The sequence below is a fragment of the Sphingobium sp. SG1 genome, from assembly GCF_057063145.1.
Genome location: NZ_JBVVOJ010000022.1, coordinates 1 through 45,827, shown reverse-complemented (window position 1 = coordinate 45,827; position 45,827 = coordinate 1). Strand labels below are relative to the sequence as shown.

The 45,827-nt window shown below is 64.8% G+C and carries 41 protein-coding genes, 2 tRNA genes and 1 pseudogene; 19 read left to right on the top strand and 25 right to left on the bottom strand.

Annotated features, from left to right (window positions below):
* The first annotated feature begins 186 nt into the window (after positions 1-186).
* Together AC0KVN_RS24800 and AC0KVN_RS24795 are read left to right on the top strand one after the other, a co-directional pair.
* A complete protein-coding gene (locus tag AC0KVN_RS24800; RefSeq protein ID WP_435568765.1) occupies positions 187-729 on the top strand; it encodes a recombinase family protein in 543 nt (180 codons plus the stop codon).
* 40 nt (positions 730-769) lie between these two features.
* Positions 770-1,243, top strand: coding sequence for an excalibur calcium-binding domain-containing protein (locus AC0KVN_RS24795; RefSeq protein ID WP_483656453.1), 474 nt, complete (start codon positions 770-772; stop codon positions 1,241-1,243).
* 390 nt (positions 1,244-1,633) lie between these two features.
* Here the strand turns inward: AC0KVN_RS24795 and AC0KVN_RS24790 are convergent, their stop codons facing one another.
* The 4 genes and pseudogenes from AC0KVN_RS24790 to AC0KVN_RS24775 all read right to left on the bottom strand — a co-directional run bounded on the left by AC0KVN_RS24790 (position 1,634) and on the right by AC0KVN_RS24775 (position 4,385).
* Positions 1,634-2,578: a hypothetical protein gene (locus AC0KVN_RS24790; protein WP_435568767.1), complete on the bottom strand. Its 945-nt coding sequence runs from the start codon at positions 2,576-2,578 to the stop codon at positions 1,634-1,636.
* 141 nt (positions 2,579-2,719) lie between these two features.
* Positions 2,720-3,994 (bottom strand): tyrosine-type recombinase/integrase, encoded by a 1,275-nt coding sequence (locus AC0KVN_RS24785; RefSeq protein WP_435568793.1) that lies wholly within the window; start codon positions 3,992-3,994, stop codon positions 2,720-2,722.
* A gap of 18 nt (positions 3,995-4,012) precedes the next feature.
* Positions 4,013-4,237, bottom strand: a pseudogene (locus tag AC0KVN_RS24780) (DUF6538 domain-containing protein); the annotation flags it as partial.
* A 74-nt stretch (positions 4,238-4,311) separates the two neighbouring features.
* Positions 4,312-4,385: transfer RNA gene (locus tag AC0KVN_RS24775), tRNA-Gly, on the bottom strand.
* 113 nt (positions 4,386-4,498) lie between these two features.
* On the opposite strand from AC0KVN_RS24775, the gene AC0KVN_RS24770 reads away from it, so the two are divergent.
* The 4 genes from AC0KVN_RS24770 to AC0KVN_RS24755 all read left to right on the top strand — a co-directional run bounded on the left by AC0KVN_RS24770 (position 4,499) and on the right by AC0KVN_RS24755 (position 10,154).
* Positions 4,499-5,488, top strand: coding sequence for a LysR family transcriptional regulator (locus tag AC0KVN_RS24770; protein ID WP_185704250.1), 990 nt, complete (start codon positions 4,499-4,501; stop codon positions 5,486-5,488).
* Positions 5,489-5,688: 200 nt separating this feature from the next.
* Positions 5,689-7,854 (top strand): TonB-dependent receptor, encoded by a 2,166-nt coding sequence (locus tag AC0KVN_RS24765; protein ID WP_435568768.1) that lies wholly within the window; start codon positions 5,689-5,691, stop codon positions 7,852-7,854.
* Between the two features lie 164 nt (positions 7,855-8,018).
* On the top strand, positions 8,019-9,137 hold the full coding sequence (locus AC0KVN_RS24760) for a DUF47 family protein (protein ID WP_010338330.1): 1,119 nt from the start codon (positions 8,019-8,021) through the stop codon (positions 9,135-9,137).
* Positions 9,138-9,152: 15 nt separating this feature from the next.
* The gene (locus AC0KVN_RS24755) at positions 9,153-10,154 is read left to right on the top strand and encodes an inorganic phosphate transporter (RefSeq protein WP_004208257.1); all 1,002 of its coding nucleotides are present in this window, start codon (positions 9,153-9,155) and stop codon (positions 10,152-10,154) included.
* 131 nt (positions 10,155-10,285) lie between these two features.
* Here AC0KVN_RS24755 and AC0KVN_RS24750 read toward each other — a convergent pair whose 3' ends face one another.
* Positions 10,286-10,459 carry a hypothetical protein gene (locus AC0KVN_RS24750; RefSeq protein ID WP_017500419.1) on the bottom strand — a complete coding sequence of 58 codons (174 nt, stop codon included), beginning with the start codon at positions 10,457-10,459 and terminating at the stop codon, positions 10,286-10,288.
* Between the two features lie 140 nt (positions 10,460-10,599).
* On the opposite strand from AC0KVN_RS24750, the gene AC0KVN_RS24745 reads away from it, so the two are divergent.
* A complete protein-coding gene (locus AC0KVN_RS24745) occupies positions 10,600-12,015 on the top strand; it encodes a helix-turn-helix domain-containing protein (protein WP_435568769.1) in 1,416 nt (471 codons plus the stop codon).
* Positions 12,016-12,105: 90 nt separating this feature from the next.
* Here the strand turns inward: AC0KVN_RS24745 and AC0KVN_RS24740 are convergent, their stop codons facing one another.
* The 3 genes from AC0KVN_RS24740 to AC0KVN_RS24730 form a co-directional block, all read right to left on the bottom strand.
* Positions 12,106-13,785, bottom strand: coding sequence for a hypothetical protein (locus AC0KVN_RS24740; protein ID WP_435568770.1), 1,680 nt, complete (start codon positions 13,783-13,785; stop codon positions 12,106-12,108).
* A 215-nt stretch (positions 13,786-14,000) separates the two neighbouring features.
* On the bottom strand, positions 14,001-16,409 hold the full coding sequence (locus AC0KVN_RS24735; protein WP_483656452.1) for a TonB-dependent receptor: 2,409 nt from the start codon (positions 16,407-16,409) through the stop codon (positions 14,001-14,003).
* A gap of 383 nt (positions 16,410-16,792) precedes the next feature.
* On the bottom strand, positions 16,793-17,626 hold the full coding sequence (locus AC0KVN_RS24730; protein ID WP_097384332.1) for a cold-shock protein: 834 nt from the start codon (positions 17,624-17,626) through the stop codon (positions 16,793-16,795).
* A gap of 234 nt (positions 17,627-17,860) precedes the next feature.
* On the opposite strand from AC0KVN_RS24730, the gene AC0KVN_RS24725 reads away from it, so the two are divergent.
* From AC0KVN_RS24725 to AC0KVN_RS24715, 3 genes are read left to right on the top strand one after another with little or no spacing between them, the layout of a single operon-like run.
* Positions 17,861-18,478, top strand: coding sequence for a ribonuclease D (locus AC0KVN_RS24725; protein ID WP_435568772.1), 618 nt, complete (start codon positions 17,861-17,863; stop codon positions 18,476-18,478).
* Positions 18,479-18,499: 21 nt separating this feature from the next.
* On the top strand, positions 18,500-19,147 hold the full coding sequence (locus tag AC0KVN_RS24720; protein ID WP_004208264.1) for a hypothetical protein: 648 nt from the start codon (positions 18,500-18,502) through the stop codon (positions 19,145-19,147).
* Positions 19,147-19,704, top strand: a complete 558-nt coding sequence (locus AC0KVN_RS24715; protein WP_004208265.1) for an LptA/OstA family protein — start codon at positions 19,147-19,149, stop codon at positions 19,702-19,704. The genes AC0KVN_RS24720 and AC0KVN_RS24715 overlap by 1 nt, the downstream gene beginning before the upstream one ends.
* A 538-nt stretch (positions 19,705-20,242) precedes the next feature.
* Here AC0KVN_RS24715 and AC0KVN_RS24710 read toward each other — a convergent pair.
* From AC0KVN_RS24710 to AC0KVN_RS24690, 5 genes are all read right to left on the bottom strand, one after another.
* A complete protein-coding gene (locus tag AC0KVN_RS24710) occupies positions 20,243-21,097 on the bottom strand; it encodes a hypothetical protein (protein ID WP_435568773.1) in 855 nt (284 codons plus the stop codon).
* Between the two features lie 104 nt (positions 21,098-21,201).
* A complete protein-coding gene (locus AC0KVN_RS24705; RefSeq protein ID WP_435568774.1) occupies positions 21,202-21,795 on the bottom strand; it encodes a histidine phosphatase family protein in 594 nt (197 codons plus the stop codon).
* On the bottom strand, positions 21,792-22,592 hold the full coding sequence (gene kdsB / locus AC0KVN_RS24700; RefSeq protein ID WP_435568794.1) for a 3-deoxy-manno-octulosonate cytidylyltransferase: 801 nt from the start codon (positions 22,590-22,592) through the stop codon (positions 21,792-21,794). The genes AC0KVN_RS24705 and kdsB overlap by 4 nt, the downstream gene beginning before the upstream one ends.
* An 8-nt stretch (positions 22,593-22,600) precedes the next feature.
* Positions 22,601-23,608, bottom strand: coding sequence for a KpsF/GutQ family sugar-phosphate isomerase (locus AC0KVN_RS24695; RefSeq protein WP_037507643.1), 1,008 nt, complete (start codon positions 23,606-23,608; stop codon positions 22,601-22,603).
* Between the two features lie 298 nt (positions 23,609-23,906).
* Entirely contained in the window at positions 23,907-24,905 is a 999-nt protein-coding gene (locus AC0KVN_RS24690) for an NAD-dependent epimerase/dehydratase family protein (RefSeq protein WP_097385717.1), read from the bottom strand.
* Between the two features lie 172 nt (positions 24,906-25,077).
* On the opposite strand from AC0KVN_RS24690, the gene AC0KVN_RS24685 reads away from it, so the two are divergent.
* Both AC0KVN_RS24685 and AC0KVN_RS24680 read left to right on the top strand, forming a co-directional pair.
* Positions 25,078-26,214: a GNAT family N-acetyltransferase gene (locus AC0KVN_RS24685; protein ID WP_435568775.1), complete on the top strand. Its 1,137-nt coding sequence runs from the start codon at positions 25,078-25,080 to the stop codon at positions 26,212-26,214.
* On the top strand, positions 26,211-27,083 hold the full coding sequence (locus AC0KVN_RS24680) for a transcriptional regulator (protein WP_435568776.1): 873 nt from the start codon (positions 26,211-26,213) through the stop codon (positions 27,081-27,083). The genes AC0KVN_RS24685 and AC0KVN_RS24680 overlap by 4 nt, the downstream gene beginning before the upstream one ends.
* Here the strand turns inward: AC0KVN_RS24680 and AC0KVN_RS24675 are convergent.
* The 3 genes from AC0KVN_RS24675 to bla are packed head-to-tail and all read right to left on the bottom strand — an operon-like array spanning position 27,061 to position 29,649.
* Positions 27,061-28,131, bottom strand: a complete 1,071-nt coding sequence (locus AC0KVN_RS24675) for a GNAT family N-acetyltransferase (RefSeq protein WP_435568777.1) — start codon at positions 28,129-28,131, stop codon at positions 27,061-27,063. The genes AC0KVN_RS24680 and AC0KVN_RS24675 overlap by 23 nt on opposite strands.
* Positions 28,132-28,184: 53 nt before the next feature.
* Positions 28,185-28,550 (bottom strand): Mpo1-like protein, encoded by a 366-nt coding sequence (locus AC0KVN_RS24670; RefSeq protein WP_048939352.1) that lies wholly within the window; start codon positions 28,548-28,550, stop codon positions 28,185-28,187.
* A 31-nt stretch (positions 28,551-28,581) separates the two neighbouring features.
* Positions 28,582-29,649, bottom strand: a complete 1,068-nt coding sequence (gene bla, locus AC0KVN_RS24665; protein WP_435568778.1) for a class A beta-lactamase — start codon at positions 29,647-29,649, stop codon at positions 28,582-28,584.
* Positions 29,650-29,745: 96 nt separating this feature from the next.
* On the opposite strand from bla, the gene ung reads away from it, so the two are divergent.
* Both ung and AC0KVN_RS24655 read left to right on the top strand, forming a co-directional pair.
* Positions 29,746-30,438 (top strand): uracil-DNA glycosylase, encoded by a 693-nt coding sequence (gene ung, locus AC0KVN_RS24660; RefSeq protein ID WP_072894010.1) that lies wholly within the window; start codon positions 29,746-29,748, stop codon positions 30,436-30,438.
* On the top strand, positions 30,435-31,511 hold the full coding sequence (locus tag AC0KVN_RS24655; RefSeq protein WP_435568779.1) for a D-alanine--D-alanine ligase family protein: 1,077 nt from the start codon (positions 30,435-30,437) through the stop codon (positions 31,509-31,511). Before ung ends, AC0KVN_RS24655 begins: the two co-directional genes overlap by 4 nt.
* A gap of 90 nt (positions 31,512-31,601) precedes the next feature.
* Here AC0KVN_RS24655 and rpoZ read toward each other — a convergent pair whose 3' ends face one another.
* On the bottom strand, positions 31,602-31,946 hold the full coding sequence (gene rpoZ, locus AC0KVN_RS24650; RefSeq protein WP_004208279.1) for a DNA-directed RNA polymerase subunit omega: 345 nt from the start codon (positions 31,944-31,946) through the stop codon (positions 31,602-31,604).
* A gap of 87 nt (positions 31,947-32,033) precedes the next feature.
* Between rpoZ and AC0KVN_RS24645 the strand changes: the two genes are divergently transcribed.
* Positions 32,034-33,263 (top strand): phospholipase D-like domain-containing protein, encoded by a 1,230-nt coding sequence (locus AC0KVN_RS24645; protein WP_483656451.1) that lies wholly within the window; start codon positions 32,034-32,036, stop codon positions 33,261-33,263.
* On the opposite strand, the gene AC0KVN_RS24640 is transcribed toward AC0KVN_RS24645, so the two are convergent.
* Positions 33,223-35,274 carry an FUSC family protein gene (locus AC0KVN_RS24640; RefSeq protein WP_483656450.1) on the bottom strand — a complete coding sequence of 684 codons (2,052 nt, stop codon included), beginning with the start codon at positions 35,272-35,274 and terminating at the stop codon, positions 33,223-33,225. The genes AC0KVN_RS24645 and AC0KVN_RS24640 overlap by 41 nt on opposite strands.
* Positions 35,275-35,629: 355 nt before the next feature.
* On the opposite strand from AC0KVN_RS24640, the gene AC0KVN_RS24635 reads away from it, so the two are divergent.
* Positions 35,630-37,063 (top strand): M20/M25/M40 family metallo-hydrolase, encoded by a 1,434-nt coding sequence (locus AC0KVN_RS24635; RefSeq protein ID WP_435568782.1) that lies wholly within the window; start codon positions 35,630-35,632, stop codon positions 37,061-37,063.
* Between the two features lie 63 nt (positions 37,064-37,126).
* Here AC0KVN_RS24635 and AC0KVN_RS24630 read toward each other — a convergent pair whose 3' ends face one another.
* The 6 genes from AC0KVN_RS24630 to ald all read right to left on the bottom strand — a co-directional run bounded on the left by AC0KVN_RS24630 (position 37,127) and on the right by ald (position 42,831).
* On the bottom strand, positions 37,127-37,519 hold the full coding sequence (locus AC0KVN_RS24630) for a hypothetical protein (protein ID WP_004208283.1): 393 nt from the start codon (positions 37,517-37,519) through the stop codon (positions 37,127-37,129).
* A gap of 175 nt (positions 37,520-37,694) precedes the next feature.
* On the bottom strand, positions 37,695-38,258 hold the full coding sequence (locus AC0KVN_RS24625; protein ID WP_435568783.1) for a hypothetical protein: 564 nt from the start codon (positions 38,256-38,258) through the stop codon (positions 37,695-37,697).
* Positions 38,251-39,603: a HAMP domain-containing sensor histidine kinase gene (locus tag AC0KVN_RS24620; protein ID WP_278393838.1), complete on the bottom strand. Its 1,353-nt coding sequence runs from the start codon at positions 39,601-39,603 to the stop codon at positions 38,251-38,253. The genes AC0KVN_RS24625 and AC0KVN_RS24620 overlap by 8 nt, the downstream gene beginning before the upstream one ends.
* Entirely contained in the window at positions 39,596-40,294 is a 699-nt protein-coding gene (locus AC0KVN_RS24615) for a response regulator transcription factor (protein WP_069338082.1), read from the bottom strand. The genes AC0KVN_RS24620 and AC0KVN_RS24615 overlap by 8 nt, the downstream gene beginning before the upstream one ends.
* Positions 40,295-40,524: 230 nt before the next feature.
* Entirely contained in the window at positions 40,525-41,355 is an 831-nt protein-coding gene (locus tag AC0KVN_RS24610; RefSeq protein ID WP_004208288.1) for a sulfite exporter TauE/SafE family protein, read from the bottom strand.
* Positions 41,356-41,715: 360 nt separating this feature from the next.
* Positions 41,716-42,831, bottom strand: coding sequence for an alanine dehydrogenase (ald, locus tag AC0KVN_RS24605; protein ID WP_136187981.1), 1,116 nt, complete (start codon positions 42,829-42,831; stop codon positions 41,716-41,718).
* A gap of 175 nt (positions 42,832-43,006) precedes the next feature.
* Here ald and AC0KVN_RS24600 point away from each other — a divergent pair, with 175 nt between their 5' ends.
* Positions 43,007-43,474, top strand: coding sequence for an Lrp/AsnC family transcriptional regulator (locus AC0KVN_RS24600; RefSeq protein ID WP_435568785.1), 468 nt, complete (start codon positions 43,007-43,009; stop codon positions 43,472-43,474).
* On the opposite strand, the gene AC0KVN_RS24595 is transcribed toward AC0KVN_RS24600, so the two are convergent.
* Complete coding sequence (locus AC0KVN_RS24595; protein WP_483656449.1) at positions 43,471-44,373, bottom strand: peptidylprolyl isomerase; 903 nt, start codon at positions 44,371-44,373, stop codon at positions 43,471-43,473. The two genes, AC0KVN_RS24600 and AC0KVN_RS24595, sit on opposite strands and share 4 nt — an antisense overlap.
* Before the next feature lie 138 nt (positions 44,374-44,511).
* Here AC0KVN_RS24595 and AC0KVN_RS24590 point away from each other — a divergent pair.
* Positions 44,512-44,602: transfer RNA gene (locus tag AC0KVN_RS24590), tRNA-Ser, on the top strand.
* A 144-nt stretch (positions 44,603-44,746) separates the two neighbouring features.
* Positions 44,747-45,733: a tyrosine-type recombinase/integrase gene (locus AC0KVN_RS24585; RefSeq protein ID WP_483656448.1), complete on the top strand. Its 987-nt coding sequence runs from the start codon at positions 44,747-44,749 to the stop codon at positions 45,731-45,733.
* The last annotated feature ends 94 nt before the right edge of the window (positions 45,734-45,827 follow it).

Sequence of the window (45,827 nt, the reverse complement as noted above, 5' to 3'; positions counted from 1 at the left end):
AGGATAACGAGACCCGGTTCGATCCGTGGATATCCTTCACCCTCTACGCGACACATTATGTGTCCCGCCAGGGTAAACCCGCACGGGAACCCGCGTGAGACAGATGACGCGTCTCAACAGTATCGATGTCCGAAATTCGAGACATGTGATAGAGCAGCCCTAGGATCAAACGAGACATGAGGCGCCATGCTGGTCGGTTACGCAAGAGTCAGTTCGAATAGCCAATCGCTCGACCTCCAGGAGGAGGCACTGACCGCCGCCGGGTGCGAGAAAATCTTCGCCGAGAAGATGTCCGGGCGCTCAACCACCGACCGTGATCAACTTGCCCTTGCCCTCGATTTCGTCCGTGAGGGCGATACCCTGGTCGTCACTCGCCTGGATCGTCTTGCGAGGAGCGTCGGTGATCTTCACCAGATCATCGAGAAGCTGACCGCGAAGGGGGTGGCATTCCGATGCCTGAACCAATCCGGCGTCGATACCGACACGAGCATGGGCCGTCTGCTCATCGGTGTCTTGAGTGCGGTCGCGGCCTTCGAAGCCGATATCCGGCATGAGAGACAGATGGAGGGTGTGGCGAAGGCCAAGGCTGCGGGGAAATACAAGGGGCGGCCGCCATCGATCGACCCAGCCAAGATCAAGGAACTCAAGGACGCCGGTATGGGCGCGGCCGCGATCGCCAGGAAGATGGGGATCGGCAGGGCCAGCGTCTATCGTGCCCTCGCCGCCTAAAGGGAACGATTGATTCACCGGCGAGAGATATCGTCGCACAATGTCGTTCAAGAAGCCCTTTCGCGCGGCGCCGGTCAGACCAGGCCCACACTATCAGGCAAAGCGGAAACGCCGGGATGACCTGGCGACCGTCAAGCTCCTGGGGGGCGCCGTCGGCTTCGGCCTGGTCGCCGCCTTGGCTATGCATGCACTCGATCGAGCAGAAAGTTCATCCGCAGAAACCAGCCCGATCGACGCCCCTCATCTCCTCGCCTCGACTGGCGCAGATCAGTTGCCCCAGTATGACCGGGGGACCAGCGCGGCCGATCTCGACGCACAACAACCATCCGCAGGTCTAGCAGCGAACCGACCTGCCCGGACCACTGCCCCCGTTCAAGCCTCCTGGTCTTATCCCAACTGCCGAGCGGCACGCGCAGCGGGTGCCGCGCCGCTTTACGCTGGGCAACCTGGCTATGGCGAGCACATGGACGGGGACCACGACGGCATCGCCTGCGAACCCTATCGCGGCCGATGAAATAGCAATGCCGTTGACGCCCCGATCGCGTCGGGCAACGATCCCACCCATGCCTCGCCATGTTCATGATGAAATCGCCGATCGACCAGGCTCAGGCCCGATCCCCGCTACCCGCTACCCGCTCCAGCCTCGTCCAAGTAACTGAAAATAAACGAAAAAGGTCACAAAAAGGCCTTCCCGAGCACGTGTGTCACACGCAGGTGTCACACAATACAGTAACGAAATCTGCGGCAACCATCTCGAATCACTCGGGAAATCGTCGATCAGGCTGTAGCACACGACCGTCACACAAACGCGATGTCCCTGGACTTTGGCAGCGTGGCGGGGTCGCGGCCTCCATCGACTTCTTCCCCTAATGAACCAGCCTACCTGGTCCAGTCGCGATGTTATTTAAGCACCCTCATCGTAAACCTTCATGAGATAATAGACGCTTGGGACATACTCCCCTTCATTATCAAGAATAGATGTCACCAACACATCCGCCTTAACGCTTTCGCGAGTGAACAGGTGTTCCGGGCTTATTGTCGGCGCAAGATGAAGAGGCTTCCGATCTGGGGATACCTCTTCGACAGTTGCAGCCCAATCTTTTGGCCTTGTCTTATCATGTCTTTGGAACACAACTGTAACGTTGTCATACTCCACCGATTCAACAGGTGATTGATATTGAGCAAGCTCCACTTCGCTTGGAATGGCATCGATTGCCTCCTGCCTTATAGCTTCCCCGTTAGGAAGACTTATCGCTTTGGCCTTGTGGCGCTTGGCGGGAGCAAGAAAATCCATCGCCACCTTACCCACCGTAACTTGCCGTTTCCCAAGGGTGTCGTTGAGCGCATCAGCAAGCTGATCCTCATTAATGGAGGCTCGCGCCGCCGCTTCTGAAAGCAAACGTTTCCGCTCTGCGGCAATTACAGCCTGCTTCGCTTCAAGGCGCTTTAGATCGAAATCATCTTTAAACTTTTTCAACCGTTTCACGACCCGCTCTGCTCCCCACATCGCCACTAGCAACATGATAAGAGAGACAAAACTGTCATAACTATCCGGCACATCGTAGCCGAACAATGATTTCATGAGATCGGCAGGCATATCTTCAGTCAACCCCGGCGAAAGAGCCGCAACGACGATACCCTCCAGCCTATGCCGTAATGGGCTATTTTGCGAGATTTCCCGAACGGTGATTTCCGCCCGTTCAATATCCAATTCTGGAAAGCAGGTTTCAAGAACGCGGAGCGATTCCTTGAACAGCTTTTCTTGCGCGGTAAGCGATTTGGCCACCTCCGTGACAGTCGCTCGCCCTTCAAATTCATATGTAACTTCATGCGGAACACGGAAGTCCATTCGAATCCCCCTGATTTCTCAGAGAATATTACGCATCCGTTGGCAATCGTGTCAAAGGACCATCGCAGCAGCAATTTTCAAATCTTCCCGTTGTGGCGCGGTCATAAATCGGGTGATTGATTCACCCGTGGAATGAAATGCTCACCGAGGCTCGAGATGAGACAAATCCAGACCAGGATACTCGATCAGGCGGATAGCTTCGAGTAGGATCGCAGGATGGTAACCCTGTCCGTATTGATCAGCAGCGTCACTCTGCCCTCCTGAAGTCCATCCGCCTAAAGCGAGCACGATATCACGATCGATTCTGGCATTACGGGCGGCATCGCGAAAGCCATGTCGGAAAGAGTGAAAGCAGGTCGTTCTCGTTTCCGCTTTGGCACGTGTAAGGAAACGTGCGAACCATCGAGAGAATGCGATTGACCGGAAGCCGAGCGCTCCAGCGGGAATATCGTCAAATAACTTCTCGGAATTCGTCGCACGTTTCCGCCGAACGAACGCCATGAAACCTAACTCAAGAAGCGCGGGATGCAACGGAATGCGGCGAGCACTCGACTTGTTTTTTAACGACTTCCCTGAGTTTCCACTCTCACTCTCTGCTGAAATTACAAGGCAGTGAATGCCATCGATCGTCTGTATGTCCGCAACATCCGCCTGACATAATTCGTTCAGGCGGGCACCAGTGAATAAACCAAGTAAGGGAATCCAAAACTTGGCCCCGCCTAGTCGCAACGGCCCTGGCGTGGCATACCCTCGCCCCTCGTCTTTGCAGCCTACAAACACCGGCGCACTGAAGATACGCCGCAATTGCTCACTGCTAAATGGTCTCCGCCGATCTTGGGTGGGCGCATTCTCTGCCCAACGGATACCCTTCGCAGGGTTTCTCTCAATGAACTCCTCCGTTAGCGCCCAGTTCATTGCGGCAGCGAAGCGAGCCATATAGGCGTTCACATTAGTCACATTGATCGTGCGGATTGATCTGTCTGCCTTCGCTCGCTCTGCGGCCTCGCGCATCGAAAGTCCTTCGAAAAATTTCCCACAGTTGACAGGCAACCACCGCAGAATTTCCAGAAGATCGCGGCATTGCTCCCTGGTGATACGATCTATGGGCGTGTCGGCACCTAACACTTCAAGCGCCAGCCTTCGGGTGGTCTCGTGCGCGAGATGCGTCCTTTTGCTCCTCTTTTTCGTCGGATCGTTGAGATACTTTTCGTAGACTTGGGCCAACGTGACCTGACGCCGCGTTCCCGCGATATTCTCCACTGCTCCCGCCTCACGCTTCGGCGGCTCGACGATAGCAGGCTCAGGCGCAGTCCTTAACGCTTGCGCCCCTCCACCCGTTTCCACCAGTCGGGCGTCATAGGGCAAGCCCAGCCCTCTCCTGGCCGCTTCAAATGCCATCTCAAATTCATAGGCCACCTTCCTGCTCAGTCGGATTGCCAATGATCTGCTGTCTGTTTGCAATGAGCGATTGAGATGCGTTCGACCAACGACATCCCGAAGTTCAGCGGGGACACGGACCCGGAACTGGAAGACCCCGCCACGCTGCCAAAGTCCAGGGACATCGCGTTTGTGTGACGGTCGTGTGCTACAGCCTGATCGACGATTTCCCGAGTGATTCGAGATGGTTGCCGCAGATTTCGTTACTGTATTGTGTGACACCTGCGTGTGACACACGTGCTCGGGAAGGCCTTTTTGTGACCTTTTTCGTTTATTTTCAGTTACTTGGACGAGGCTGGAGCGGGTAGCGGGGATCGAACCCGCATCACAAGCTTGGAAGGCTAGTGCTCTACCATTGAGCTATACCCGCCCGTCAGGTGACGCGCCCTGCCATCATTCACCGGGGCTCGTCAACAGCGCATTGATGGTAAATGCGTGACAACGCCTCTTAACCCGGCCTCGTCTTTGTTCTATCGCTCGGCCATGACCAACCCGTCCCTGCGCCAACTCGACATTTTCGCGCAGATGGTGGCCGCGGGCAGCCTGACGCGCTGTGCCCAGGCGCTGGGCGTTTCATCCGCCGTGATCGAGCGCGACATGGCGTCGCTGGAAATGCGGCTGGGCTATCGTTTGTTCGACGATATTCGCGGCGCGGCGCGGCTGACCCCGGCGGGCCGGCGCACGGCGCAGGCGATGACCCTGCTGGCACAGGACGATCCCGAGGATTGGGCCGAGGAAGCCACGCCCGCCCCCACCCCGCAACCTGATCCATCGCCGGCCCCGCCGCCTGCACTGCCGGAATTGCTGCTGGATGCGGATGCGCAATTGCCGTCGCTGCCGGCCGCGCCGCCGCCCGCCAATCGCGCCATCATCCTGGCGACGCCGGCGCCGGTGTTCGGCCATTTCCAGGATGCTCTGACCGCGTTCGAGGCGGCCAATGACGATATCGCCATCACCCTGGACCTGAGCGTCCAGTCGGCGGTCGAGGCGGCGCGAGCGATCGAATCGCTGCGCGCCGACATCGCCTATTTCTATGCGCTGGAGGAACCGGCCGGCCTGCCGTCGCGCTATGGCTGGTCGGAACAGGTCAATCTCTATGCCGGGGCGGACCATCCGCTGGCGCGCGCGGGCAGCGTGTCGCGCGGCGACCTGACCATCACGCCGCAACTGGCGGTCGATCCACGCAACGGGCTGCGCCCGATCATCGATGCGGCGCTGGCGCGCGGCGGCGCCCGGCTGGGCCCGGTGATGCTGGAAACCGACAATATGTTCGACATCATCACCGCCCTGCGCGAAGGCGCTGGATGTTTCGCCGCCTTTGGCCCGATGGCGCGCGACCTGGGACGGATGAGCGGCATTCGCCGGCTGGCGCTGGACGTGCCATTGCCCGCGATCGAGGTGCGCCAGACCGTCAACGAACGATCGCTGTCGCGCCCCGGCGTGCAGGCGCTGGCGGATTTCCTCTTCCTCTGACCAGCAGATGATGGCGGAATTGCACTGCTGATCCGTCTTGGCGGCGGGCAATATGCTGCGCGCCATGCAGTGCAAAAATGCAACAGTTGGTGATGAATGCGGCAGAAACGGCCTTCATTTCGCCGATCGTATATTGATACGATGTATCATGACAGATACGCGGAGGCCGACCCACATATTCTGCAAGGATAAAAAGCCTGATGCTTCGTTCCCCGTCGCTGCGCGCCGGCTGTGCCCTCACGGCCCTTTGCCTGGCATGGCCCGCCGCCGCCCAGACCGCAGCCCCCGCCGATGCCCAGGCCGATGGCAGCTATCATGACCCGCGCAGCGACATCGTCGTCACCGCCCTGATCCCCCGCAGCCAGGGCGACATTTTGTCCGGCACCTCGATCGTCACCGGCGAGGAACTGACCCGCAGCCTGCGCCCGACCATCGGCGAGACGCTGGCGCGCCAGCCTGGCGTGTCGGCCACCTCCTTTGGCCCCAACGCATCGCGCCCGATCCTGCGCGGCTTCCAGGGCGAGCGCGTGCGCATCCTGACCGACGGCATCGGCAGCTTCGATGTGTCCAACACCTCGGTCGACCATGCGGTCGCGATCAACCCGCTGACCGCCGACCGGATCGAGGTGCTGCGCGGCCCGTCCGCCCTGCTCTATGGATCGTCGGCGATCGGCGGCGTGGTCAATGTGATCGACAGCCGCATCCCGCGCCGCGTGCCGGACGAGGCGATCCATATCGACGCGATCGGTACCTATGGCAGCGCCGCCAACGAACGCAGCGGTTCGGGCGAGATCGAGGTGCCGCTGACCGAGAATTTCGTCGTCCATGTCGATGGCAGCTACAGCAAGACCGACAATCTGCGCACCGGCGGCTATATCCTGTCCAAGGCGATGCGCGAGATCGCCGCCGCCTCCGACGAGGAGGAAATCCAGGACAATGCGCGGCTGAAGGGCAAGCTGGCCAATACCGCGGCGGAAGTGTGGGAAGTGGCCGGCGGCTTCGCCTATATCGGCGATGGCGGCAATCTGGGCATGTCGATCTCGCACAGCGAGAACACCTATGGCGTGCCGTCGCGTCTGGAGGTGGAAGAGGAGCATGACCATGATCACGAACATGACCACGATCATGAGGAAGAGGGCCACAGCCACGAGAATGTGACGCTGGCGATGAAGCAGACCCGCGCCGACCTGCGCGGCGAGGTCGCGGTGAATGGCGGCTTCCTAGACAGCATCCGCCTGCGCGCGGGCTGGGCCGATTACCAGCATCAGGAAATCGAACCGTCGGGCGAGGTCGGCACCACCTTCAAGAACCAGTCGATGGAAAGCCGGCTGGAATTCGTCCAGGCCGACCGCAACGGCTGGCAGGGCGCATCGGGCGCGCAATTCTTCACCCGTCGTTTCCAGGCCGATGGCGAAGAGAAGTTCCTGCCCAAGAACCAGACCGACCAGTTCGGCCTGTTCACGCTGCAGTCGCTGGACCTGGGCGACACGCGCCTGGAAGCGGGCGCGCGCTATGAACATACCAAGCTGCAGTCGGACCCGGATGCCGACCTGTTTGCCGAGGCCAGCCAGCGCAGCTTCAACGCCCTGTCCGGATCGCTGGGCATCAGCCAGGCGATCACCCCCGGCTGGCGCGTGGGCCTGAACCTGTCGCGCAGTGAGCGTGCGCCGTCAGCCGAGGAACTGTTCGCACGTGGCAATCATGCCGGTACCCAGGCGTTCGAGCTGGGCAATCCCGATTTCGGCAAGGAAAAGAGCTGGGGCGTGGAAGGCACGCTGCGCGGATCGGGCAATGGCTACAGCTTCAGCCTGGCCGCCTATCACAACTGGTTCAGCGGCTTCATCTATGAAAGCGTGGTCGACGACAGCGTCTGCCAGGCGGCCAATGGCGGGGCCGAGATGGAATTCCCCTGCTATGCCTATGCCCAGGCCGATGCGCGCTATTATGGCTTCGAAGCCGAAGCGTCGGTGAAGCTGGCACAGGTCGGCAGCTATGCGATCAACATCGACGGCGTCGCCGACTATGTTCGCGCCACGATCAAGGGCAATGGCCCGGCGCCGCGCATTCCCCCGCTCCGCCTGCTGGGCGGGATCGAGGCGCAGGGCGCACGACTGAGCGCCCGCGCCGAGCTGGAACATGTGTTCGAGCAGGATCGGGTGACCGATTTCGAGACGCCGACCGATGGCTTCACCATGGTCAACGCATCGATCTCGTTCAAGCCGCTGGCCGGCAATGATCGCACCACGCTGATGCTGTCGGCCAACAACATCTTCGACGTGGAAGCCCGGCGCCATGCCAGCTTCCTGAAGGATTTCGCCCCGCTCGCCGGGCGCGACATCCGCCTGACGGCGCGCATCTCGATCTGATCCGCCTCCCGGCCTCGCCCAGCGGGGCGCCGGTCGCTCCCTTCGCCTGCCCCTCTGGGCGAAGGGAGCGATTGCAAAAAATGACATTTTCGTTACATAGCGCCGATGGAACGCGCTGCGGCAGAGCATGAGGATTCGGGCAGGTCGCCCGTAAGCCGCCGATAATGCGCCAGATTGCCGCTCTTCCCTATACCAGCGACCCGATCGACGGGTCGATGCAGATCCTGCTGATCACGTCACGCGACACCGGGCGCTGGGTGATTCCCAAGGGCAATCGCATCAAGGGGCTGGCCGGCCATCGTGCCGCGGAAGTGGAGGCGTTCGAGGAAGCGGGCATCCATGGCATCGCCTGTCCCGCGCCGATCGGCCGATACAGCTATGACAAGCGCAAGCGCAGCGGCAAGTCGCGCGAGGCGAATGTCGAGGTTTTTCCGCTTGCCGTGACCGGCCATCTGACGCAATGGCCCGAAAAAGGGCAGCGCGAGCTGCGCTGGTTTTCCGTCGCCGAAGCCGCAAAGGCCGTCGACGAACCCGAACTGCAATCGATCATCGCGGCTTTCCGCGAACCGCCCGCCGATCCGGGCTGGTTCCTCCGGTTGCTGCTGTCGATCCGCGAGAAGCAAAGTGAAAGGACTGGAATGCTGCGCTGGTTTCACGCGCTGATGCCCAAGCAGGGGCGTTTCTTCGAGCAATTCGAAGACCATGCCGCGACCCTGGTCGCCGGCGCCGACGCCCTGGCCAAGCTGCTCAAGGGCGGCCCGGACATGGACGCGCATATCAAGGAGATTTCGGACCGCGAGCATGAGGCGGACGACATCATCCGCGAAGTGCTGCAGGACGTCCGCCGCATCTTCGTCACCCCGTTCGACCGCAGTGCCATCACCGGCCTGATCGGCGTGATGGACGACGCGATCGACCAGATGAACCAGACCGCCAAGGCGATCGCGCTCTATGAGGTCAAGGATTTCGCGCCGCAGATGCAGGACATGAGCGCGCTGATCGTCGAATGCGCGCGGATCACGGCGGAGGCGATGCCGCTGCTGCGCTCGCTCAACATCAATTCGGCGCGCCTGCACGAGCTGACCGAGCGGCTGGTCAAGCTGGAAGGCCATGCCGACATATTGCATGAGGCGGGCCTGAAGGCCCTCTACAGCCAAGCCCGCGCCGGCAACCCGATGGACTTCATCGTCGGCAACGAAATCTACAGCCATCTGGAAAAGGTGACGGACCGGTTCGAGGACGTCGCCAACGAGATTTCCGGCCTGGTCATCGACCACGCCTGACAGGCCTGACCGGATATGGAAGCCCATCTCGCCTTCCCGCTGCTGATCGCGCTGATCGGCGTTGCGCTGCTGTTCGATTTTCTGAACGGCCTGCACGACGCCGCCAACTCGATCGCGACCATCGTGTCGACGCGGGTGCTGAAACCCCAATATGCGGTCGCCTGGGCCGCCTTCTTCAACTTCATCGCCTTCCTCTTCTTTGGCCTGCATGTCGCCGAAACGGTGGGCAAGGGCATCGTCAGCGCCGACATCATTGATGCGTCGGTGATCTTCGGCGCACTGATGGGGGCGATCGCCTGGAACCTGATCACCTGGGGCCTGGGGATCCCATCCTCCTCCAGCCATGCGCTGGTCGGCGGCCTGCTGGGCGCGGGAACGGCCAAGTCCGGCCTGTCGGCGATCGTGTGGAGCGGCGTGTTCAAGACCAGCGCGGCGATCGTGATCTCGCCTGCCGTCGGCCTGTTCCTGGCGCTGATGCTGGTGCTGGCGATCAGCTGGATCTTCCGCAAGTTCACGCCGCAGGGCGCGGACCGGGTGTTCCGCAAGCTGCAGCTGGTGTCCGCCTCGCTCTATTCGCTGGGCCATGGCGGCAATGACGCGCAGAAGACGATGGGCATCATCGCGGTACTGCTCTATTCACAGGGGCTGCTGACCGGCGGCTTCCATGTGCCGATGTGGGTGGTGCTGAGCTGCCAGGCGGCGATGGGCCTGGGCACGTTGCTGGGCGGCTGGAAGATCGTCCACACCATGGGATCGAAGATCACCCGCCTGACCCCGGCGCAGGGCTTCTGCGCGGAAACGGGCGGCGCGATCACCCTGTTCATGGCCACCCATCTGGGCGTGCCGGTATCGACCACCCACACCATCACCGGCGCCATCGTCGGCGTGGGCGCGTCCCGCCGGCTGTCGGCGGTGCGCTGGAACGTCGCGTCGAGCATCATCGTCGCCTGGGTCGTGACCCTGCCGGCGGCGGCCGCGATCGGCGCGCTGTTTTATGGCCTGACGCGTTTGTTCTGAGTCTTTTGCCCGCTCACGCGGGATGCGGCACCGGCCCGCGCCCCCACCCGACCTCCCACAGTATATCCTGGATGGGAGGCCGGGTGGGGGCGCGGGCCGGTGCCGTTTGCTTCAGCTAGGCTGAAGCCAGATCACGCCACGCGGCCGAGGCGGTGGTAGAGATTGGCATATTTGACCGATTCCGGCTGGTCCTGAACCTCGCGCAGATAATGGGCGATGGCGGTGCGGATCAGGCCGAAATCCTCCTGGCTGAAGACCGCGCGCGAACGGGCGGGCTGGGGCGCTTCCATCGTATCGGTCGTCATCTTCCTGTCCTTCCTGCCTTGTGGCTGTGCTGGTTGATGACAGCGATATTGACAGGTCGAGGGCAAAGCGGAAGGGCGATGAATGGCCGCAAGTCACGCCGCGACTTGTTCATATTGTCAAATCATGACAATATGACCTTATGGCAGATGTGACCGACCGGAAGCTCTATCTCGGCCCCAAGCTGCGGGTGCTGCGCCGCGAACTGGGGCTGAACCAGACGCGCATGGCCGAGGAACTGGGCGTGTCGCCCAGCTATCTCAACCATCTGGAGCGCAACCAGCGGCCGCTGACGGCGCAGATGCTGCTGCGGCTCGCCAATACCTATGACATCGACATTCGCGACTTCACCGCCAGCAGCCAGGATGGCGCAGCGAGCGACCTGGCCGAGATATTGTCCGACGCGCTGGTGCGCGACATCGGCATCGCGCGCGACGAAGTGCTGGAGGTGGCGGAAAATTATCCCGGCGTCAGCGAGGCGATCGGCCGCTTCTACCGCGCGCTGGCCGACCTGCGCCGCCTGCCCGAGCAGATGCAGGCGAGCGGGCGCGGCGCCGCCCCTGCCCCGCTGGTCGCGCCGGTCGACTGGTGGCGCGAGACGGTGGCCAAGGCCGGCAATCATTTCGCCGAAATCGACGCCGCGGCCGAAGGGATCGCCGCGGAATTGGAGGAAGATCCCGCGCTGTTGCAGGCCGGGCTGCGCGCGCGCCTGAAGGAACGGCACGGCATGGCGGTGCAGATGGTGCGCGCCGATGTGCTGGCCGGGACGGTGCGCCATTATGACATGCACCGGCGGCGGCTGATGTTGAGCGAGCGACTGCCGGCATCGGGGCGACTGTTCGCCATGGCCTATCAGCTCTGCGCACAGGAGATGGCGGACTTGATCGCGGCGCAGGTGACGCGCACGGCGCCGCCGGACGAGGACAGTCGGCGGCTCGCCATCATTGCGCTGACCAACTATGCCGCCGCGGCGCTCATCATGCCCTATGACCGGTTCCGCCAGGCAGCGGAGGCAAGCCGGCATGATCTTCCCCTGCTGCGCGCGCGCTTCGGCGTGTCGACCGAGCAGCTGGCCCACCGGCTGACCAGCCTCAACCGCACCGGCGCGCGCGGCATCCCCTTCTTCATGGTGCGGATCGACCGGGCCGGAATCGTGTCCAAGCGCTTCGATGGCGAGGCCTATCCCTTTGCCCGTTATGGCGGCACCTGTCCGCGCTGGGACGTGCATGCGGCCGACGCGCCCGACATCGTGCTGCCGCAACTGATCGAGACGCTGGACGAGCGGCGCTTCCTCACGCTGGCGATCGCCCTGCCCCGCGGCGATGGCGCGCGCGGGCGGCAGGTGATTGCGCTGGGATGCGAGGCGAAACATGCCGGGCGGATCATCCATGCCGATGGCATCGATACCGAGCGCGACGATGCGGTGACGGTGGGGCCGACCTGTCATCTGTGCGAGCGGCGCGACTGCCCGGACCGGGCACTGCCGCCGGTGACGCGCGCGCTGGACCTGCACAGCTATGAGCGGACCGCCAGCCCCTTCCCGTTCCGGCGGGTATGATAGGCGCTCCGCCCCGCCCCCGTCACTGAGAGGGGGCCCCGACCGTCGCCGGGATGAAGGGGGCGGAAACGGAGCGCCTGCCGCCAACCCTCAGGCTGCTACGGGTCTGGGTTGGGGCGATCGGGCGGAGCGGTTCTTCACGCGGCGCATCGGCAGGTTGCGGCAATGGCGCTTGAAATAGACGATCTCCAGCAGGGTCGGCCAGATTTCGAGTGAGGAGCGGATCAGCCCGACCTCGTCATCGACCATGCGGCTGACATTCTGCTGGAAGAAATCCGGCTCGAAATCATAGAAGGTGCGTGACAGGCCGGCGGCAAAATGGCCCAGCGCATCGCCCCGCTCGGTCGTGCGCGCGTCGGCCATGCTCTTGAGCACCCGGTCATGCAAAGCGCGGGCGCTGTCCAATATCTCCTCGCTGTCCTGAAGGCTGACCGCGCCGTCATAGTCGAAGGCGATCGACCATTCGTCGGTGCGCTTGAGGCTGGTGCGGATCTTGCGCTTGAGCAGGCCGCAGATCGCCTCGTTGAACACCTCCGACGCCAATGGATTGCGCATATAGCTGTTCTTGATGTGGGTCTGGGCGGAATCGACATGGGCCGAGACCATGTTCGACTGCTGAATCCAGAGGCGATAGATATAGTCCTCGAACCGCAAGCGCGTCGGGAAGAAGGGCGGCAGGCCGGTGCGATTGTCATAGCCCGCAACGCCGCAATCCATCCGCCAGTTGAGATTGGTGAGGCAGGGGCGGAAATTGACCAGCACATAGGTGTCGTTGAGCCGTTCGGCATCGACCTCGTCCGGATCGTCGAGGAACATGTCGACGAAATCGACCGCGTCGATGTCGTTGGTTCCGGTGCGGAAGGTCTGCGCCATCTTCACCACCGCCGATCGGGGCAACCGCCCTTCCTGCAGGGTCAGGCTGTTTTCCCGCGCGAAGCCGAGCGAATTGTTGGATTCCAGGTCCATGGCGCTGTCGATCACCAGTTCGCCCTGGTCGTAATTGGCCGGTGCGTCGGCCACCGTCTTGCCCAATATGTCGCGGAAGGACTGGAGAATGTCGTAGGATTTGCGGCAATGGCCATTAGCGCCGCGCGGGATGGTCTTGCCCCGGCTGATCTCCCGTTCGCCCAGCGTTTCCGGACTGTCCTCGATCAGGGCATAGGGGCGCATGTCATCGTCGGCGCTGACCATCAGGTCGCCCAGCGTATACATCAGGGTGAAGTTGCGATTGCCGCCATAGCTGGGGCGGAAAAGATTGCGGACCAGCACGTCGAGCTTGCGGTCGCGCAGCCGCTTGCAGATGTAGGAGACGAACTGCTCCTTTTCGGCGGGGCCGACATACCAGAGGTCGTTGACCGTCCTGGTCGCCTCCAGCGCGCCGAAATATTTGTCATGATTGGCGACCGAGGAATCATCGAAGACGATGATCGGCGCGGTCTGGCCACTACGGGCGAAATTCTCGTCATAGGCCTCGACGGTCGCACCGACGTCGCGCAGGCGATAGGTCGGGATCAGGGGATCGTAATGGCCGTCGCGCTGCGCCTGGCGCCGGTCGAGGTCACGGCGCCAGCCGTCACGCAGGCGCACGCCCTGGCAGAGCAGCAATATACCGAGGCTGGCGAAGCTGAAACTGGCAAGGGCCAGCGCCATTTCGAGCGGCGCCGATGCCGGGCCGTCCAGGGTCAGGGCGCGATGCAGCAGCGAACTGCCGGCCGCCGCGCCGACGAGCAGCAGGCCAAGGCCGCGCCAGGCGAGGTCGCGCCGGGTCATGATGCCCGGCTCCGTTGCCATGCCGGAGGAGCCGGGGCGGCGCGCGGCCGGATCGACAGGCGTCCGGTGAGCCGTGGCCGATCGCTGCGCCGCCCGGCATCGGCAGAGGCGGCAGGAGGAGGTCGGTGGGTCATGGGACAAGGGACTTAATGGCCCCCGTCGGTCAAATTCCAGCCGACCTCAGCGCATCTTCCATAGTATTTGCATAGGGATGATCAACGGCCGCCCAGCAGGCCGCTCTTCACCGTCAGTTGCAGCATCACCGCGCGCGGGGCGCCGAGCGAACCCAATATGTCGCCTTCGCGCACGGCGTTGGTGCCGGTGCCAGCCGCGCTCGCGCCCACCACCGATCCGCCAACGATGATCAGCTTGTTGGTGAGGTTGCGGCCGATCAGCGACAATTCCCAGGGCTTGCCGGCGCCGCCATTGATCGAAAGGGCGGCATTGAGCTGGATATAATCATCCTGCTGTGTCTTGGGGTTGCCCTCCGTCTGGGTGACATAGGCACTGCTATAGTTGAAATCGACCGTCAGCGATCCGCCCAGCCGGTCGGCGAAGCTGTGGTCATAGGTGAAACCGCCGGTGATCGCGATTTCGGGCGCGCGGAACAGGCGTTGGCCGGTCTGATCCTGATTCTGATAGGGATTGGCCGCCGTGCCCCAGGTCGATTGCGGCAGATTGGGGTTGAGCGGATTGAGATTGCAACCCTGGGCGATCGACTGGCCCGCATAGCAGCCGCCGATGAAATCGGTGTAGCGGGCGTTGTTGTAGGCGATCGCCGTGTTGAACGTCAGGCCCGCGAGCGTGCGCGGCCGGATGGTAAGGCTGAGCTCCGCACCCTTGATCTCCGCCCCGCCCGCATTCTGGGTCAGTTGGGTAAAGGAGGCATTGTCGTAGCGCGACAGCTGGAGCCCGCTATATTTATAATAATAGCCGACCAGATCGTAGAGGATCTGGCGATCGGCGACATAGCCCTTGGTGCCGATCTCGCCACCCTTGGCCGTCATCTGGTCATAGGACAGGTCGATCGCGGCGCGGCTCTGGTCCGCATCGGTGCGCAGCCGCGTCGGCACGGTGTTGAAGCCGCCCGAGGTGAAGCCCTCGCGATAGGCGGCATAGACGGTGCGGTCGCTGTCGGGGCGCCAGGTGAGCGTCACATCGGGCGAGAAATCGGTATAATTCTGCTTGGGGCCGAGAATCTGGATCGGGCTGCCGAGCGAGGTGCCGGTCAGCGACTTGTCCTCCCAGCTATAGCGGCCGCCGACGGCCAGTTCGAGCGGATCGGCGATCTTGTAGCGCAGTTGGCCGAAGACCGAGGTCGCCTTGGTATGGACGTCATAATAGGTCGATCCGACCACGAAGGGCGTGCCGAAATTGGTGGTGAAGGCCTGACGCGTGAGGAAATGGGCGTCCTGGAAGAAGCCGCCGACGAGGAAGTTCAATGGCCCGTCATAGTCGGACGCGAGGCGCAGTTCCTGGCTGAAGCCCTTGGCGGTGATGTCGTTCGACGCGCCGAAATAGGGATTGTTGGAAAAGGTGAAGCTGTCGACCGAACGTTCGCGCAGGCGATAATAGCCCGTGACCGATGACAGGGTGTAGGCGTCGCCCAGATCCTGGTCGATGCTGAGCGAGGCGAGGAACTGCTTCGACTTCATGAAGGGCACCCCGTCGCCATAGCTGGGATCGCTGGCCGCAGTCGCCGGCGCGAGGATGGCGTCGTAGAAATTGCGGTTCAGCGTGCAGTCGGTCGAGCCATAGCGGCTGACGCCGGCGGGGCAGTAGATGATCTGGCTGAGGCCGGTGGGGCCGACGCCGTCCCGTTCGCGCTGGCCATAATTGACCTTCGCCTTGATCCGGGTCGATCCGCCCGCATCATAGGCGAGCGTGCCGCGGACGAAGACATCTTCGGAATTGAGGCTGTCGGCGCCGCGCCCCGGCGTGATGCCGGCGATCGGCGCGGCCACGTTGCGGAACCAGCCATCCTCCTTGGAATAATAGCCGACGACGCGGGCGGCGAGGCCGTCGGTCAGCGGCACCGAGGCACTGGCCTCGACAAAGCGCTGGTCGGCCATGAATTCATAGCCGGTGCGCAGCTTCGCCTCGAAATCCTTGCCCGGATCCTGGGAGATGAGCGAGACGATGCCGCCCGGACTATTCTTGCCATAGAAGAGCGCCTGCGGCCCCTTGAGCACCTCGACCCGGCCAAGGTCGATCTGGCCAAGGCGGATGGCATTGCCATAGCTGATCGGCACGCCGTCGAAATTCAGGGTCACGGCGGTTTCGGTCGAAGGGTTGGAGATGCCGGCACCGATGCCGCGCAGGTTGATCGAGCCGCCGACCTGATTCTGCGATTCGGCGATGACCAGCTGCGGCACCTGCTGGCTGATCGCCTGGAAGCTGGTGGTGGCATAGCGTTCGATCTGGTCGGTCGAGAGGGCCGAGACGGCAACCGGCACGTCGATCAGCCGCTCGTCACGCTTGCGGGCGGTGACGATGATCTCCCCTGCGCCGGCGTCAGCCTGGGGCGCGGGTGCGGCGCTATCCTGCGCCTGCGCGGTTGCGAGCATCAGGGCCGGGCCGGCAGCGACAGTCGCCAGCAGACGGCCGATCAGGGCCTGCTTCATATCATCCTCCCATCGGGTCAGGCCTTTTCGACAATGCCGCAAGGCTCATTCCATTCGGGACGATTATGATCCTAGGCTAATGGTCAGGCAAATTCGCCAAATTGATCGAACTGGCCAATAATTATCAGTAAAATATGCAGATCAACATGTTGATCAATTGCGCATAAGCGGCGAATTTACGGCATTTTTGATATGAATATCATCGCACACTTCCGTCGATATTCACGATCCATGCACCGCATCACGGCGCATCGCTTTGACGATATATGGAGATCCGCCGGCTGATCCGGATGTACGGCAGAAACGAAAAAGGGGCCGCCGGGCAGGCGACCCCCTTCGATATTCCTGTCACGTCGCCCGTACGGCGAACGGGCGACGGCCGATCAGTCGGCCTTGGACTGGAGATTGACAGCCGCGTACTTGCCGCGACGATCGACTTCCAGTTCGAAGTCCAGACGGTCACCCTCGTTCAGGGCGCCCATGCCGGCGCGTTCGACAGCGCTGATGTGGACGAAAGCGTCCGGCTGGCCGTCATCACGCTGGATGAAGCCGAAGCCCTTCATGGCGTTGAAGAACTTGACCGTGCCGCTGGCGCGTTCGCCGGTCAGCTGACGCTGCGGGCCACGCTCTGCACCACCGAAACCACCGGCGCGGGGCTCGCGCGGTTCACGCGGCGGCGCACGATCGGTCACGGGGAGCGGTTCGCCGTCGATGACCAGATCGGTCGCCGACACCTTGCCACCACGATCCACCAGGGTGAAGCCGAGCGGCTGACCTTCGGCCAGACCGGTCAGGCCGGCCTGCTCGACCGCGCTGATGTGAACGAACACGTCTTCGCCGCCATCGTCACGAACGATGAAGCCGAAACCCTTCTGGCCGTTGAAGAACTTGACGACACCCTTGCCTTCGCCAACGACCTGGGCCGGCATGCCGCGACCACCGCCGCCGCCGCCACCAAAGCCGCCACCGCCGCCGCCGAAGCCACCGCGGCCACCGCCGCCGAAACCGCCGCCGCCGCCGAAGCCACCGCGATCACCACCGCCGAAGCCACCACGACCACGATCACCACCGCCGAAGCCGCCACCGAAGCCGCCGCGGTCACCAAAGCCACCGCCGCCGAAGCCGCCGCCGCTGCCCTGGTCGTAGAAATTGTCGTCGCCGAAACCGTCGCGCTTGTCCTTGCCGCGCCCGCCGCGGCGCCCTCTGTCAAAACTCATGCCCTGTTAGTCACTTTCGCTTCGCCCCAAGACACATTGGACAAACATGTCGGGCGAATGACATGCACAATCCACCGCAAAGTCGCGGTTTGGGAATCACTATATCAAGTTTTCCGGGCAGCGCGAATGATTTCGCATATCGGGCAAAAAGAGCGCCCGCAGCGCCGATTTACAGGCCCTATCTGCCAAAGCCTTGATTGCGATATGGCCCGTTTCGCCATAGAGGGAAAAGTCATGACCGTCCATTTCCATGAAGAAGATCTGCCCGAAGGCGTCCTTGCCCCCGGCCCGGTCGCCGTCGATACCGAAACCATGGGGCTCATCACCCCGCGCGATCGCCTGTGCGTCGTCCAGATCAGCGACGGCAAGGGCGATGAGCATCTGGTCCGCTTCAACCCCGGCAGCGATTATGCCGCGCCGAACCTGAAGGCGGTGCTGGCCGATCCGGAGCGGATCAAGATCTATCATTTCGGCCGATTCGATATCGCCGCGATCCAGCATTATCTGGGCGTGGTGGCAGCTCCCGTCTATTGCACCAAGATCGCGTCGAAGCTGGTGCGCACCTATACCGACCGCCACGGCCTGAAGGAGCTGGTCCGCGAACTGCTGGGCCAGGACATCAGCAAGCAGCAGCAGTCGAGCGACTGGGGCGGCCCGAACCTGTCCGACGCGCAGAAGGATTATGCCGCGTCCGACGTGCGCTTCCTGCACCAGTTGAAGACCGAACTGGACAAGCGCCTGACCCGCGAAGGGCGGATGGAACTGGCTCAGGCCTGTTTCGACTTCCTGCCCCATCGCGCGGCGCTGGACCTGGCGGGCTGGCCCGAGAACGACATCTTCTCGCACATGTAAGCGACAGGGCGGCAGGCAGACATGTCCATCCAGGCCGAGCAACAGCGCAACGTCCGCCGCCATTGGGCCCGGCCGGGTGGCAGCCATGACAAGCTGGTGCGCCTGCTCAAAAATTATCTGCCGGTGGCGGTCGGCGTGCTGACCGCCCTGCTGGCCATGGCCCCTTTCACCGGCGGCGACAAGGTCAGCTTCGTGCTCGACAAGAACAAGGTCGAGGTGGCGAAGGAGCGGATGCGCGTGTCCGAGGCGCTGTATCGCGGGCAGGACAGCAAGGGCCAGCCCTTCTCGCTGCGGGCCGGTTCGGCCGTGCAGAAAAGCTCACGCGAGCCGATCGTCGACCTGAACGACATGGCCGCGCGCATCCTGCTGCCCGAAGGGCCGGCGGTACTGAACGCGCAGAAGGGCCGTTACGACATGGAGACCGAGCGAGTCGCGATCGTCGGCCCGGTCCAGTTCGAGGCGGCCGGCGGATATCGCCTGGTCACCCGCGACGTCGGCATCGATTTGCAGACGCGACGGATGAAGAGCGCGGGCCGGGTCGACGGGCGCATCCCGATCGGCACGTTCAGCGGCGACCATCTGGAAGCGGACATGAATGCACGCACGGTCACGCTCAACGGCCGGGCGACCTTGCGCATCGAACAAAATGGCCTCAAAGGGCAAAAGTGATGAAACGCACCCTCATCCTGCTGTCGACCGTTGCGCTGGGCGCGACCGGCCTCCTCTACGCCGGCGCCGATGCGCAGGTGTTCAAGAATCATGACAGCAATGCGCCGGTGAACTTCACCGCCGACCGGATCGAGGTGCAGGACCGCGCCGACCGGGTGGTGGTATCGGGCAATGTCGAAGTGACGCAGGCGGGCATGACGCTGAACGCGGCGCGCATGACCGTCGCCTACAAGCAGCAGCCCAATGGCGCGGCGAACACCGGCAATGGCGTCGAAATCCAGCGCATCGACGCGTCGGGCAATGTCGTCATCACCAAGGCCGACCAGACCGCGCGCGGCAATGTCGCCATCTATGACCTCAATGCCAAGCTGATCACCATGGTCGGCAATGTCTCGCTGACCCAGGGCGTCAACCGCCTGACCGGCGGACGGCTGGTGATGGACCTCAACAGCGGCCGCACCACGGTCGACGGCCGATCGACCGGCGGCGCCGGCACATCGACCAGCCCCAGCGGCCGCGTGTCGGGCACCTTCACGGTGCCGCAGCGCAAGAACTGATCCGGGGGCCGCGCAGGCCGGGCGACGCGTTTCAGACGGTCCAACGGCTGTCGATTTGCGTCATTGATGCCGGGCTTTGGCGGCTAACGACCAGAATCTGACGTTTCCTACTCCCCTCCCTTCCAGGGAGGGGTCGGGGGTGGGTGCGCCGCGTAGCGGCGGTCTACGGTCGATAGGGCAGAAGCTCGCTGCGCTCGCAACCCACCCCAACCCCTCCCTGGAAGGGAGGGGCTATGTCTTGTTTCCACCCAGGAGTGGACATTCCTCCCCGGAACGGGGAGGTGGCAGCGCGAAGTGCTGACGGAGGGGCAAGTGCCTATTAGTGCTGCGCTATCCGGCCTGTGCCCCTCCACCACTCGCTACGCGAGCGGTCCCCCTCCCCGGTACGGGGAGGAATGTCTACTTCCCACCCCTCCTGGCCATTTAGCTGGCATCGCGTCGCAGCCGCCCGATATCCGGGGTAGTCGCCCCATGGCTCCGGATGTTACTTGCTCCGCTCCAGGGGCGCTGACCTTCGGCTGCGTGACTGCGCAATCCGCTATTTCTTCGGGAACAGCAGGGTGAAGATCATGCGGATGCCCCATTCGGGGCCGCCGTCGGGCGAGACGGCATAATATTTGCCGCCAAGGCCCACCTGCACCGCCTGGTCGCCGACCTTGGTCAGTTGCGTGACGGTGAGATTGACCGGGATCAGCCAGTCCTTGCCCTTCCAGTCATAGGCGGCTTCGGCATTGATGCCATAGGTGGTGGCGTGGGACGTGGTGTGGCTGAAGAAGGGTTGCATGAAGCTGGCGCTGACGTCGGAACGGTCGTCCTTGCCGGCGATCGACCAGATATGGTTGCCGAGGAAACCGACCGTGTTCTGGCCCATCTGCTTGAGCAGCACGACGGTCGGGCCAGCGCCCCACTTGTCCCCGCCCAGATAGCGACCGGTTGCCGAGGGATAGAGGATGGCGGGGCCAACGCCCCAGATGATGCCCTTATTCTCCTTGGGCGAGAAGAAGAAGCTCTGGGTGATATCGCCAAGGCCGAAGGCATCCGTGCCCGGTCCCTGATAGCTATTCTGCGCGACAACCGGCACGATGGTGCGCACGATCATGTTCCAGTCCTTGCCGACGCTGATCGGCACCACCGGCTGGATGTTGAGCGTCGACTTGATGCCATCATCCCCGGCGCCGAAGTCGAGATTTTCCTGGAACGGCACGCTGATCAGCGAGGCGACCGGGTTGGACAATTGCAGCGCCAGATCCTGGTCGCTGCCGCCCGCCGGCGGTGGGCCGGAGGTGATGGCAGGCGCTGCCGGCGATCCCGCATCCTGCGCGATCGCCGGCAGCGGCGCCATGGCGACCAGGCCCGCGAGCCAGGCGATCTTGCGATGATATCCCGTCTGCATGGCCAAGCGCCTTCCCCTTTCGAACATTCTGCGCGGGGACAGAATGACCCGATCAAGAGCGGCGGCCAATCGCGGGCTTTGCGGAGATCGGCCGGGAATAATCCCTAGGGGCGCTCGTCCCAGCGCAGCAGCCGCACCTGGCCCGGCGCATCGACGACCAGTTCGCCAAAGGCCCCGGTACGCAGCTTGAGCTGGCCATGGGCGAGGCCCAGCGCCAGCAGGGCGAAGCGGGCGGCGCCGTTGCTGGTGACCAGCAATTCCGTCCCCTCCCCTTCAGCGGCGAACCAGGTGCGCCAGGCAGCGATGCGCGCAGGGGCGTCGACGGTCCAGCCATCGGGCACGATCCCGTCCCGGTCCCAGGCGGCGATCGCCGCTTCGCCAAGACGCGCCAAAACGGTCGCCTCCGGCTGCCCCTCGTCCGGGCCATGGTCGATCTCGTCGAGCCAGGGCAGGATGGCGTCAACCGGATGGTCGAGCGCGGCCGCGATCGGCGCCGCGGTCTGGCGCGCGCGCTGCAACGGGCCGCTGTAGAGGCGCACGGGCCCCAGCGACCGGGCCGCGAAATAGCTGGCGAGACGCTGCGCCTGGGCCATGCCGCTGTCGACCAGCGGAATGTCGGTGCCGGCCCCGACCCGGCGCGCATCGGCGCCAGAGGCGAAGGTGTTGCCGTGGCGGATGACGAAGATGCGCCGGCTCATGACAGGGCCGGCGTCGGGTCTCCATGGGCGGCAATCAGCGCCTCGACCCGCTGGATGTCGGCCTCGGTATCGATGCCGCTGCTGTCGAAAACAGGCGGATCGACCGGGACGGTCATGATATCGATGCCCAGTTCCAGCAGCCGCAACTGCTCCAGCCCTTCCAGATTTTCGAGCGCCGTGGGCGGCGATGCCTCGAACCGGGCGAGCGCATCATGGGCATAGCCATAAAGGCCGACATGGCGCCAGACGGGGGATATGGGACCGGCTGCGCGCAGCCTGTTCTCGTCGCGGATGGCGGGAATGATCGTCTTGGAGAACCAGAGCGCCCGGCCATCCGCACCGCGCGCGCAGGTCGTGCCGCTGAAGGGCGAGCGTTGCTTATGGTCGCGCAGCGCATCGAGCGCGGCCCAGTCGAGCCCGATCACCGGGGTCGCGACCTGCGCGCCGGCATCCAGCGCCTCGATCACCGCGCCCAGTGCCCCCTCGGGCTGGAAGGGCGAATCCCCCTGGAGATTGACGACGAAGTCGGGCTGGGTGGCCTGCGCGCGGGCAGCAGCGAGCGCGCGGCCGGAGCCGGTAGCGATCGCGCTGTCGGTCATCACCGCGTCGCAGCCGGCGGCCTGCGCATGGGCCGCAATCTCGTCATCATCGGTGGCGACGACCAGAGCCACGCCGGCGCGCACGCCGATCGCCGCGCGCGCCATGGCGATCGTGCGATGCAGCAGACTGCGCCCCGCAATGAGGCGCAGCGGCTTGCGCGGCAGGCGGGACGAACCTGCCCGCGCCGGAATGACCACCACTATGGTCAGGCGACCCCGGCGTGCAGCAGGTCATGCATGTGAAGCGCACCGACCAGATCGCCATCCTCGCACACGAACAGCAGGGTGATGTTGCGATCGTGCATGATGCGCAGCGCTTCCGACGCCAGTTCGTCGGGACCGATCGACTGCGGCGTCACGGTCATGAAACGGCCGACTGCATCGGTCAGATTCTGCTTGCCGGTCACGGCCCGGCGCAGATCGCCATCGGTGAAGGCGCCGATCAGCTGGCCACGCTGGTCGACGATGGCCGTGCCGCCAAGGCGCGCACGGGTCATCTCGATCGTGGCGTCGAGCAGCGAGGAATCCTCGCACACCCGCGGCACGTCGCTGCCCGCCGACATCAGTTCGCGCACCTTGACGAGTTGCGCCCCAAGACGGCCATTGGGGTGGAATTTGTAGAAATCGTCAGCCGAGAAGCCGCGCATTTCCATCAGCGACATCGCCAGTGCGTCACCAAAGGCCATCTGCAAGGTGGTCGAAGTGGTGGGCGCCAGCATATTGGGGCAGGCTTCGCGCACCGCCGGCATCAGCATGCAGACATCGGCAGCCTCGGCCACGGTGCTCTGCGCCTGCGCCGTCATCGCCAGCAGCGGGACGCCGAAGCGCTTGCAATAATGGATGATCGGCCCGAGTTCGGTGGATTCACCCGAATGAGACAGCATCAACACGACATCGTCCGGCGTCACCATGCCCAGATCGCCATGGCCGGCATCGGCCGGATGCAGGAACAGCGCCGGCGTGCCGGTGGAGGTGAGCGTCGCCGTCATCTTGCGCGCGACGATGCCGCTCTTGCCGATGCCGGTGACGATCACCCGTCCCCGGACATTGATGATGATACCGACGAGCCGCAGGAAGGCGGCGGAAAATTCCCGGTCGGAAAATTTGGCTTCGAGTGTATTGAGCCCCCTGGCTGCCAGGGCGAGACTGCTGCACGCCGTCTCCACAATATGCGCACCCGAGCCGAAAGGAACGATCTTCGAAACTGTCGACACGCTTCTTGCCCTTTTTTCCGCGTATCGCCGCCGACATGCTCCGGCTGACGCCCGCGGTGTCGATGCGCCTTGCCAGCGCAGCGTCCATCCCTTGTTCCGCGACCCCAGGCCGATTTTGCAATCAGCACCCTGCAACTGTCTACGCCGTTTCAGGCACTTATGGCAATCCATTTCGCAAGTGCGGCAAGGGGCACTGAAGTCGGAAGGCAGGGGGAATGGGGCAAAAATACAAGATGAAATGAGCTAAATTATCGACAAGCCGAGGAACTTTTCGACAGCTCGACATATGCCGCAACACTCACAGTCGATGATAGTCGCGATACCAGTTGACGAATCGGGGCACGCCCGACTCGATCCCGGTGGTAGGCGCAAAGCCGATATCCTGGGCGATCGCACTGATGTCGGCGAAGGTCGCCGGCACGTCGCCCGGCTGCATCGGCTGGAAGTCCAGCTGCGCCTTGCGCCCCACAGCCTCCTCCAGCACGGCGATCAGGTGCATCAGTTCCTCGGGCCGGTTATTGCCGATATTGTAGAGCCGATGCGGCGCCCGGCTGCCGCCCGCCTTGAGCGCGCCATCATCGCCCGGCGGGGAATCAAGGCAGCCGATCACCCCGGCGACGATATCGTCGATATAGGTGAAGTCGCGCTGCATCCGGCCATGGTTGAAGACCGGGATCGGTTCGCCGGCGAGGATCTTCTGGGTGAAGATCCACATCGCCATGTCGGGCCGGCCCCAGGGACCATAGACGGTGAAGAAGCGCAGCCCCGTCATCGGCACGCGGAACAGATGGGCATAGGTCTCGCTCATCAGCTCGTCCGCCCGCTTGGTCGCGGCATAGAGGGAAACCGGATGATCGGTGCGATCCTCGACCCGGAAGGGCAAGCTCTCGTTACCGCCATAGACGGACGAGGAAGAGGCATAGACCAGGTGACGCACCCGCCGTTCCCGCGCCAGTTCGAGCATGTTCACATGGCCGGCAAGGTTGGAGCGGACATAGGCATGGGGGTTGATCAACGAATAGCGCACGCCGGCCTGGGCGCCGAGATGGACGATCGCCTCGATCGGATGATCGGCGAGCAGCGCCTGAAGTGCCGGCATGTCGGCAAAGTCCAGTTCGGCGAAGGTGAACAGCTTGCCATGGCGCTGTTCGAGCGCCGCGATCCGGTCGCGCTTGAGCGAGACCTGATAATAGTCGTTGAGATTGTCGATGCCGATCACGGCGCGCCCATCGGCCAGCAGCCGGTCGGCCACCGCCATGCCGATGAAGCCGGCCGCGCCGGTTACCAGGATCGTCAAAGCGTCATCCTCCTTGATCGGGCCGACAGGCGCGTCGCCGCCAGAGCCATGGCGGTTCACAGACAATCCGACGCGCGATGTAAAGCCCTTTCCCTCATAAGCCGTTCGATACAGGCTTCCATGCGGCGGAATACTTAGGCATTCCCTAATCTTTCCCGGCTAAGGCGAGGCGATGGACATGGCAGCGCACCCATCTCCCCCCTTTGCATCCGACAGCCTGCCGCTGACGGACCCGCGCGCGCGCTGGGCGGCGCTGGCGGAGGGTGCGGCCGAACCCAATGCCTTCTACGCGCCCGACCTGCTGGCAGCGGCGATCGACCATCTGGCCGGCAGTGGTGACGTGCGTTTGATCGAGGCGCAGGCGGATGGCGAGTTGATCGGCCTGTTGCCGGTGACGGTGCAGGCGCGCCATGGCCGCTTGCCGATCGGCTGCGTCGCCAACTGGATGCACGACCATTGCTTCTTCGGCGCGCCGCTGATCCGGCGGGGCCGGGAGATGGCGGCGTGGCGCAGCCTGCTGGCGCAGTTGGACGCGGCCGAATGGGCGCCGCATTTCCTGCACCTGCGCGCGCTGGACGCGGCCGGCGCCAATGCCGCCGCGCTGGAAGCACTGTGCGTCGAACAAGGGCGCGGCCGGCGCGAGGTGCATCGCCATGACCGGGCGATGCTGCGATCCGACCTGTCGGCCGACGCCTATTGGGAAACCCATGTCCGCGCCAAGAAGCGCAAGGAAATCCGCCGCCTGCAGAAGCGACTGGCGGAACTGGGGTCGGTCGAGCAGCGATTGTTGGACGATGGCGCCGACCTGCCGCGCTGGTGTGGCGACTTCCTGGCGCTGGAGGCGTCCGGGTGGAAGGGCCGCGAGGGCAGCGCACTGGCGAGCAGGCCGGATGACATCGCCTTCTTCCGCGCCGCCTGCGCCGCCGCCTTTGCTACGGGTCGGCTGCATTTCCTGCGCATCGACCTGGATGGCCGGGCGATTGCGATGCTGGTCAATTTCCGCCATGGCGACGGCGCCTTTTCCTTCAAGATCGCCTTTGACGAGGAAATGGGCCGCTTTTCACCCGGCGTGCTGATCGAGATCGCCAATCTGCACGCGGTGCAGGATGATCCGGCGATCAGTTGGATGGACAGTTGCGCCGCCGCCGATCATCCGATGATCGACAGCCTGTGGGCCGAACGCCGCAGCATCGTGCAATATCGTATCGCCCTGCAGGGCAAGGGCGCGACGCGCCTGCGCCGGGCAGCGGCCTTTGCATTGGCCGGCGGGGTCGAACGGATCGCCAGCCGCATGAAAGGACAGGAATGACCGTGCATAGCCCGATGGCGCCGGCCACCGACGCGCCGCATTTTTCGGACAGCGCGCGCGCCGCCTTTGCCGCCGCCTATCCCGACCAGCCGACCAAGCTGACGCACGAATTGGTCGGGCATGAGTTGCTGACGCTGGATGCGCTGGCGACGCTGGCCGAGCGGATGCCGGCGAGCGCGGTCGAGTATAATCTGGGCAAGCTGCCGCTGGGCGTGCGGCCGGAGGATACGCCGTCCAACGGGCTGAGCCTGGGCGAGACGATCCGCACGATCGAGAGCAATGGCAGTTGGGCGGTGCTGAAGAATGTCGAGCGCGACCCGGCCTATGGCGCGTTGCTGGACGCGGCGCTGGCGGAGCTGGAGCCGATCGTCGCGCGCAGCACCGGACCGATGCTCCACCGCGAGGCCTTCATCTTCCTGACCTCCCCCGGCAGCGTCACCCCGTTCCACATGGACCCGGAGCATAATATCCTGCTGCAGATCATGGGGACGAAGGTGATGACCGTGTTCCCGGCGCGCGACGAGGAACTGGTGCCGGCGCGCAAGAGCGAGGAATTCCACAATGGCGGCCATCGCAACCTGATCTGGCAGGACGGGTTCAAGGCGCGTGGCACCCCCTTCCCGCTCGGCCCCGGCGAGGCCGTGCACGTGCCGGTCAAGGCGCCGCATTTCGTGGAAAATGGCCCGGCCGTGTCGATCAGCCTGTCGATCACCTGGCGGTCCGAACGCAGCGTGGCGGAAGGCGAACTGCACAGTTTCAACGCATTGCTGCGCAAGCGCGGCCTGCCGACCGGCGCGGTAAGCGAACGCCCCGAGCAACAGGGCATTCGCCGCTTCGTCTATCGGGTCATGCGGAAGCTGGGCGTTTAAGGATCCTGCGCGCCAGCGCCTCGGCCTCCAGCCGGGGGCTGAAACGCTCGACATGCCACCATTCCAGCGCTTCTTCGCGGGTGGAAAGGCTCTGCTTGTAGCGATCCTTGCCGGCGAGCAGCGAATAGAGCCGGAAATCCCGCGTGGCATAATGGCCGACAGCCGCGGCGTGACAGAGCAGGCCCGGCTTGTCCTTGGCGGTGCGGGGCTGGGCGAAGGCGGACTGATAGTTCATCGCCTGCCCGTCCTGCACGAAATTGACCAGCAGGCCGACGGCGCCGCCGGCATCGGCAAAGCGCAGCAGTTCGACCGCGCCCGAGGGCAGGCCCCGCGCCGCGATGGTCGCGACGAACTGGCGAAACCCCTGATCGTCCCAGGCATTGTCGGCATGGCGCCCCATGTTGAGCGCCGCCATCTCGTCCAGCCAGGGGGCGATGTCATCCAGCGTGCCGACGGCGACATCGGGCAACGGCCCGCCATGATCCTTCATCGCGCGGCGGATCTGGCTGCGCGTATTGCTGCTGAGCAGCGAAAGATAGTCGCCGTCGGCGGCGCGCACGGCATCGAGATCGACCTGGTAGACGGGCGAGGCATCGACCCGCAATTTGCGGCGAGCAGGCAGGCCCAGCAGCGGCGAATCCGGGGCGATACCGCTCAGCCGCAGCACGCGCCAGTCACGGCGCCGGGCGATGGCGTCGATCGCGGTAGCGACGGCCGCCACCTCCTGCCCGCGCGCGGCGAGCAGGCCATTATATTCGACATAGGGCCGGTCGATCGCCGGATCGCCCGACTGGTTGAGGCTGAGCGTCGCAACCGGCCCCAGCAGGCGCGGGCGCATCGCATGGCCGACCAGCGCCAGCGCGACATCCTGTCCGCTTTCATCGGTGACGGCGAGCAGTTCGGGACGCACGCCATAGCTGTCGAGCCAGGCACCCACCCAGGTCCAGCGCAGGAAGAAGGACGCATCGCTGCGCGCCTCCAGCGCCTGCCAGCGGGCGGCCAGCGCCGACCGGTCGGTCGGCAGGGAAAATGTCGCGGTGAGCCCCATCGCGCCCCTCTTGTGACAGAGCGGCGGCGGGAATCAAGCGGGTGTGCTGTGGATCACACTCGAATGCGGCGCTGCGGATCGACCGTGCCGTCGGCGCGGATGCCGGCACGGACCAGATCGCGGCGCATATGACCGGTCAGGAAGCGCTGAAGCATCACGAAATCGGCGCGCAGCGACCAGAGTGGATAGCGGAAGGTGGCCGGGCGATTGCGCTCGATCAGCATATGGCTGACCCAGGCGAAGCCATAGCCGGCGACCGGCAGGGCTGCGGCCAGCCACCATCGACCCGTAATGGCCGCAGTGGCCGCGATACCGACCACCAGGCTGGTCCCGGCATAATGCATGGCGCGCGTCGCGGGCCGGGCATGTTCCTGCAGATAATAGGGCCAGAAGTCCCGGAACCGGGTGATCTGGGTCATAAGGGGCATCCTCTCTGTTATGCCCCATCTTTTATACGTGGACGTTCAACTTGTTAAGCGCCACGCGCCGCTTGGGCGCAAAGAGGAAATAATCATAGGCCGCGCGGGCGGCCTGGGCCATGATCTGGTCGCGCGAGACATGGCCCCGGCTGTCCTTCATCACGAAGACGGTGATGGCGAAGCGGCGGCCATCGGGCAGGCCGATGATGCCGACATCATTGCCGACGCCGTTGAGCGACCCGGTCTTGTGCGCGACCGGGGTGCCGGGCGGCAAAATGCCCGACAGGCGCAGTTTGCCGGTCTGGCAATGGCCCATGATGGTGAAGAGCAGTTGCGTGCTTTCCGGCTTCAATGCCTTGCCCGATTCATAGGCGACCAGCAGCTGGTTCATCGCCAGCGGCGTCGCCGTGTCGCGCGGATCGAGCATGAAGTCCATGTTCGGCAGGTCGCGCACGTCGCGCCGCTGGATCATCGGATCGGCGCGGCGGGCGGCGCCGGCATTCTGCTGGAAGGTGCCGGATTGGGGATTGATGCCCATGGCGCGGTAGAGAAGATGCGCGGTGTCGCTGTCGACGCGCAGGCCATGGATGCCGAGGCCGGCGACGAAATCGCTGACCGCCTTCGGCCCGCCGGCGCGGGCGACCAGCACGTCGGTCGCATTATTGTCGCTGCGCGTCAGCATCAGGTCGAGCAACTGGCTGACCGGCAGGGTCGCGCCGGGGCGCGAGAACATCCAGGCGATGCCGCCCTCGCTCGCCAGCGCGGGATCGAGCGCGAGCCGGTCGTCGAGCTTAAGGCTGCCGGCATCGACCAGCGAGAGGATACGGCCCGCGACCGCGACCTTGTAGGCGCTGGCCATGGGAAAGAGCGTGTCGCCATTGCGCGACTGTATCTCGCCGGTCTGCAGATCCTGCACCGCGACGCCGACCGTGCCGTCCGATAAAGCCGCGAAGCGATCAAATTCGGCCAGAAGATGGGCCTCCGCCGTCAGCAGCACCTGTGGCCGGGGCGGCGGGCCGAAGGCATCGGCGCTCGGCAAGGGCGCAAAGAACAGGCCAAGGGCGGCGCAGCTGGCGCCAATTTGACGGAGAGACGGCATGGCCCGTCTGTCGCCCATCATGGGTCGGGTGGCAAGATATTTGATCGGCTTTTCCCGCGGTTGACGCAGGCATGCCGGGGGTTCATCACGCCGGCCATGAACGACACCATCAAGCTGCACGAAAGCTGGCGCGCGCCGCTGCGCGACCAGTTCGCCTGCCCCCATATGCAGGGCCTGAAACAGTTCATCGAAGCGGAAAAGGCGGCGGGCAAGCGCATCTTCCCCAAGGGGAATGAATATTTCCGCGCGCTGGACCTGACGCCGCTGGACCAGGTGAAGGTGGTGGTGCTGGGGCAAGACCCCTATCATGGCGAGGGCCAGGCGCATGGCCTGTGCTTTTCGGTCCAGCCCGGCGTGCGGACGCCGCCCTCGCTGGTCAATATCTACAAGGAGCTGGAAAGCGACCTTGGCCTGCCGCGCGCGCGCCACGGCTTTCTGGAGCATTGGGCGCGGCAGGGCGTGCTGCTGCTCAACAGCGTGCTGACGGTCGAGATGGGCCGGGCGGCCTCGCATCAGGGCAAGGGATGGGAGACGTTCACCGACGCGATCGTCCGGCTGGTGGCGCAGAAGGAGGAGCCGGTCGTGTTCCTGCTGTGGGGGGCCTATGCCCAGCGCAAGGCCGGCTTCGTCGATTCCGGGCGCCATCTGGTGCTCAAGGCCGCCCATCCTTCGCCACTGTCGGCGCATAACGGCTTTCTGGGCTGCCGCCATTTCTCGCAGGCCAATGACTTTCTGGAGGCCAAGGGGCGCGGCGCGATCGACTGGCGCCTGCCGGAGGTGGTGGCATGAACGGGCCGGCGGTCGCCCTGCTCTACCAGGCGCTGCCGCCGCCGGTGATCGACGGGCTGCGCAAGGATGCCAAGCCCGGCGGCTATTCCGACGGTGGGGCCGATATCGGCTTTGCATTGAAGGGCCTGGGCCGCACGGTGGTAACGCCGGTGCCCGCGCCCGATCCGGCGCAGGCGATGCAATGGGTGTTCCCCGACACGGCCGACGGCATAGCAGCCGCGATCGCGGCAGGCGCCGACACGATCTGGGCCAATAGCGTGCTGTTCGAGGGGCATCCGATCGAGGCCGTGATGGGCCAGGTCGCGATCGTCGGCCAGACCCCGGCCGCCACGCAGAAATATGACGATAAGTTCGCCACCAACCGGATGCTGGAACAGGCCGGCTTGCCGGTGGCGCGCGGGTTCCTGCTGGCCGATCATCCGAGCGAGGGCGTGCATGCGCTGGCCGATGTCGGGCAGGTTCTGGCCGATCTGGCCATTCCCTTCCCGCTGATCGTGAAGCCGGTGCGCGGCCGGGGCAGCCAGGGCGTGACGCTGGTGCGCGATGGTGATGCGCTGAACGCCGCGGCCCGCAGCCTGATCGACGAGGGCAAGTTCGGCACGCTGCTGATGGTCGAGGAATTTCTGGACGGCGAGGAAATGACCATCACCGTCCTGCCGCCCACCGCGCCGCACCCGTCAGGCGAAAGGGGCGACCGCCATTTCGCGCTGCGCCCGGTGCTGCGCTTCGACCAGAAGGACGGTGTCGCCCCCTATAATGGCGATGTCGCGGTGACGCAGAACAGCGTCGCGATCAGCCCGGAACGGATGGAGGAAGCCCCGGTGCTGGCGATGCTGGATGCCTGTGTGCAGGCGGCGGCGCTGGTGGAATCGCGCGCGGTGATCCGCATCGACTGCCGCGCCGATGCCAGCGGCCAGTTCAAGCTGTTCGACCTTAACATGAAGCCGAACATGACCGGTGCGGGCCGGCCGGGTCGCGCAGACCAGGATTGCCTGTCGGCGATCGCCGCGCGGGCCGATGGCTGGTCCTATGCCCAGATGCTCGACGCGATGCTGGCGACGGCCTGGAAATAACATCCCGGAATCCAGTGCCCAGAATCATTGAGGCCCGGTCCCGCTTGCGCGGGCCGGACCCCTTCCCTCTCCAAACCGGAAAGTGGAAAATCAGCCGTCGTAATCGCCGCCGATATTCTGGTTGCGCGGCGGAGCCGCTGCGGTCAGGCGCAGGGCCTCCGCCGACTGGGCGATCGAACCGATTTCATCGGGCGTATCGTCGTCGTCAATCTGGACCTTCTGCAGCGACGCAACGACCGAATCATGCAGATCGGCGGGCAGAATGGTTTCCTCGGCGATCTCGCGCAGGGCGACGACCGGATTCTTGTCGCGGTCACGCTCAAGCGTCAGCTCGGCGCCACCGGAAATTTCACGCGCGCGCTGGGCGGCGAGCAGGACGAGATCGAAACGGTTGGTAACCTTGTCGACGCAATCTTCGACGGTGACGCGGGCCAATCGGGCCTCCTGAAAAATCAATAGGGAATCTTGAACTTGGCGCCTAGCAGTGGCGGCCTGTCGAGTCAATGAAAAGCCCATAAAGCCATGGCGCGCCGCGGCAAAGCGGCGCATGAAGGGGCCATGGCGTCGCGACAACAGGAAGCCCCGACCAGCCCGATCAGCGTCACGCTGAACGGCAATCGACTGACCGTCATCGAGGAAGGCGCGGCGCTGCGCGATGCGCTGGTCGCCCTGATCGACGGAGCGCGGGAGAGCCTGAAACTCTATTATTATATTTTTGCCGATGATGGCAGCGGACGGCTGATCTGCGAGCGGCTGGTGGCGGCGCGGGCGCGCGGCGTGGCCGTGACGCTGATGATCGATGGCTTCGGATCGTCCGATACGCCCGACAGCCTGTTCGCCCCGCTGATCGCGGCGGGCGGCCATTTCGGCCGGTTCGGCACGCGCCGGTCGACCCGCTACCTGATCCGCAACCATCAGAAGATCGCACTGGCCGACGACAAAAGGCTGATGATCGGCGGCTTCAATGTCGAGGATGGCTATTTCGGCATTCCCGCCGACGATTGCTGGCGCGACCTGGGGCTGCTGCTGGAAGGGCCGCAGGCCGAGGCGATGGCGCGCTGGTATGGCCAGCTATGGCGCTGGGTCACGAGCAAGGGACAAAGGTTCCGCACGCTGCGCGCGATGGTGCGGCACTGGTATCCATCGCTGCATCATGATCCGGCCGATCCGTTCCGCTGGCTGATCGGCGGGCCGACCCGGCGGCTGAGCCCCTGGGCGCAGGTGGTGAAGCATGACATGGACCGGGCGCAGCGGCTGGACATGGTCGAGGCCTATTTCTCGCCCGGCCGGGGCATGATGAAGCGGATCGCCCGCGCTGCCCGGCGCAAGGGCGCGCGCCTGATCCTGCCGGCCCTGTCAGACAATGGCGCGACGATCGCGGCGGCACGGCTGCTCTATGGTCCGCTGCTGAGACGCGGGGTCGAGATATATGAATATCAGCCCTGCAAGCTGCACATGAAGCTGATCGTGATCGACGATGCGGTCTATATCGGATCGGCCAATTTCGACATGCGCAGCCTGTTCCTGAACCTGGAGCTGATGCTGCGGGTGGAGGATGCCGGCTTTGCCGAGGCGATGCGCGGCTTCATCACCCAGCGGACGGGCGAGAGCCGGCAGATTTCGCTGGAAACCTATCGCGCCAGCCGCACCGGCCTGACGCTGATCAAGCAGTGGATCAGCTATCTGCTGGTCGGCGTGCTGGACTATACCGTCACGCGGCGGCTGAACTTTCGCGATCCCGACGCGGACTGAGCGGAACATCGGGCGCGATGTTGCGGCGCAGGCTGGTGAGCGCCAGCAGCGCCAGCCGCCGATCATCGACCGCGCCGTTCCGGCCGATCGTGGCGAGCGCCGTGTCGATGGCCCGCACCAGCGCAGGATCAGGATCGCCCTGCCCCCTGGCGCCAAGCCGATCGAAATGCTGGCGCACCCGCCCCAGCACGACATCGAGCAGCCGGTCGTCGCGGGCATGGGCGCGCACCCGGAAGCGGTGGAGATCGTCGAGCGACATGCCGACGCGCGTGTCGCGCAGGATATCGAGCAAGGGCGCGGTGGTGTCGCTGCCCAGTTCGGCAAGCCGCGGCGTCAGCAGGCCGATACGGTCGAGCATGGTGTTGATCCATTTGACCGTATCGGGCTGCTGCCGCGGATCGGTGCGCAAGGCAAGATCGCGCCAGCCCGCGCGCAATAGGCGCAGCGCGGATTGTTCGGCACCCACGGTGCGGACCATCTTGAGCGCCCAGACCGCGAGCAAGGCGCCCAGCATCTGGGCGATGGCGGCATTGGCGAAACTGTCGAACTGCCCGGTATAATAGCCGTCGAGGCCCATCAGACCGGGCAGCGACAGGATCATGCCGATCGCCATCGCCGCCAGCCGCCGCCGCACCATCATCGCACCGACCAGCAGGAAGGCCGGCGCCAGCACAGCGACCAGCACCGGAAAGTCGGACACGCGCGGCAGGACGGCAAAGGCATAGGGCGCCGCCACCAGCACCGCGCAGCAGGTGCCCTGCCACACTTTCCAGGCGGCGGGCGCGGGATCGTCCATATTGCTGAACAGGGCGCAGATGATGCTGGCAATGACGACCGCCCCTGCCCCGGCCGGCCAGGCCGACAGGATCCAGAGCAGGCAGCCGATCAGCACGGTGAGGCTGGTCGCCAGCGCGCCGCGCAGCGCCAGGCCATAGTCGCGGTGCAGGACGCGGCGGCGGGCGTTGCGGATCGCTTCCCGCGCGGGCGGTGACAGGGGGATGCGATCGGCGCCCATCGCCGCCTGCAACTCTCGGCAGATGGCATGGACGGCGACCAGTTCGGCCAGCCGGTCGAGCATGCTCAGTTGCAGCGCCGCATGCCAGGCGAAGGGCAAGCGGCAATCGGGCTCGCAGGCACGGGCGCGGGCGCGCAGCGCTTCAGGCGAGCCCCCCTTCCCGTCCGGCGCGCCCAGCCAGGCGACGACATCGTCCAGCAGGACATGGACGGCCGGCGGCAAGGCATTGGCGCGCTGCAACTGGCGACAGCGATCCTCGACCGCGCTGGCCAGCGGCAGCAGCAGGCAAAGCTGCGTCTCCAGCGCGCGCAGCACCCCGGCCTTCAGCCGCAGCGCGCTGCTTTCGAACGGCAAATGGGTGGCAAGCTGGTGCAGTTCATGGATATCGGTCGCCAATTGCCGGCGGTCGCGGGTCACGACCGCATCGCCATGGTCGACCCGCAGGGAATCGCGCGACCAGCGTTCGGCGTCGATCATGATCGCATCGATGCGTGCCTGGAGGCGAGCCGACACGGTGCGCGGGAAGACGAGGCTGTGGACCAGCGTGGCCGAGGCGATGCCGATGCCGATTTCCTGTGCGCGCAGGCTGGCGGCGGTGAAGATCGTCGCCTGCGCCTCGACCGCCGGGAAGGCGACGATGCCGGCGGTATAGCCCGCCAGCAGGAAGGTATAGGCGCGCGGGGTCCGGTCGAGCAGCGCGACGAAGGTGCAAAGCCCAAGCCACAGCGCCAGCGCGAGCGAGAGAAGTTCGGGGGCATTGCCGAGCAACGGCACCAGCAGGATCGCCACGCCCGCGCCGATGACGGTGCCGAGCAGGCGGAACATCGCCTTGGACGACACCGCGCCGGCGAGCGGCTGGGCAACGATATAGGCGGTGATGATCGCCCAATAGGGCCGGTCCAGCCCGATCCGCAGCGCGATATAATAGGCCAGCATCGCCGCGAGAAAGGCCTTGAGCGTGAACAGCGCGTCATGGCCGCCGTAGCGATCGGCCATCCAGCGCGCTTGAGGCAGGGCAGGCGTCACGCGGCACATCCAGCATCATCGGGCGGGGCCAGGCAGGGCGGCGACGCCGGTCGGGGGAATGAAAGCCGGACGCGTCGGCTCGCCACGCCGGATCGGGCGCGCATTGCTGGAGCTTCAGGCAAACCCTCTATGCGCCTGTCCATGTGACGAAACAATATGAGCCCAAGGCACAGCCATTGTGCATGATATGCACAACCAAACAGGGCCAGCAGGCATCAATCATCCCCTTGCCGCCGCCCCCGGCTTTCTGCACAGTCGCGCCGCCCAGCCGGGCCAGGGAGACGCATTTCCAAGCGTCGCACAATCAGAACAAGGACATCGCCCCATGCCATCCCGTCGCTTAGTTGCCGCCTTGCCCGCCGCCGCACTGCTGGCCGCGAGCCTCAGCCCGCTGCACGCCGCCACTGCTGCCGATACGCAAGCCCGCGCCGGCGAGGCCGCCTTCCGCACCCTCTACAAGGAACTGGTGGAGACCGATTCGAGCTGGCCCAATGGCAACTGCACCGTGGCCGCCGAACAGATTGCGACGCGGCTGAAGGCGGCGGGCTATGCCGATGGAGACCTAAGCGTCGTGGTCGATCCCACCCATCCCAGGGAAGGCAATCTGACCGCCGTGCTGCGCGGTTCCGATGCCAAGCTGCCCGCGCTGCTGCTGCTCGCCCATATCGACGTGGTCGCGGCCAAGCGCGCCGACTGGACCCGCGATCCCTTCACCCTGATCGAGGAAGGCGGCTATTTCTATGGCCGGGGCACGTCGGACGACAAGGCGATGGCCGCGAGCTTCGCCGACGCCATGATCCGTTTCAAGCAGGAAGGCTACAAGCCCAAGCGCACGATCAAGATGGCGCTGACCTGTGGCGAGGAGACGGAGAAGGCGCTGAACGGCGTCGAATATCTGCTGAAGAACAAGCCCGATGCGATGGCGGCCGGATGGGCGCTCAACGAAGGCGGCGGCGGGTCGCTGGACGAAAATGGCAAGCCGGTCAGCCATGGCGTGCAGGCGGGCGAGAAGGTCTATCAGGACTTCACCTTCACCGCGACCGCGCCGGGCGGCCACAGTTCGCGCCAGGAACCGCATTTCAACGCGATCGGCTGGATGGCGCAGGCGCTGGCCAATGTGAATGCCTATGACTTCCCGGTGAACCTGACCCCCGCGGCCAAGGCCTATTTCGGCGCGTCGGCGCCGCTCTATCCCAAGCTGTCGCAGCCGATGGCGGCGGTCGGCGCGGGCAAGGCGACCGAAGCGGACTATGCCGCGATCTCGGCCGCCAATGCGAGCTGGAACGCGACCCTGCGCACCACCTGCATTCCGACGCTGATCAATGGCGGCCATGCCCCCAATGCCCAGCCCCAGTCGGTGACGGCCAACGTCAATTGCCGCATCATTCCGGGCGAGGATGTCGAGGCGGTGCGCGCGAAGCTGGCGCAGGTGGGCGGCGACGAGAAGGTCAAGGTGACGCTGGCCGATCCGCCGCAGCCCAAATCGTCGGCGCCGCAGCTGACGCCGCAGATCATGGCGCCGATCGAGGCGCTGACCAAGGAGATGTGGCTAGGCGTGCCGGTGATCCCGCGGCTTGCCACCGGGGCGACCGACGGGCGCTTCACCAATGCGGCGGGCATCCCCACCTATGGCGTGTCGGGCATGTTCGCCGATCCCGATGGCCAGGGGGTCCATGGCCTCAATGAGCGCATCCGGGTCAAGTCGCTGCTCGACGGCCGCGCCTTCCTCTATCGCCTGACCAAGGCCTATACGCAGTAATGCGAAAAGGGCTGGCCCGGATGACCGGACCAGCCCTTTTTATTTGGGCCAGCGCCGCACGGATCAGCGGCCGCTGCTGCCCAGCACCCGGACTTCGCCGACCGGATAGCCCTTCTCGGCCATTTCCTTGGCATAGTCGCCACGGGCATCGGCCAGTTCGGTGCGATATTCCTCCCAGGCGTCGCGATTATCCTCCGCATCGCTGGAATGGCGCAGATCCTTGGTCAATTCCTTGCGCGCCTCGGCCAGGTCGGTCTGGTAATTGAACCAGTAGTTGTTCTCCACGCCGGCGATCGGCGCTTCATAGACAAGCTGGTCCTCGACCGACGCCAGTTGTTCCTCATAGCTCACCGGGCCTTCCCCCGGAGCCGGGCCACGCGCCTGGGGCTGGGCCATGGCGGCGATCGGGGTCATGCCGACCATGGCGATGGCGGTCAGAAGCATCGAACGGTTCATGACGTTTCTCCTCTTTCCTCATCGAACCTGCGGCAATAACGCACCGGGACCGGCATTTTGCGCCTGAACGGATGTGCAGAATGGACGAAGCGAGGCGCGACGGCGGTGGGCCGCAGCGCCAAAAAGGGCCGAATATCGGGCTTTTCCGCCCTGATTTCAGTCGATTGGGATTAGATCAGCGGATCACCAGATAGAAGGTTGCCGGCGCGCTGCCACCATTTTCTATCTCGATCGCATAGCGTTCGGTGAACAGCGGCAGCCAGGCGCAATCGGCCTGCGGCGCGGCGACCGGCTTGGCGCACAGCGTGCCGCCATCGGCATTGCGCACCCGGACCGACAGGGAGGCGGCCATGCCGGTGGCGCGCGCCACCGAAATCTGCGCGCGCTGGCCGGCAAGGAACAGCTGGCGCAGCGTCACCCGCCCGCCGGCCGCCAGAGACCCGCGGCGATAGGCGGGGCCAAGCGCGCGACCGCGATAGACCGGCCCTGCATGGACGGCGCCGCCGGCCTGCGCCTGCTGCGACCAGAGGGTGGACAGGTCATCCTGCCCCTCCACCGGGCGCGCGCCGAGCAGTTTGAGATTATCGGCCGCCGCCGCGAGTGCGGCTTGATCGCCGCGCGCCTGCGCCAGATCGCCCTCCGCCAGGGTGCGCATCAGCGCATCGGTCGGCATTGGCTCCTCTACCACAGCGACCGGGCCAACGCCCAGCATCAGCAGGGGCAGGAAGAGCCTAATCATCCACCATCTCCGGCTGCACCACGAAGCGGGCGCCGGGCGCGGCATCCTCGACATGGATGGTCAGGCCATGGCGTTCGGCGATCGCGCGGGCGAGCGCCAGCCCCAGACCATGGCCGCTGCCGGGCGACGGATCGAGCCGGACATAGCGGTCGAAGACCAGTTCGCGCGCGTCGGCCGGGATGCCCCGGCCATTATCCTGGACAATGATCAGCGGCCCTGGCGCCAGGCTGAGCAGCACGCTGCCGCCGCGCGGCACATATTTGAACGCATTATCGAGCAGGTTGGACAAGAGCCGGGTGATCTGCATCGGATCGGCGCGGAAGGATATGCCCGGCGCCACCATCGCGTTGAAGGCGATGCCCAGATCCTCCGCACTGGCGCCATACAGGTCCGCCAGATTGTCGGCAATCTCGCTGAGGTCGACATCGGCAAGGCCCCGGCGATCGCCGCGCAGCGCCTGGGTGCCGGCAATGTCGAGCAGGGAATCGAGCAAGCGCACGACGCTGCGTATCTCGTCGCGCGACCGGCCGAGGGTGCGCAACAGCCCCTCATCATCGGTCCGTTCCATCGCTTTCAGGATACGCGTGTCGAGATGCATCAGCGGGGTGCGGATCTCGTGCGCGGTCTGATCCGACACGGAGCGCTGGGCCTCCATCAACCGCTGCACCTGATCCAGCATCGCATTGGTGTTCGCCGCCAGTTCGGCCAGTTCGTCGCTCGCGCCGGTAGCGCGTGCGCGCGCACCGATGTCGCCGGCGCGCACCGCGTCGAAGACATGGTTGATCCGTTCGACCCGGCGCCGCAGGCGCCGCGCCGCAAAATGGCCGGCGGCAAGGCTGAGCAGGGCGACGATGGCCCCGGCAATGGCAAAGGCGATGGCGAGCCGGGTCTGCAGCGCCCGCGCGCGAACATTGCTGCGCCCGACGATCAGCCGGGTATCGGGGCCAAGCAGCGTCGCCCGCGCGAACATGCGGTCGCCGCCGGGCAGGCGGATCAGCCGGGCCTCGGAGACTTCGGACGCCAGGGCGGGCCAGTGATCGATATTGCCCGCCACCCGGCGCCCGGCCGCATCGGCGAGCAGATAATAGGCCTTTTCGCTGTCGCCGCGCTCCATTGCCAGCCGATCGGCGATGCGTGCCCTCAATTCCGCCTCGCCGCTGCTGACATAGATGTCGGCCAGGCCCGCCAGATCGGTATCGACCTCTCGCCCCAGCATCACGCGCCCGTCAGTCTCGACGATCCGTTCGACCACCAGGAACAGCACCAGCGTGGACGCCAGGCTGACCAGCAGGGCCGACAGCGTGACCCGGCCGAAGACCGAGCGCAGCAGGCCGAACCTAGCCATGGGCGGCGATCAACCGATAGCCGGTGCCCCAGACCGTCTCCAGCACGGCGCTGTCGAACCCTTCCTCCAGCTTGCGGCGCAGGCGGCCGACATTGACGTCGACGACATTGGTCTGGGGATCGAAGCTGAGTTTCCACACATGGCGCAGCAGCATTTCGCGCGTGACCACTTCGCCGGCATGTTCCATGAGGTAGCGGAACAGCGCGAATTCCTTGGGCGACAGCGGCACATGGCGGCCCGCGCGATGGGCCGTGCGCGCCTTCACATGGCATTCCAGGTCGCCGAACAGCAGCACCGAATCCTGCTGCAACCGCCCCGCCCGGCGCCACAAAGCGCGCACGCGGGCGACCAGTTCGTCCGGCTCGAAGGGCTTGGCCATATAGTCATCGACGCCGCTTTCCAGCCCCTCGACCCGATGCTCGCTGCGGCCGAGCGCGGACAGCATCAGCACCGGCGCCTCGATCCCGGCGACGCGCATGCGCGTCACCACGTCGATGCCCGAAAGATGCGGCAGGGTGCGATCGAGGATGATGACATGATAGCGGCCCGATGCCGCGCGCTTGAGCCCTTCGGCGCCATCCTCGGCCAGGTCGACGACCATGCCGGCGCGGACCAGTATTTCGGCAATATTGGCGCGGGCCGCCGGGTCATCTTCCACCAGCAGCACGGAAATCGGGTCGGTTTGCGCCATCTTCACCGCCTGTCAGATAGCGCGAACGGCCGCCAGTGACAAAGCCTGTTAAGGCGGTCACTGGCGGCCGTTAAGAGCCTGTTTGAAAAATCGCGAAAGAGCGATTTTTGGTTACGGTACCAGCCCGCTCCCCCGCCCAGCCACCCGATCCAGTGTCATCCCGTCGGGTGGTTGGGCGGGGGAGCGGGCTGGTACCGGCTTTCTCAAACAGCCAGATTATCAGATCATTATCAGATCTTGAGCCCCGCGCGCAGCATCAGCGCTCCGATGATCAGCAGATAGACGCCGAAAATCTTCTTCAGCGGCCCGGCGGGCAGGCTGTGGGCGGCGGCCACGCCCAGCGGCGCGGTCAGCATCGACATGGATGCGATCGCTATCGTCGCGGGGATGTTGATATAGCCCAGCGAACCCCAGGGCAGGCCGCCTTCGCGGAAGCCGATGATGGCAAAGCCGATGGTGGTCGGGATGGCGATCAGCGTGCCGATGCCCGATGCGGTGGCGATGGCGCGGTGGATGGTGCGGCCGCACAGCGTCATCGTCATGATGGCAATGGTGCCGCCGCCGATGCCCAGCAGCGAGGAAAAGGTGCCCAACCCGCCTGCAATGCCGATGCGCGCCAGCCCCGACGGCATCTGGTCGCTGATCACCTTGCCGTTCAGCACCGGGATCAGGAAGTTGAGCGACATCAGGATGACGCCTGCGCCGAAGATCATCTTGAGCGTGCGGCCATCGACATGGCCCGCCAGCACGACGCCTGCGCCGCAGCCCAATATGATCCAGGGCGCCCATGTCTTGAGGACGTCAAACTCCACCGCGCCGCGCTTGGAATGCGCCAGCAGCGATCGGATGGAGGTCAGGATGATCGTCGCAGCCGACGTGCCGATCGCGACATGGGCGATGCCGTCCTTCGTCCCGCCCAGCAGCGGCAGCACGACCAGCAGCGCCGGCACGACGACGAAGCCGCCGCCGATGCCGAAGATGCCGGCGGCAAAGCCGGCGAGCAGGCCGGCGGCCAGCATGGCAACCAGCGGCACGAGCCAGGTCATGATATCACCGGACATCAGCACGCCCCTTTCTGCAGTGCGCGACCGGCGCGCATGATGGAGCGATCGCCTTTTTGGATCAAGGCGGCGAATGTGGGGAAATCGACCATGATGTTAAACCATGCCTCTCTTCGGCGGAACCAGGATGCATGGGGGGCATGTGGTCATGTCCCCCTGCCCGACTAGACGAACGAGATCTTGGAACCCGCAAGAGAATCCATGGCGTTTATTTGACAATCGGGAAACAAAGCCCGGTGACGCGACGTCGGGCCAGACGAAAAACGGCGCAAAATAAAAGGACGCCAGCCCCGCAAGGGAGGGCTGGCGTCCTTTTGCCCGGCGCCTGTCGGGGACGCCGGGAAACTGGGGGCGGCGCGATCAGGCGATCGCGTCTTCCGCCGGGGTGTAGGGCAGGCCCAGATCGTCGGCGACGGCCTTGTAGGTAACCTTGCCGGCCCAGACATTGAGGCCCGCGAGCAGGTGCGGATCGCGGCGCAGCGCATCCTTCCAGCCCAGTTCGGCGATGCGCAGCGCATGCGGCAGGGTCACGTTATTGAGCGCATAGGTGCTGGTGCGGGCGACCGCGCCGGGCATGTTGGCGACGCAATAATGGACGATGCCGTCGATGATGTAGGTCGGGTCGGCATGGGTCGTGGCATGGCTGGTTTCGAAGCAGCCGCCCTGGTCGATTGCGACGTCGACCAGCACCGCGCCCTTCTTCATGGTCTTGAGCATGTCAGCGCTGACCAGCTTGGGCGCGGCGGCGCCCGGAATCAGCACCGCACCGATCACCAGATCCGCCTCGGCCACGCATTCGGCCAGGTTCGCGCGGTTCGAGAAACGGGTCTTGGCGCGCGCCTCGAAATACATGCCCAGCTTTTCGAGCACTTCGGGATTGCGGTCGAGAATGGTGACGTCGGCGCCAAGGCCGGCCGCCATCTGCGCCGCATTGAAGCCGACGACGCCGCCGCCGATCACGACGACCTTGGCCGGCAGCACGCCCGGCACGCCGCCCAGCAGCACGCCGCGGCCGCCATGCGCCTTTTCGAGGGCTGTGGCACCGGCCTGGATCGACATGCGGCCAGCGACCTGGCTCATGGGCTTCAGCAGCGGCAGGCCGCCGCTGGCGTCGGTCACGGTTTCATAGGCGATGCAGGTCGCACCTGAGGCGATCAGGTCGCGGGTCTGCTCCGGATCGGGCGCGAGGTGGAGATAGGTGTAGAGGATCTGGCCGGGGCGCAGCATCGCGCGCTCGACGGCTTGGGGCTCCTTCACCTTGACGATCATCTCGGCGCGCGCGAACACTTCGGCGGCGGTGGCGATGATGGTGGCGCCGGCCCGTTCATAGAGCGCGTCATGCGCGCCGATGCCCTCACCCGCGCCGGTCTCGACCAGAACCTCATGGCCATGGGCCGTCAGTTCATGGACGCTCTCGGGGGTCAGGCCGACGCGATATTCGTGATTCTTGATTTCCTTGACGGTGCCGACGATCATGAGACGCTCTCCATTTTGCAGCGGGATGGCCCATCCTGAAAGGACAACGCAGCCCCGCCGGTTGTGGCCCCATCATATCGCCAAGCGGGTGACGATTGTTCCCTGTTTTGCGCTTGCGATCGCCCGCATGCAGGATGATATATCGCGAAATCTTATTTCATCGGGATGACATTGCATGGATCGGTTCGACATCGCGTTGCTGGAGGCGCTGCAGAGCGATTCCCGCCGGTCGATGAATGAACTGGGCGAGCAGATCGGCCTCTCCTCCTCCGCCTGCCATCGCCGCATCCGCGCGCTGGAGGATACCGGCATGATCGAGGGCTATGCCGCCCGGCTCGATCCGGCGGCGCTCGGCCTGACACTCCAGGCCTTTGTCGAGATTTCGCTGACCAGCCAGAGCCGCGAGGCCATGGAGCGGTTCGAGACGGCGGTCGCGGGCTTCCCGGAAATATTGGAATGCCATCTGATGGCGGGCCAGGCCGACTATCTGCTGCGGGTCGCCGCCGCCGACCTCAAGGGCTTCGACGCGGTCCATCGCGACTGCCTCGCCCGACTGCCCGGCGTGTCGGCGATCCGCACCAGCTTCGCCATCCGCCGCATCCGCGACTGGCGCGGCTATCGGCTGCGCGATCTTCCTCTTTAAGGCGCCAATCGCACCGGCACCGGCGCATTGCACAGATCGACGCCACCCGCCGGCCGGTCGTAGAAATCATCCTTCCGGTTGGCGCGCAGCCGCAGATAGTCGGCGAAGCTGGCCGAACCGGTATCCATCACCTGGACATGCGGCTGTTCCGCCTGCGGCAGATCGCTTGCGAGGCGCACCGAGACGATCGGCAGCTTGCGCTCGGCATCGGTATAGAAGCCCAGCTCACCACTGCCGCGCGGCAGGCTGGTGAGCGCGGTCATCCCCTCGACGACGCGACCGACGACGGCGATGTTGCGATCGAGCTGGCGCGGCGCCTGGCCGATCACGGTATAGAGTTCCGCCCCCGTGCCGGCGTCGGGCGACATGTTGCGGCCGACGCCGGTCATGCCATAGCAGTGCGGCAGCCAGGCCGCGTCCCCGTCGATCGCCACCGGCCAGCCATCGATGAAGCCGGTCGCGCGCGCATAGGGATCAGGATAGGGCAGCGGCGTCAGCTTCGCCTTCACGCCCCCAAGCGGCTGGACATAGTCGGCCGGACTGGTCGGCGCGAGGCCGGCGGGCAGCGGCTTCTTCTCGGTCGCGTCGCCCCATTGGACGACATAATTGTCCTGCACCCGGTTGATGCTGGTGCCGTCCCACCAATGGGCGGTGGCGAGCGCGCGGATATTGGCGACATGGCGCGGACCGAATTGCGGCGCTAGCTGGATCACCACGCGCTTGCCGCCCTCGATCGTCATCACCAGCAGATCCTGCGCCGGGACGGCGCGCCAGGCACTGGCCGGCGCCTGCGCCACGACCGCACTGGGCGTGGCCGGCGGATCGGCCGCATCGGCAGCGGCAAGGGGCAGGATGGCGATGAAGGGCGCGAGCAGCGCGGCACGGCGGCGAAGGGTCATGACCCGATCAAACAATTGCCGCGCAAGAAAGTAAAGCATCCCCTTGCCTAGTGCGTTGTCGCGCGATAGGGAGCCGCCTCCAGTGCGATGGAATATGAACCCGATTCACGCCGCTTACAGCGACGATGGGGTTCCTGCGGAGCGGTGGCCGAGTGGTCGAAGGCGCTCGCCTGGAAAGTGAGTATACGTCAAAAGCGTATCGAGGGTTCGAATCCCTCCCGCTCCGCCACCACCCTGTCCTTTCACATCCGTTCCGAATCACTAAAGCCCAGCTTTTCTGCGGCTTTCAGCGTGATTCGCATCCACGTTCATCCCTGCCAGTCCACCGGTGACCGATTGGAAATGTGGGAAAGAATGTGGGAGATTTGGTGGCATGGGAAAGCTCTCCGCTACCGCTGTGAAGGCAGCAACACGTCCCGGGCGGCTCGGCGATGGCGACGGCCTGTTTCTTGTGATTCAACCCGGCGGCGGCAAGAGCTGGATGTGCCGGGTGCAGAAGAATGGCAACCGGCGCGACTTTGGCCTGGGCAGCGCTTCCAAAGTCTCGCTGGCGACGGCCCGGGAGCGGGCGCGAGAAATCCGCACGTGGGTTGAACTCGGGCTGGATCCGATATTCGAGCGGCGTAAGGCGCAAGGCATTCCCACATTCCGGCAGGCGGCAGCCAGGGTGATTGCCGCGCACAGCAAGACATGGCGGAAGGAGAAGCACGAGAAGCAGTGGCTCCAGACGCTCGAAACCTATGTGTTCCCGCAGATCGGCCATGTGCAGGTTCATGAGATTACAGGGCCCATGATCCGGAACGTGCTGTCGGATATCTGGCTCGCTAAGCCCGAAACGGCGCGACGGGTCCGGCAGCGGATCGGCACCGTTCTCGATTGGGCTTACGCCTCGGGTTATCGCGAGACTGAAGCACCCATGCGCGCGATCACCAAGGGCCTTCCGCGACAGCCCAAGAAGGAGGGGCACTTCGCGGCCATGGCTTATGCGAAGGTGCCCGCTTTCATGGTGAGGCTCACGGATCGAGAATCCTTCAGCCGGCTCGCGCTACGCTTTGCCATCCTGACTGCCGTGCGATCAGGCGAGGTCCGAGGCGCGGCGTGGGAAGAATTCGACCTGGAGGAGAGGCTGTGGACCATACCGGCTGCGCGCATGAAGGCGGCACGCGAGCATGTTATTCCCCTGTCAGCACCGGCCCTTGCGATCCTTGAACGATGCCGGGACCTGCGGATCGGATCGCGCTCTCTTGTGTTCCCTGGGGCCAGAGGTGACGCGCCGATGAGCGACATGACGCTCACGAAATTGCTTCGCGAGATGAAGGATGTGGATCGGCGTGCAAAAAGGACCCCGTTAGCGGGGTGATCGGCGTCTAAAAGGGCCCCCTCATTTCGATAGCTTACACAGTCGCGTGGAAGTTCATGCGGCGAGATCGGGATGTTGGTTTTGGAGACAGTGG

Excerpts from the sequence above, each read along its gene's own strand:
- AC0KVN_RS24725 (WP_435568772.1), top strand. The coding sequence starts at position 17,861 with ATGACCGTCCATTTCCATGAAGAAGATCTGCCCGAAGGCGTCCTTGCC.
- AC0KVN_RS24620 (WP_278393838.1), bottom strand. The coding sequence starts at position 39,603 with ATGGCTAGGTTCGGCCTGCTGCGCTCGGTCTTCGGCCGGGTCACGCTG.
- ung (WP_072894010.1), top strand. The coding sequence starts at position 29,746 with ATGAACGACACCATCAAGCTGCACGAAAGCTGGCGCGCGCCGCTGCGC.
- AC0KVN_RS24585 (WP_483656448.1), top strand. The coding sequence starts at position 44,747 with ATGGGAAAGCTCTCCGCTACCGCTGTGAAGGCAGCAACACGTCCCGGG.
- AC0KVN_RS24770 (WP_185704250.1), top strand. The coding sequence starts at position 4,499 with ATGACCAACCCGTCCCTGCGCCAACTCGACATTTTCGCGCAGATGGTG.
- AC0KVN_RS24610 (WP_004208288.1), bottom strand. The coding sequence starts at position 41,355 with ATGTCCGGTGATATCATGACCTGGCTCGTGCCGCTGGTTGCCATGCTG.
- AC0KVN_RS24755 (WP_004208257.1), top strand. The coding sequence starts at position 9,153 with ATGGAAGCCCATCTCGCCTTCCCGCTGCTGATCGCGCTGATCGGCGTT.
- AC0KVN_RS24675 (WP_435568777.1), bottom strand. The coding sequence starts at position 28,131 with ATGGGGCTCACCGCGACATTTTCCCTGCCGACCGACCGGTCGGCGCTG.
- AC0KVN_RS24745 (WP_435568769.1), top strand. The coding sequence starts at position 10,600 with ATGGCAGATGTGACCGACCGGAAGCTCTATCTCGGCCCCAAGCTGCGG.
- AC0KVN_RS24600 (WP_435568785.1), top strand. The coding sequence starts at position 43,007 with ATGGATCGGTTCGACATCGCGTTGCTGGAGGCGCTGCAGAGCGATTCC.
- AC0KVN_RS24790 (WP_435568767.1), bottom strand. The coding sequence starts at position 2,578 with ATGGACTTCCGTGTTCCGCATGAAGTTACATATGAATTTGAAGGGCGA.
- AC0KVN_RS24800 (WP_435568765.1), top strand. The coding sequence starts at position 187 with ATGCTGGTCGGTTACGCAAGAGTCAGTTCGAATAGCCAATCGCTCGAC.
- AC0KVN_RS24645 (WP_483656451.1), top strand. The coding sequence starts at position 32,034 with ATGGCGCGCCGCGGCAAAGCGGCGCATGAAGGGGCCATGGCGTCGCGA.
- AC0KVN_RS24720 (WP_004208264.1), top strand. The coding sequence starts at position 18,500 with ATGTCCATCCAGGCCGAGCAACAGCGCAACGTCCGCCGCCATTGGGCC.
- AC0KVN_RS24760 (WP_010338330.1), top strand. The coding sequence starts at position 8,019 with ATGCGCCAGATTGCCGCTCTTCCCTATACCAGCGACCCGATCGACGGG.
- AC0KVN_RS24670 (WP_048939352.1), bottom strand. The coding sequence starts at position 28,550 with ATGACCCAGATCACCCGGTTCCGGGACTTCTGGCCCTATTATCTGCAG.
- AC0KVN_RS24625 (WP_435568783.1), bottom strand. The coding sequence starts at position 38,258 with ATGATTAGGCTCTTCCTGCCCCTGCTGATGCTGGGCGTTGGCCCGGTC.
- AC0KVN_RS24735 (WP_483656452.1), bottom strand. The coding sequence starts at position 16,409 with ATGAAGCAGGCCCTGATCGGCCGTCTGCTGGCGACTGTCGCTGCCGGC.
- AC0KVN_RS24730 (WP_097384332.1), bottom strand. The coding sequence starts at position 17,626 with ATGAGTTTTGACAGAGGGCGCCGCGGCGGGCGCGGCAAGGACAAGCGC.
- AC0KVN_RS24640 (WP_483656450.1), bottom strand. The coding sequence starts at position 35,274 with ATGGCCGATCGCTACGGCGGCCATGACGCGCTGTTCACGCTCAAGGCC.
- ald (WP_136187981.1), bottom strand. The coding sequence starts at position 42,831 with ATGATCGTCGGCACCGTCAAGGAAATCAAGAATCACGAATATCGCGTC.
- AC0KVN_RS24795 (WP_483656453.1), top strand. The coding sequence starts at position 770 with ATGTCGTTCAAGAAGCCCTTTCGCGCGGCGCCGGTCAGACCAGGCCCA.
- AC0KVN_RS24615 (WP_069338082.1), bottom strand. The coding sequence starts at position 40,294 with ATGGCGCAAACCGACCCGATTTCCGTGCTGCTGGTGGAAGATGACCCG.
- AC0KVN_RS24680 (WP_435568776.1), top strand. The coding sequence starts at position 26,211 with ATGACCGTGCATAGCCCGATGGCGCCGGCCACCGACGCGCCGCATTTT.
- AC0KVN_RS24765 (WP_435568768.1), top strand. The coding sequence starts at position 5,689 with ATGCTTCGTTCCCCGTCGCTGCGCGCCGGCTGTGCCCTCACGGCCCTT.
- AC0KVN_RS24655 (WP_435568779.1), top strand. The coding sequence starts at position 30,435 with ATGAACGGGCCGGCGGTCGCCCTGCTCTACCAGGCGCTGCCGCCGCCG.
- bla (WP_435568778.1), bottom strand. The coding sequence starts at position 29,649 with ATGCCGTCTCTCCGTCAAATTGGCGCCAGCTGCGCCGCCCTTGGCCTG.
- AC0KVN_RS24635 (WP_435568782.1), top strand. The coding sequence starts at position 35,630 with ATGCCATCCCGTCGCTTAGTTGCCGCCTTGCCCGCCGCCGCACTGCTG.
- AC0KVN_RS24685 (WP_435568775.1), top strand. The coding sequence starts at position 25,078 with ATGGACATGGCAGCGCACCCATCTCCCCCCTTTGCATCCGACAGCCTG.
- AC0KVN_RS24595 (WP_483656449.1), bottom strand. The coding sequence starts at position 44,373 with ATGACCCTTCGCCGCCGTGCCGCGCTGCTCGCGCCCTTCATCGCCATC.
- AC0KVN_RS24750 (WP_017500419.1), bottom strand. The coding sequence starts at position 10,459 with ATGACGACCGATACGATGGAAGCGCCCCAGCCCGCCCGTTCGCGCGCG.
- AC0KVN_RS24705 (WP_435568774.1), bottom strand. The coding sequence starts at position 21,795 with ATGAGCCGGCGCATCTTCGTCATCCGCCACGGCAACACCTTCGCCTCT.
- AC0KVN_RS24630 (WP_004208283.1), bottom strand. The coding sequence starts at position 37,519 with ATGAACCGTTCGATGCTTCTGACCGCCATCGCCATGGTCGGCATGACC.
- AC0KVN_RS24715 (WP_004208265.1), top strand. The coding sequence starts at position 19,147 with ATGAAACGCACCCTCATCCTGCTGTCGACCGTTGCGCTGGGCGCGACC.
- AC0KVN_RS24710 (WP_435568773.1), bottom strand. The coding sequence starts at position 21,097 with ATGCAGACGGGATATCATCGCAAGATCGCCTGGCTCGCGGGCCTGGTC.
- AC0KVN_RS24740 (WP_435568770.1), bottom strand. The coding sequence starts at position 13,785 with ATGACCCGGCGCGACCTCGCCTGGCGCGGCCTTGGCCTGCTGCTCGTC.